Here is a 57,671-nt window from a genome sequence, read left to right on the forward strand (position 1 = left end):
TGTAATCCATATTTAACCAAAACCTCCATACCCGTGGAGGTTATTCGTGTTGGTCGGAAAAAGTATACCACGAAAAGAGAACTCATCCAACCAGAAATGCTTGACAAACATTAGCTGGTTTTTGTTAGTACTTTGGTCGAAGAGACATTGTTCTGTTTTTGATTTTCCAAAACTTTCTGTACCATCTCATGCGTCTAGCCAATGAGTGTGCTTGATTAGACACTCATACAAAGAGATGGAGGATGAAAGCTATGAAAAAGAAAACGATAAAATACATGAAGATGGGGGCCATGGGCTGTGTAGCCATGCTCGGCGTCGGCGCAGCGAGCTTATCTGCAAATGCGCTGGCCTCGGCACCTGTTTCAGCGAACGTAACTGTCAGCTCTAAGGTACATTCAACCGTCCCTTTGGCTACAGGAGTGAAAATCGTGGAGAAGGTACTGAGCACAACAAGCAAGAACCTTATTGTGAACATCAAGGTACCGCAGCTGGACGGCATGCTGGACACCAGATACCAGAATGAACTGAATGGCATCCTTTTATCCCGTGCGCAAAAGGATCTTGCTCAGTGGGAGAAGGATGCCGCAAAAACGGCCAAAAAGGCAAAAGTAAATCACCAGAAGTTCCACCCCTATGAATTTTACGTCAGCTATAAGCTAAAGTCGGACGGAACTGGAAACCCGGCAGGAGTAGTTTCGCTTGAAGTAATCACGGAAGGTTACAGGGGCGGAACAAGCATGCCCCGGATCGATACCTACAACTTGAAAAATGCCTATGCGGCTCAGCGCGTGACACTGGAGGATCTCCTCGGTTCTAACTACAAAGAAAAGCTTGATGCAGATATTCTTGCGCAAATGAGAAAGGATCCCGATCAATACTTCCTGGAAGAATTCAAAGGGACGTTCACGGAACAGTCGTTTTATATTGAAAAAGGCGAACTGGTTATCGTCTTCCCGAAATACAGTATCGCGCCGGGATATGTGGGTTCACCGGAGTTCCGTTTCAATTTGAAGAATGCCAGCCTCTGAGGCAAAGCCGAATGATATGAAGCCAGAAGTCGCAGTAAAGTTGGATCTGAAAAAGGTGGCAGCTTACTAAGGGAGCCTATGGCGTGATGATCGTTTTGCTCGAAATTGCACAGAATCTCTTGTATATGAAGTGTAGTGAGGTTCAGCCGCAAAGTCTGCAAAAGTGCATAAAATGAGCAGTGGACAAGCGCGTCCTACGAGGAGGAGTCCTGCTTCTTCTCGAAAATGGCTCCCAAAGCGCTCGGCGCAGCCACTTCGATTCATAAAAATCAGTTTTACGTGCAATCCAATTTGTGTCCGACATTCTAAATGTACAAGTACAACATTAATTCAAGTCTTATGCTGGAAACATGACGATTATTCTGAATGTGGCATCCCGAAGACTCTCTTCTTACGGGATGCTTTTTTTAGTTCTAAAGGCAGAAGTTCCATGAAATTGTTTTGTTCTCTTCATTGATTACATTAATTGGAGAAAACTTTTTTCACAACCTCGGCGTCCTGCCTATGAGCGACAAATCAAAAAGATAAGGACGAAAGTAAAATGCATGATGGGCTTAGGGGGATTTGCGTGGCTCCTCATTATCGATCTGTCGAGAGTGCAGGCACTCAGTGGTGCCTTTCTGTCATCGATGTTTGATGTGAATAACTGATGGTTGATTTTTCATCAGGTATCGTATTTCGATAGTTTTGGGCCACCATCGCCGGAAGAAATGATAGACAATGACTTGCAGTTTTATGACTAGAATAAAGATAAGGATGATTTGAAATGAACAAAAGGAAGAAAACACGGTGGCCCGTTTGGCTGGTTGGATTTATTGTATTAGCTGGCGGGATTCTAGGAATCAATCTAATGGTGCAAAATGTTCTAGCTGGGAACCACAGCGTTACAGAGAACGTTGAAGTGTCGCCCAGTGCATACCCAGGCTTAAATATCGAAACAAGGACGAAGAATACGAAGCATTATATACTGTCGATTAGCAACGTTCTCTCAAACAGCAAGGAGATTAATACTCCTATTCAGACGTGGGTCAATGATCAGGAAAAGAAATTCTTAACCCAGGTTAAAACCGGTGCAAAAACGCTTCAAGGCGATCATCGTGCTGAATTGAATATTACAGTAGATACGAATAAAATTAATGACCATTTATATAGTTTAGTGTTCACTTCCTATCAAATCACCACAGGCGGTGCTAATGGACAATCGATAATAAAATCTTTTAATATCGACACAGCTGAAAATAAAATATTGAATTTATCTGATATCATGACTTATGACAAAGCAGCTGTTAACCATATTATGTCCATCGTGAAGGGGGAATTGAAGAAACAGAAAAACGTTCACTCTTATGTATTCGAAGCAGAACTTCAAAAATCTATAAAAAATCCATCTGGATGGAAATGGTCCATAGGTAACGGAGTCTTTACTTTATACTTTAATAAATACGAGATCGCTGCAGGTGCAGCCGGAACGGTCCAAGTGAACATTCCACTGAAATCCTTGCATTCCTACTTGAAGAAGGACCTTACTAAAAAATGGAATATTACTTATGAAAATAACGATGAACCAAAAGGGAAGAGGCCAACTCAGCCTCCGCTTGATCCTAAAGGGAAATATGTTGCTCTTACCTTTGATGATGGGCCTCACCCAAAGGTGACACCTAGAGTTCTAAAGACTTTGAAGGAGTATAACGCGAAGGCTACTTTCTTCATGCTGGGCGTACAAGTAGAGTATTATCCTGATATGGCTAAAAAGGTTGCTAAGGCCGGCCACGAGATCGGCAATCACTCCAAGAGTCATCCGAATCTTGCGAATATGAGCCTGAGTGAGGTGCGCAAACAAATCATAGAATCATCGCACCGAATCAAAGATGCGACTGGGGAAAAACCAACCCTATTCCGTCCGCCTTATGGTGCTATGAATGAATCAGTCAAAAAAGTCACCAAAGAACAGAAAACACCCATTATTTTATGGTCAGTGGATTCGCTGGATTGGAAAAGCCGGAACGCTCAAGCCGTAAATAAAGAGGTTGCTAAAAACATCAGATCAGGTTCGATTGTACTTATGCATGATATTCACGCTTCTACAGCTGATGCGCTGCCCCACATGCTTAAATCACTAAAAAAGCAAGGCTACCAATTCGTAACGGTGTCTCAGTTGTTGTCCTTGAATAAATCCACAGGAAATGGCCCTTATTATAATCAATAAGTTCATCACACAAAAGAGGTACAAACCTTCGTTTTTCTAAGGTTTGTACCTTCTCTATAAGAATGGATTTGCACATCCTATATAAACCGACCTTTATTTGGATTTGAAATAATTCCTTGCTGTTCCGATTTCTCCATAGTTTCTTATATTCAGATACGGATGTAAGAGTTTTTCTAACGAACATTTTGTCCATAAGCTGCTTCACTCGCTAGCGACAGATGGTTCCAGCGTTATAATATTTTAGTTATGCAGTCATCTTTTTTTCAACTTTTCGTACTAGAAGTAAGTAATACTTCATGAAGTGTAAGGACATCTAGACTATCACTTAGGATAGTTGACTAAAAATCAGTTACTCTCTTGCCTTTGATATGCCAACTATCAAGCTAATTATAGTTGCGCTGAATAAGTTTAGTATATGATCAATTTGATCCCAACTTTTATGCCAAATTATCATATTAAATGCAATGAATAACACACTACTGAGTAGAAAGAATCCCAGGAAGTATTTGAAAAATATTATTAGATTCATTTAATCTCCCGCATATCCATTTATAGTTTTGTTACGGTTGCACGCCCTATTTCGTTTATAATATGTTTCTATTTTAGATTATTAAATGCAATCATTTGTATTTGGTTTGTTGTATATATGTAAAAATATGTTTTTAGTTACGGATTTGATTAATGTTATGTGATTTTTGTTGCAGGATTATGGTTGTTTTTACCGAATAATAGTTAGGCCCACCTTAGAGGAGGGATAGAGATACTTAGGGATCGTAGCACTATACATAATAATGAGGGGATCAAGAAAATGGAACTTGTAGAAATGTCGCAAAGTAAAAAGAACAGAAATGCAACTCAGAAGTTTAGAGTGAAATGGATTAGAAAAGCGATAGCCCTATGCATTGGACTTTTAGTTATCGGTTTGATCGTAGGACAGTCCTCCGCTTTTGCATCATCTGGATCGGGTAATTCCATCACTTCAGTTCTTGACCGAAATGACTATTTGCTGGACGATGGTACACTTTGGTCTAAAGGGGCCACAAGTGGAGTATGGACACAAAATCGAAAACTGATTGGTATTTCAAAATCAGAAGACCATTCCATCTATGGGTGGACTGCCGATGGCCAAGTGATTCGGTGGAATAAGGACAATGCGCATAAACCAGTAACGAAACAATTCAATGGCGTTGTGAAAGTTTATGGCCATGGATGGGTTCAGCTTCAGGATGGAAACCTTTATAATTTTGATGATCAGGCTAAGGTTTTGGAATCGATTATCGATGCGGATTCTTATAGTTTTGGAAGCGATTCTTCTTATAGCGCATTATCTTCATCAGGAGATATATATTATGACAAATACAACAAAATACGTAAAGCTGGAAATGTACCTGATGGTAAAGCAATTGCAACGAATGGTGTTTACGCAGCAGTGCTGAAAAATGATGACTCGGTAGTGATCGTAAGTATGCTGTATGAGGATGACTACATCACGGTTGCGAATAATGTGCAATCTTTGATTTGGTGGGGGAGTACGCATAAGCTGCTCACGGTGAAACAGGATGGAAGCGTCTGGAGCTACGATCGAACTGCCAAATATAAGGGCGAGCAACTGCCTGGTTTAAGTAACGTATCGCGGATGGTGTATGCGCCTAATCTGGATGAGCTATATGCACAGTTACAAGATGGATCATGGGCTACATATGATAATGGAAAGTTAACTCCTCTATCAGCTCCCGCGTTAAATCAAGTGACACTTACGGCATCTTCCAAGGAAGCTAATATTGGGGATACGATCACGCTTGCTGTTCAGGAGAATTATAGTAATGGTTTCAAAAACAAGCGTGCGCCATTGCCTGAAGAAATTATAGTGGAGCAGCCCCGAGTTGCACAAATTCAGGCAGGAGGCAAACTGAAGGTTACGGGCATAGGAACAACCAAAGTGACTTTGAAGATAGGTGATTTTGCCTCAAGTCTTCAACTGAACGTTGATTCACAGCAAAAGTTAACAGGCGCCACATTGTTGGATGGAAATGTATACTTGCCAGTACAGTCGGTGTTCAAAACTTTGGGAGCCAAAATTGATGTGAAGGGTTCATCTTTTGAAATTCAATTTGGAGATGACAGTATTGTTTTGCAAAAAGGGAGTGCTGTTGCGCGATTAAACAACAAAGAGCTGAAGTTGAAAGGGAAAGTACAAACCATTGGAGGGCAAACTGTATTTCCTGCGGACTTGTTAAGACAGGCTGCGGGTATTCAGGTTCGATGGGATGCTGAGCTAAAGCAGGCCAAGGTGCTGGTTGGAAATTCTTCTATTCTGGTGGAATCGAAGGATACACTTGCACTGATCAAGAAAAAAGAGTTGGGGAATCTTGCTCGCTTCATTGGCAAGTCCTACTGGATCAACAGTGATACGAGTTTAGGGCAACGTTTCAGTAAAGTGACCATATCAGATATCAAAATTGAGAAGATTAAATACGGTGATCGAAGTTACTCTATTATCTTCCGTAATGCAAAAGGAAAAACCGTTTCTGCCTATGCAGGAGGGGCGCCTTCCAGTGTGACGGAGATGCTTGCCGATTCCAACCAATTCTTCTCTTCTGATCCGTATAAGAAATACAATTGGTCCAAGTCTACTTGGAATAAAATCATTGCTGGAGAAGTAGCTTTAGGAATGAACATAACTCAGGTGCGCCTTGCATGGGGAGATCCATCGAGCATTACGTATGAAACGAGTTCAAAAGGCAAAATCGAGGTTTGGGTGTATGCCAGCTCCGCAGGCATAAGAGCTTTAGGGTTTCTCAATGGCAAACTGATGGCGATTTACTGATGAATATACCAATTAATCACTTCTTTTGATTGCAAGTCACAGTACAAAAAAAGCCCGCTTTCCGTTACACCCCAGGAGGGAGAATATCGGAAAACGGGCCATTTTTTCAAAATGTAGAAGAAATATAAGAACTACTCTACGCCATCCTTAAAGTGTTTGCTCCAGTGTTTGTCGCCCTTGTGCAACAGATCTTCTACCGTTTTCTCAAGAGTCATCAATAGCTGTGCTCTGACATCCAGTACGGTTTCTCTGTACAAGCGTTCTTCCGATCCAACGATTTTATCGCCGTATAATGCCTGTGCAGCTACGTACTTCCGATGTTCCTCGACCAGAGTATCAATGGACTCCAATGCATGTTCAACAAAGTGGGAAATACTTTGATATTCTTTGGGCATTTGTTCTTTTAAAGCTTGAATTTTCGCAAGAGCTGGCATGCTCATCACCTCGTGTTTATGAATGTAAATTTACAATACACTATTTTCATGAAAATTGCATTAAAATCAGCTTAAATTTGGACAAATTTCGACTTTTTTTATTTTAGGAACCAAAAAAGTGCTTATCTATAATGTATGCCATTGCATTTGAATTGAGTCGTGTAAGTAATGGAATCCCTTTTGGATACGTTTGGTGACTCGTTATGCAATTTCTGTTATTCTAAGAGAAGATTTCAGCGGCCCTAATACATACGCCGTTATTTTGTTATGGCAAATTAAAAAAATACTTAACTTTGCAACAATTTTATTGATGATCACGTCTGTAAGGTTGCAGGGAGAGGGGGATCCTTTGTGGTAGAGCCGGAACTCATCAGAGCCGCTCAATCGGGCGATCGCGACGCTCTAATTACCCTATTGCGGGAGATTGAACAACATGTCTATCGGACCGCATATTACATTCTAAATAATGAACAGGACGCTTTGGATGCTGCGCAGGAAGCGTTGATCCGAATTTACACCAAAATCAATTCATACGAAGAAAAGGCCCAATTCAAAACATGGGTACAACGCATCGTCACGAACATCTGTATTGATAAATTCAGAAGAACCAAGCCGTCTGTCTCCATTGACGAACATGACATGGTTTTTCAGGATAATCAGGATGTGGAGTACGAGGTCATGTCTACATATGTGGCCCAGGACATTCAGGATGCGATCAACAAGCTTCCCGAGCATCATCGTACCGTTATTGTTCTAAGATATTTGCAGGACTTATCCTACAATGAAATTGCGGATTGTCTCGATCTTCCGTTGAATACGGTGAAATCTTATTTATTTAGAGCCAGACAGCAGTTACAGAATCTACTACAGGAATATCAGAAAGGTGGTGTGACAGGATGAAATGCGAAGAGGTGGTGGAATGGATGCACCGCTATCTGGATCATGATCTGGGCGAGGCGGAAACCGCGCAGATGCTACAGCATGTGGCAAAGTGTCCGGAGTGCGCCGAGAATTTTAGTTTACTCAGAGCTCTTTCCAGAGAACTGGAAGAATTACCGCAAGTAAGCCCGAAATTTAGTCTAGTTGATGCGATTATGCCACAGCTTGATGCCATTGACGAAGCGCGGAAGGAACAAAGTAGCACCATACAGGAAATGAATCCTGTCCCCGCTACATTTGAGAATTTACAACGTTCAAGTGAGCGGAAAACGAAGCAAAAATGGCTTAACTCGATGGCAGGACGTATGTCCATGGGTGCAGCGGCTGCGGCAGTTATATTGGGATTTGCCATCTGGGGAAATCCGCCTGAACAGATTGAGAATGCCGATTCCATGCTGATGAGCTCTGGAGCTTCTCAAGAGAGCGGCAATTTGGATGAGAATTCGTTAAGCAAGAATATTGAAAATTATGATCCTGCCACTTCGTCACAACCAAGCAACAACGATGTGTTTGTGGGTCAATCGAATGATTCACCAACTAAACCAGATAACCAAGACGTAGAAACAATGCCTGAAGACGGTGGAGATGAGGTACAGGAGCCTGAAGTTCAGTCAGATCCGACACCTAAACAACCGGCCACTGAATCAACGCCTGCTCCGAATAAAGGACCGCAGGATAATTCGTCCAGAACTCCTTCGACCGATAATCAGAAGAATCCGGCTCAAAACCAAGATTCTGAGCAGAGAATTCAGGGATCAGGAGATTCTCCTAAATCTTCTGCAGATGGGGAAGAGAGTGGAGTAACAGAAACAGAAAATGGAGATGCGCAATCCTTCACTTCTCAGGATACAACACCTAATATAACTGAAGATGCTCCGGTTGAAGGTAACACTGTACCTGATTCCAGTGCAGGTGCAGACGCTTCTGGAGGAAACAAAGGATTCGCAGCAGGACCGGATCAGGGAATGGCTACAACAGCAGCACCAAAAGAATGGAAATCACCTGACGGCTCCTATGTAGTTATGCTTATTGGTGATCAAATCAGCATATACTCCAAACCTGTGAGCGAACCGGATGTTCTAAATTTGGTTGAACAACGCAGCATAGAGGGGACACTGAAGTCAGCGAGTTGGTCAAAGGATGGTACCCTATTTAATTACGAAACGGACAAGGACGGAACAACGGCGAAGAACTCGTTTAATGTACCTGCTGTTTCAGGTGGAGCTCCTGCGAAATAATTAAAAATGGGGAGTGCGCTCCTCTAAAACGAAAGAACATTTTCAGTATGACAAGCATATAGTGGAAGTAACAAAACGTCCTATCTCAGTTCAAGCAACTGACGTCGTATGACCGCGCACCGGCTTTTTCTAGAACTGCCGGTGTCAGCGTTTATATAGATGTAGGACAGGGGACCTTCATCCATAACTGGATGTAAGGTCCCTTTGTTGTCTTGCGCTTTTTCTGGTAGGATAAGAGGGATAAGGAGGCGCCGTGAATGGATGTAAAAAGTGCAACAAAGGCAATACGTAATGGAGAAACGGCACCGATCTATGTGCTGTACGGAACGGAGAAGTACCAGATACAGCAATTTACGGATATGTTAAAAGAACAGGTTATTGAAGAAGAACATCGTGATTTTGCGATTATTCCATATGATTTGTCTGAAACGGCTGTGGAGGTCGTTATTGAAGAAGCAGAGACCGTACCTTTTCTGGTTCCACGCAAATTAATTATTGTAAGGGATGCGAGCCTGTTCACCGCAGGTAAAGAATCCAAGATTGAACATCAGGTTGATCGTCTGCTTACATATATGGAAAATCCGGCAGATTACAGTACGATTGTTTTCCTGGCCCAAGGGGATAAGCTGGATGAGCGTAAGAAACTGGTGAAAGCTGTCAAGAAACAGGCAGTAGTTCTTGCTTTTGCTCCACTCAGTGGAGAAGAGTTATTGAATTGGATAGTAAAACTTGCGAAGCAGCGGGATGTTTCATTGGAGACGGGAGCGGCGGAAACGTTGATCAGCTATGCAGGAACAGGTCTTCAGACCCTGTCTGCTGAAGTAGATAAGTTATGTTTGTTTGCGGGTAATGGGGGGACAATCAAACGTGCTGATATCGAGTCACTGGTTGCCCGTAGTACAGAGCAGAATGTATTCTCGCTAGTGGAGGAACTCGCTAATTTGCGACTGGAGAAAGCGTTGGCTCTTTTCTATGAGTTGCTGAAGCAGCGGGAAGAACCGATTAAAATTGCGGCTCTAATCGCACGCCAGTTTCGGATCATGATCCAGGTGAAAGAGTTGGGCCAACAAAGTTACTCCCAGCAGCAGATTGCCAGTCAGCTAGGTCTGCATCCGTATGCTGTTAAGATTGCAGGTGAGCAAGCTCGGAAATTTCAGCCGGAACGTCTGAGAATGATTTTGAGTCACCTCAGCGAACTGGATTACCAGATGAAAACAGGAGCGGTGGATAAAGTGCTTGGTCTGGAGCTGTTCTTATTGAGACTTGGTGCATGAATGGATAAGAAACGTAATAGCTTACTAGTGTGAATAACAAACAAAGCGACCTTTGCTCCATGATCGTTAAATCATCGGAATAAAGGTCGCTTTATCTTTGTCTTATACTTATCGAATCAGATACTAAAAAATCCTGAAAGCCTATGCTGTTCAGGATTTTTCCATTGGATCGTATAAGTAACGCTTCTTACGCTTGTGCGGAAAGAGCGTTCAGTTTTTTCGCCAAGCGAGACTTTTTGCGTGCTGCAGCATTTTTATGAACCAGACCTTTAGTTACAGCCTTGTCCAGCTTTTTGGAAGCAGCTTGAATCGCAGCTTTTGCAGTATCAACTTCGTTACTTACCAGAGCAGCATCAGCAGCTTTAACAGCTGTACGGAGTGCAGACTTCTGGGAAGCGTTGAGTGCGCGGCGCTTGTCGCTCGTTTTTACGCGTTTAACAGCGGATTTGATGTTTGGCATTACATTCACCTCCTGTAAGGCATTTGCATGAATACAAACGTTTCACAACTTAAAATATTCTATCACGCTAGCATGTAAAATGCAACAGATATTCCTACGATGTTCGACATGCTGTATAAAGAAACCCTTTTTCCCACACAATATGCTCAAATGCGGTAAGGGAGGCAGGGACAGAATGACACTGGATTTGCAAAACTATACAGTTCGTACCGATTTGGCGATCGACTCCAAGGAAATGGCGCAAGGTGGACAGAAACAGACGATTCCCGGACTACAGGAAGATGTAGAGAAAAAAGAGGGCATTACGATTACACGTATTGATGTCCTGACTGAAGAAGCAGCTACGGCTATTGGTCGAGTAAAAGGCCACTATGTCACCTTGGAAGTACCTTCACTACGGAATGGTGATACCGAGTTACAGGAGCGAGTTGCTGCCGAGTTCACACGTGAAATGGAAGATTTTATGGTTAAGGCCGGAATTAACAAAACCTCCAAGGTCTTGATTGTTGGCTTGGGCAACTTAAATGTCACTCCGGATTCACTCGGTCCACTTGTTGTGGAAAATCTGATGGTGACGCGTCAGTATTTCGAATTGGTGCCAGATCAGGTTGCGCCAGGGTATCGGGAAGTCAGCGCGATTGCTCCCGGCGTGTTAGGTACAACGGGCATTGAATCCAGTGACATCGTACAGGGGATTGTAGATCGGACCAAGCCGGATGCCATTATTGCGATTGATGCGCTGGCCTCCCGTTCCTTGGAACGTGTAAATACAACGATTCAGGTAGCGGACATTGGTATTCACCCTGGTTCCGGTATTGGGAACAAACGGCGTGGCCTGACTCGTGAAATATTAGGTGTGCCTTGCATCGCCATCGGAGTACCAACCGTATGTTATGCGTCCACCATTGTGAACAATGTGATTGAGATGATGCGCTCACACTTCCGCCAGGAAACGGATCAGACCAAACAGATCATGGGTATGCTGGACGACATTGGTGAGCAAGATCGTTTGAGTTTGGTGAAAGAGGTACTGGAGCCACTAGGTCATGACCTCATTGTTACCCCAAAGGAAATCGATGAGTTTATTGAGGGAATTGCCAATGTTATTGCTACAGGACTTAACGCGGCACTCCATGATGCTGTGAATCCAGATAACGTAGCGGCCTATACACATTAAAACTTAAAACTGCTGAGAAGAAGGTCCGAATCTATCGGACTTTCTTTTTTTTTGTTTTTGGAATCTTTCATTTTCCTGTTCTATCAAATTGGGCGGGCTCATAGAGTTGAAGTATAAGAGTTGTCCAGCAGGGAAGGAGACAGCAGAATGAACAAGATATTGGCCTGGAATATTGGAAAGTGGAAAAAAAGATGTCTGCACGTGCTGGCCATGGGCCGTACGTTGTTGTTGCTTATGATCATATCTGCTTTGTTTTTTGTCGTACTTGGTCTCGGGGGAATGGCAGAGAAACGCTTGAATAATTCACCCGTTTCTTCCATGAAAGGATTTGCGAGTGCCGTATCAAGCCGCTTTTTCGTCGATATGCTCGGTATGGAGATGCCCCATCTCACCCAGAAGGAACAGACTTCAGCTATATCCGGTGAAAATCTCACCTCATTTGTTTTCCAATTACTAACGAATGTAAATCCTCAAGATCCAAAGAGCCTGATTGCGAGAGAAATGCCGGGCATGGGTTCCAACCAACCTGTTCTGCTCCGTCCTGGATCTGGTAACGAAAAAGCCGAGGCTCCCGAAGATTATCAGCCCGGTCCCGGTCTTACGGATACGGCTTCCGCAGGTGGAGGGAAACCCGGTAGTGAGCTGCACATTCCTCCAGGCCAGGATAATACGGATCCACCTGAGTTGAGTGAGCCTGGAGATGGAGAAGGTAAAGAAGATCCCCCAGCAAAGAATGGTGAGAAAGACAATTCAGGCTCACCGACAACAGGCAAAAAGTCAATTCTTATCTATCATTCCCATCCACGGGAAGGCTACAATCCACTGCTAGGTACGAAAAGTGATAATCCATCATCAGGCAAATCAACAGGCAATGTGTTTCAAGTGGGAACCTACCTCTCAGACAGTCTGGAGAAGCTGGGAATCGGCGTAGAACACGCCAAGGATGATTACCCCACTAAAGTTAAGGACTATAACTGGAACTATTCTTATAAATACTCCCGTCAAACGGTAAAAGCGGCACTCGCTCAAAATGATGATCTGACATATCTCATAGACATTCATCGCGATTCACAGCGTCATGGCAAAACAACAACCACTATTAATGACTTGGGCTACGCCAAAGTGTATTTCATTATTGGACATGAAAATCCAAATTGGCAGCAGAATGAAGCCTTTGCAGCGAAAATTCATAAGAAACTGGAAGCCAAGTATCCTGGGGTATCCCGTGGTGTGTGGGGCAAAGATGGCGGAGGAGCCAACAATGGAGAGTATAACCAAACCCTTTCACCCAACAGCATTTTGATTGAGATTGGTGGCATCGACAACACAGGAGCTGAGCTCCAACGGACATCGAAGATTCTAGCAGACATGATTGCCCAAGTGTATTGGGAAGATCAGAAGGTGGACAAAGCCAGTGCCAAAACCTCGTCGCAGGGTGGATAGGAACCATATATGTAAAAAGGAAAAATAGTAGAGAGTGACAGGAGGCAAAGCATATGTCCAGATTCGGTAAAAGACTGTTATCCATCGCTGTATTAATGTTGCTGGGTGTGCTGTTTGGAATGCAGTTGGCTGGCAGCAACTTTCATATGGGTAATTCATCAGACGGCACGTCAACCGCTGTGAGAACTGAGCCAACTTCATCGGTGACCGAATCTGTTCCGACTGCACCTGTCCAAAAGGAAATTAAAGAACCACCATTTGTACCTGTTCAGTCACCAAGCCAAGTGCTTGGGGCGGATCAAGATAAGGCTCCGGTTGATGTGTTGGCAGACAAAACGGCTGGATTATTGCAAAATCTCTCACACAGTGGAATCAAATGGGTGGTCTCTCTTTTTAGCGGCGTTGCTGAATAAAATACTATAAATTTAAGGTACAATATAACCTCTGGGAGTGCATGATGACACTTTATTATAAAGTTGAGACATCACGGGATTGATGCACTGTGCTTCAACTGTTATAATGAAGTGATTGACACTAGGCTGTTTCTGGGGGTAAGGAATGACTGACATTCGGGCAAGACAACGTAAAATTCGTAACTTTTCTATTATTGCACATATAGATCACGGCAAATCAACACTTGCGGACCGGATCTTGGAGCACACAGGTGCGCTCACTTCACGTGAAATGCAGGAACAAGTTCTGGATAAAATGGACCTTGAACGTGAACGTGGAATAACGATCAAGCTACAAGCAGTAGCCTTGACTTACAAAGCGGATGATGGTGAAGAGTATTTATTGAATCTGATTGACACACCGGGACACGTAGACTTCACGTATGAAGTATCACGCAGTCTTGCTGCATGTGAAGGTGCTCTGCTGGTTGTGGATGCGGCACAGGGAATTGAAGCCCAAACACTTGCCAACGTGTATCTGGCATTGGATAACAATCTTGAAATTTTACCGGTTATCAACAAAATTGACCTTCCAAGCGCTGATCCTGAACGGGTGAAGCAGGAAGTGGAAGATGTTATTGGTTTGGACACAAGTAATGCGGTTTTGGCTTCGGCCAAATCAGGAATCGGAATCAAAGAAATTTTGGAACAAGTGGTGAAAAGTGTTCCAGCACCAACTGGTGATCCTGACCAGCCTTTGAAAGCGCTGATTTTTGACTCGCACTACGACCCGTACAAAGGTGTAATCGTATATGTGCGTGTTGTTGACGGCAAAATCAAATCCGGTTCCAAAATCAAAATGATGGCAACAGGTAAATCATTTGAAGTCATTGAAGTTGGAGCGTTCAAACCTCGTATGACCATCGTGGACGAGCTGAACGTCGGTGATGTTGGATTTATCGTTGCAGGTATCCGGCATGTTGGCGATACACAAGTCGGGGATACGGTAACGGATGCCAAAAATCCAACACTGGAACCTTTGCCGGGTTATCGTAAAATTAACCCAATGGTGTATTGTGGTCTCTATCCGATCGAAACATCGGACTATGTTGATCTGCGTGAAGCGTTGGAGAAATTGCAGTTGAACGATGCGTCTCTGAGCTTTGAACCGGAAACATCCAGTGCTCTCGGTTTTGGATTCCGTTGCGGATTCCTTGGACTGCTTCACATGGACGTTATCCAGGAGCGGATCGAGCGGGAGTTTAACATTCCGTTGATCACAACGGCACCAAGTGTAATCTATCACGTTACCTTAACGAATGGTGAAGTGATGAAAATCGACAACCCATCCAACTATCCTGAGGTGGGACGGATTGATTACGTCGAGGAACCATACGTCAAGGCAGATATTATCGTACCGAATGATTATGTAGGCACCATTATGGAGCTGTGTCAGACTAAACGCGGTGAATATGTAAATATGGAATATCTGGACACAACCCGGGTTACCATTACCTATGAGATTCCGTTGTCCGAGATTGTATATGACTTCTTTGACCAGTTGAAATCCGGTACCAAAGGATATGCATCCCTGGATTATGAACTGTCCGGTTACCGTCAGTCCAATCTGGCGAAAATGGATATTGTACTCAATGGCGAACAGGTGGATGCTCTGTCCTTCATCGTTCACCGTGACCGTGCCTATAACCGCGGACGCATTGTCTGTGAGAAACTGCGCGAGCTGATTCCACGACAAATGTTCGAGGTACCAATTCAGGCATCTGTAGGTACCAAGGTTGTTGCTCGTGAGACGGTAAAAGCAATGCGTAAAAACGTACTTGCCAAGTGTTATGGTGGTGACATCTCGCGGAAACGGAAACTGCTTGAGAAGCAGAAGGAAGGTAAGAAGCGGATGAAGCAGGTTGGTAACGTTGAGGTGCCACAAGAGGCATTCATGGCGGTACTGAAAATTGATGACTAGGACGTTTGCTTGCAAACGTCACGTGAATCCTTTTGGTACATCAATAATTTGTGTATGAAAGGATAAACGATATTTTGTCTCGGGTACATCACAGAGTGTGTGTATCGAAATTGAATTGTAGGACGTTTGCTTGCAAACATGGTTACAACACAGAATATTAAATAACTAAGCTGAAAGGGAAGCCGGATGGCTTTCCTTTTTTCAAATAGAGGGGGACTTGCCATGACATTGGCAGCACACAGCCGGAAGACAGGTGCGCCCCAAGCGGTGTATCTTCACATTCCCTTTTGCACGAATAAATGTTTTTATTGCGACTTTAACTCTTACGTTCTGAAAGATCAGCCCGTGATGCAATATCTCGAAGCGCTGGAACGGGAGATGGAACATACAGTTAAGGCCAATCCACCGGGCGAGATCAAGACGATATTTGTAGGTGGGGGTACGCCAACAGCTCTGAAACCGGATGAGATGGCCGTATTTCTTCGTTCCGTGAAGACGTATTTCCCAAATTGGGCAGACGATATTGAATTTTCGATGGAAGCCAACCCGGGAACAACGGATGCGGAGAAACTCGCTGCGATGAAAGAAGGCGGCGTCAACCGTGTCAGCTTTGGCGTACAGGCGTTTCAGAATGATCTGCTGACAGGCATTGGCCGTATTCATAATACGGATGATGTATACCGCAGTTTGGAGAATGCTCGAAAAGCAGGCTTGAATAACCTGTCCATTGACCTGATGTTTGGTTTGCCAAACCAGACTGTTGAAATGTTGAATGAGAGTATCGACAAAGCGCTGGAACTGGATCTGCCGCATTACTCCATCTACAGCCTGAAAGTGGAAGAGAATACACTTTTCCATACCCTGTATCAGAAGAACCAGTTACCACTTCCTCATGAAGATGATGAGCTGGAGATGTATCTTCTATTAATGAGACGTATGAAAGAAGCGGGCTATGGACAATACGAGATTAGTAACTTTGCCAAGCCGGGCTTTGAGAGTCGTCACAATATTACCTACTGGCGTAATGAGGACTACTATGGTCTGGGTGCAGGTGCGCATGGATATGTGGGCCGCGAACGGCATATGAATATTAAAGGTATAAATCCTTATGTTGAAGCTTCACGAGCAGGACTGCCTCGTCTGGATCATTTTGAGATTGCTCGCCCGGAAGCTATGGAAGATTATCTGATGGTTGGACTGAGAATGTTGGAGGGAGCTTCGGCCTCACGCTTTAGCGAACAGTTCGGAGAGTCCATGGAAGAAGTGTTTGCGAAGCCTTTGGGCAAAATGTTGAACGCAGGGTTGCTTGAGCGGACGGCAGACGGCTTCCGACTGAGCGAGCAGGGCATCCTGTTCGGAAATGACGTTTTTGCGGAGTTTATCGGGTCCTTATCGCTGAATTCATAGCTTGAAATTCTATACGCTCTGTTGTATATTTATTCATATTGATTTTACAGAGCGTGTTAATTTAACAACTACGAAGTCAGCTTTCCTCTGGAAAGCTTGGTAATAGGAGGAGAGCAGGATGTCGGTAATATGCAGAAAAGCCGTGCCGGAAGATGTTGAACCACTGTATGAAATGATTAAGGGCTATGCAGAGCGTGGGATCATGCTTCCGCGATCACGGGAAATACTGCACCGACAGCTGGAGCACTTTGTTGTAGCCGAAGTTGATGGTGAAGTGGTGGGTTGCGGATCGCTTTGTCGTCTGGGGAATGATTTGGTGGAAGTCAGATCACTCGGTATCTCGGAAGGACACAAAGGGCTCGGTATTGGCTCCCGATTGCTGGACCGACTGGTAGAAGAAGCAGAGAAACAACAGATTCCTAAGGTTATGGCGTTGACATATGAAGTATCCTTCTTCCTCAAAAACGGCTTTGCCGTGGTGGAAAAAGAGATTTTCCCTGAGAAAGTATGGACCGACTGTGTTCATTGCAGCAAGCAGGATTGTTGCGATGAGATCGCGGTATTAAAAGAGCTTAACGTTTCAGCATAACAACTGAATGGACTGCATGAATCGAGCCGAGTCAGCCTCTGCCCTACATGCAGTCCTTTTTTACTTCAAAGTATGTTCAATAAAGTTGTTAGGACTCGTCGACATTGGTCTATACTATAAATAGATGAGCCCACTCATCAAACTCACTTGACAATGTTCACGTCAGTTTGGTATTTTTGTATTACCGCTTAGCACTCATCTAACCGGAGTGCTAACGACATGGGGCAGTACAGTCAGAAGGAGGGATACTCACCATGTTAACAGAGCGTCAACGAATGATTCTGAACGCTATAGTGGATGACTATATCCGTTCAGCTGAGCCCGTAGGGTCCCGGAGCATTTCCAAAAGGGGAGATGTTGGATACAGTCCGGCGACGATCCGTAATGAAATGGCGGACCTTGAAGATATGGGTTTCCTGGAACAGCCGCATACATCGGCAGGACGCATTCCTTCTCATAAAGGCTATCGATATTATGTCGATCATTTGGTCCCTTGGAATCAGGTGGAGCCTCAGGAGTTGGATGATCTCAAGTCGTTCTTCGCTGAAAAATTGAACGTCATGGAACAAGTTATTCAGCATGCATCCAATATTTTGTCACATATGACGAATTATACTTCGATCCTGCTTGGACCGGAAGTATTCCATACGTCCTTACGTCACTTCCAATTGCTTCCGTTGAACGAGAGTGAAGCTGTGGCAATTATCGTGACCAATACAGGTCAAGTGGAGAACAAGACGGTTCAGATTCCACCAGAAATCTCGGTAGCCGAGATGGAAAATGTGGTTCGCTTGTTAAATACCAAGCTTGTGGGCGTACCAATCTACAAATTGAAATCCCGTCTTTATACCGAACTTGGGCAAGAGATGGAACGGCATATTACACGTTACGAGGAAGTTATGCAGGTGCTGAACAGTGCCTTTGACAACGAACATGATAATCGTCTGTTCCTCAGTGGTGCCACCAATATGTTGACTCAACCGGAGTTTAAAGATATCGAAAAGGTAAAAGATATTCTTGACCTGCTGGAAGAGACACCAACACTCATGAAATTGATGATGCCCGTGCCGGGTGGATCTGGTATTCAAGTGCGAATCGGCACTGAGAATGATCATGAAGCCTTTGCCAACTGCAGCCTGATTACAGCCTCCTATTCATTGGACGGTGAGGCTTTGGGGTCGATCGGTATTCTAGGACCCACGCGGATGGATTATGCACGTGTCATTCATATTTTAAATACACTATCCCGTGACTTGACGGCGATGCTAACACATCGTTTCAAATAAGATTCGGGAATGAACCATTTCATTCGTATAAGGAGGTGAACATCTTGAAAGAGGAGCAATCATTTACAGAAGAACAAGAGGTAACAGCAACTGAGCAGGAGCCTATTAATGAAGCTGGCGCTGCAGAAGCACAAGCTGAAGAGATGGCTGGTCAGGAGCAGGATGAGCTTGCACGTCTGAAGGCAGAAGCTGAGGAGCAACAACAGCGTTATGTCCGTGCACAGGCTGATTTTGATAACTTCCGTCGTCGTACGCAGAAGGAAAAAGAAGAATTGGCTAAATACGCTTCGATGAAGCTGGTCACCGAACTGGTACCGGTTATTGATAACTTCGAGCGCGCCATGGCTACTGTACCGGAAGGAGCAGAGGTCGAATCTTTCTCCAAGGGCATCCAAATGATTTTCCGTCAATTGGAAACCGTGATGAATAATGAAGGTCTGACGGCTATGGAATCGGTAGGACAACCGTTCAATCCTGAATTCCACCAAGCAATTATGCAAGTGGAGAGCGACGAGTACGAAGAAGGTATCGTTGTTGAGGAAGTCCAAAAAGGCTACATGCTGAAAGATAAAGTGCTTCGTCCAGCTATGGTTAAAGTCAGCTCATAAATTCCTTATAGGAAGGAATGAGTCGGCTCCATGGTTGAACAATGTGGGCGAAGTTTAATATAAAGGTTTGTACACATAGAGCACGATTAGCAACATGAACATCTAAATAAGGGTCAGATCAGACCCATTCATTTTAAATTGTTGAGGGAGGAAATTTTCGGATGAGCAAAGTAATTGGTATTGACTTAGGAACAACAAACTCATGCGTAGCAGTAATGGAAGGCGGCGAGGCTGTCGTAATTCCAAATCCGGAGGGCGCACGTACAACTCCATCCGTAGTTGGTTTCAAAAAGGATGGAGAGCGCGTTGTTGGTGAAACAGCAAAACGTCAAGCCATCACCAATCCGGATCGTACCATCATGTCGATCAAACGTCACATGGGTACTTCCCACAAGGAAACAATCGATAGCAAAGACTACTCCGCACAAGAGATCTCTGCAATCATTCTGCAAAAATTGAAATCCGATGCTGAAGCTTATCTGGGTCAAACGGTAACTCAAGCAGTTATCACTGTACCAGCTTACTTCAATGACAGTCAGCGCCAAGCGACTAAAGATGCGGGTAAAATTGCAGGTTTGGAAGTTCTGCGTATCGTCAACGAGCCAACAGCAGCAGCTTTGGCATACGGTATGGAGAAATCCGAAGACCAAACGATCCTCGTATATGACCTGGGTGGCGGTACGTTCGACGTATCCATTCTTGAACTGGGTGATGGCTTCTTCGAAGTTAAAGCAACTAGCGGGGACAACAAACTAGGCGGGGATGACTTTGACCAAGTGATCATTGATTACCTCGTAAGTGAATTCAAAAAAGATCAAGGCATTGACTTGAGTAAAGATAAAGCAGCGGTTCAACGTTTGAAAGATGCAGCGGAAAAAGCGAAAAAAGAACTTTCCGGCGTATTGACTACAACGATCTCCTTGCCGTTCATCACAGTTGCTGATGGCGTTCCTCAGCATTTGGAGTTGAACCTGAGCCGTGCGAAATTTGAAGAAATCTCTGAAGGTCTGGTTGAGCGTACGCTTGAACCAACTCGTCGTGCATTGAGTGATGCGGGTATGACGCCTAACGATATCGACAAGATCGTATTGGTTGGTGGTTCGACACGTATTCCAGCAGTACAAGAAGCGATCAAAAAACTGACGGGTAAAGAGCCACACAAAGGCGTTAACCCGGATGAAGTTGTAGCTTTGGGCGCTGCTGTACAAGCGGGCGTACTGACAGGTGACGTGAAAGACGTTGTATTGCTCGACGTAACGCCATTGTCCCTGGGTATCGAAACAGCGGGTGGCGTATTCACTAAAATGATCGAGCGTAACACAACGATCCCTACAAGCAAATCTCAAGTGTTCTCCACATATGCAGACAATCAACCAAGCGTTGAGATTCATGTTCTGCAAGGTGAGCGTGAGATGGCAGCAGGTAACAAATCGCTTGGACGTTTCATGTTGGGTGATATTCCACCAGCTCCACGTGGCGTTCCACAGATCGAAGTTAGCTTCGATATTGATGCCAACGGTATCGTTAACGTATCAGCAACAGATAAAGGTACGAACAAAACTCAAAAAATCACAATCACTTCTTCCAGCGGTTTGAGCGATGCTGAAGTTGAGCAAATGATGAAAGATGCTGAGTTGCACGCTGAAGAAGATAAAAAACGCAGAGAACTCGTTGAAGCGAAAAACAGTGCAGATCAATTGATCTACTCTGTTGACAAAACGATCAAAGATCTTGGCGAAAAAGCAGATGCTGGCGAAGTTGAAAAAGCGAATGCTGCCAAAGAAAAACTGCAAGGCGTTCTGGCTTCCGACAACCTGGAAGATATCAAAGCTGCTACAGAAGAACTGACAGAGATCGTTCAACAACTGTCCGTGAAACTGTATGAGCAAGCTCAGGCGCAAGAGCAAGAAGCACAAGGTGCTGAAGAGCAACAACAAGGTTCTGCTAAACGTGACAACGTCGTAGACGCTGATTACGAAGTTGTGGATGAAGATAAAAAACAAAACTAATTCGTAGTTCTACGCGAATTAAACATCGGTGACGTTCGAATTAGAGGGAAAGTCATAGCCGGGGCTCCCGCGCTTTGGCTTTCCTTTTGTCACGATGTGCGATATGGTGAATGATATGGGGGTGGAAGAGTGGCTGAAAAGCGTGATTATTATGAGGTGCTTGGCGTTAGTAAAACGGCTAACGACGATGAAATTAAAAAGGCTTACCGTAAGCTTGCCCGTCAGTATCACCCTGACGTAAACAAGGCTGCTGATGCGGAAGCTAAATTTAAAGAAGTTAAAGAAGCTTACGACGTAGTGAGTGACGGTCAGAAGCGTGCACAATATGATCAATATGGTCATGTCGATCCGAATCAAGGTGGATTCGGTGGTGGCGGTGATTTTGGCGGCGGCGGATTTGGCGACATCTTCGACATGTTCTTTGGCGGGGGTGGCGGTGGACGACGTGATCCAAATGCTCCGCAACGGGGGAATGATCTGCAGTACACGATGACAATAGAGTTCAAGGAAGCTGTATTCGGTAAAGAAACCGATATTACGATTCCGCGTACCGAAGGCTGTGATACCTGTCATGGCTCAGGTGCCAAACCTGGAACGAAACCGGAAACCTGCTCGGTCTGCCAAGGTAGCGGTCAGCAGGAAGTCGTGCAAAATACACCGTTTGGTCGTATGGTTAATCGTCGTGCATGTTCGAACTGTAGCGGTTCGGGCCAAATTATCAAAGAAAAATGTACAACGTGCAGTGGCAGCGGTAAAGTCCGCAAGCAACGCAAAATCCATGTCCGCATTCCAGCGGGTGTAGATGATGGCGCGCAACTGCGTATGACAGGTGAGGGCGAAGGCGGCCTGCGTGGCGGACCAGCGGGAGATCTGTATATTGTCATTCGCGTGAAATCACATGATTTCTTCGAGCGTGAAGGCGACGATATTTATTGCGAAATCCCACTTACCTTTGCTCAGGCAGCTCTGGGAGATGAAGTTGAGATCCCAACGTTGACCGAGAAAGTGAAGTTGAAAGTACCAGCTGGTACACAAACGGGAACGTATTTCCGCCTCAAAGGCAAAGGTGTACCACGCCTGCGCGGTATGGGGCAAGGGGATCAGCATGTGAAAGTGGTTGTGGTTACACCTAGTAAGCTGAATGACGAGCAGAAAGATCTGCTTCGCCAAATTGCTTCGCTGGATGGAGAGCAAACACATGAGCATGAACAATCTTTCTTTGATAGAGTGAAACGCGCCTTCCGCGGCGACTGAGAATAAAATAAAGCAAGTCCAAAAGGACACCACAGCGGTTTTTACCGCGGGGTGTCCTTTTTTGTACGCCTTTTTTTACTGATTGAGTGGTTTTCGAAAAATCCATGGATTTATGCTACGAAGCACGACAGCAATTTGTGGGAGCATTTCGGTATATTCTGAGCGAACTTGCGGAAAGATAGCATGGCGAGAATGATATGCATAGCTGATATGCGAGAAATTAGGAAAGCAGGTGAAGCGGATGACCGAGAAAAATATTTTGGCGTACTTTCACAGCCCGGAGCAGGCTCAAGGGGCGGCCAAAAAACTGGAGGCATTGCGAGTGGAGGACCTGTCGATTAATCGATTCAGCCGATATGCGGGTGTAGGACCAAGCGGGGCTTCCTACAAGCCGGGCGTTTCCGGCAGTTTTTCATCATGGGTGCCCGATTCGATGCAAACAAATGCCAGTGCTGGAATCATGGCTGCGGCGGACCCTTCTGCAAGCGGCATGAGTGATGGTGGACAGGGTGGACCTACAGGAAGAGATGTATTACTAACTGTCATCGTAGATGAATCGGTACATCACCGCGCTATGTCTATTATCGAACAAGCCGGTGGAATGATCTAGTTTCCCAATATGAAGGAGGAGCATTACAATGGCAGAACATGAACGTCCAGGCAAGATCTTAACAAAAACGGAAAAGATGAAACGTATGCAATCCGCGAAAAATGAGGACGTGGAATTCAGCGCTGAAGCTGCGGATCATGAAGATATAGAAGCACTACGCCGCAGTGAAGCGGCTGATCGACGACAGGGACGGGAGCTTCATGACTGAAGATCGCTCGGCAGTGACCCTCGAAGCTGTTTTTACAAGCTGGACTGAGGCCGAGTCTGCACGCAGAGCCCTGGAATTGCTGCACCCGAACCAATTGAGTATTGAGAGCCTTGGCAATGAAGCTTCTGCATTGGACTCAAACGATGTTACGGGCTCCGATAATTCTCCTACGGCCGTCGTTGGAGGATTTAGTGGCGAACTAAATGTACTTGCCCTGATTAGTGATGAAACGGAAATGTTGTCCAATGGTCAGGTGTATGATACACCCAAAGAGGACTCGGTCAACAGGCTAAAACAAGAAATTTTGCTAACCGTGTCCGTATCCAACGATTCGCTCCCGCAAGCCGCAGAGATGATCACGCAGAATGGTGGGCGTTTTTGTTAAGTGAGATTCAAATTATGCAAAATGCTGAAGTAAATAAAACAGATATGTATGAATAGATGACAGGATATTCGAGCAGTCAGGCTGCGGATATCCTGTTTTGTTTTTCTTTTACTGGTGCGGCTTTGTGCTCCGGCTAGCTTGTGTAGTACAATAGTTGGGATGTTTGAAAAATGAGGAGGAAAAACCAAGTATGTTATGGCATGAACTAACAATACATACCACAGAAGAAGCTGTGGAGATGATTTCGAATTTTTTACATGAAGCGGGTGCTGGAGGGGTTTCGATTGAAGAGTCCGGTACTTTAAATAAAAAACGGGACACGACATATGGTGAGTTATACGACGTTCCTTTGAATGATATTCCGGAAGGCTTTGCAGTCATCAAAGGGTACTTCTCCGAAGGTACGGATATGGTTGCATTACAGTCAGAAGTTAATCCGAGAGTTGAGGAACTCTCCGAATTCGGAATTGATACAGGTGAGGTTCGTTATGAGACGCGTACAGTGGATGAAGATGACTGGGCAACAGCCTGGAAACAATATTTCAAGCCGGTACGTGTATCGGAACGTTTGACGATCAAGCCAACTTGGGAAGAGTATACGCCTGAAAGTCCGGATGAGAAAATTATTGAGCTTGATCCAGGCATGGCTTTTGGTACAGGAACCCACCCAACGACCTCACTCTGCTTGCGCACACTGGAAACGGTTATTCAGGGCGGCGAGGAAGTTATTGACGTAGGTACAGGCTCTGGTATTTTGGCTATTGGAGCGATAAAACTTGGGGCAAAACATGTACTGGCGCTCGATCTTGATCCAGTTGCCGTAATTAGTGCCAGGGAGAATGTGGAACTGAATGGGCTGGAGCAACAAATTACGGTTAAAGAGAGTGATCTGTTGTCCGTCCTTGGGAGTCAGGACCCTGCACTTGGTGTACAACTGCCGGTTAAGGTTGTCGTGGCGAACATTCTGGCTGAGATCATTTTGTTGTTCGTAGACGATGTCTATAATGCGCTTGAGTCTGGTGGCACCTATATTGTATCCGGCATTTGGAAGAACAAAGAGCAGGTTGTGCATGATGCACTTGTAGCCTCGGGGTTTGAAGTGAGTGCGATCCACCGTGATGAGGATTGGCTGGCGTTTGTAGCCAGAAAGGGGTAACGTATGGACTTTTGGAATTCGTTCTTTCGTTATCCGATCGATCAGCTTCCGTTTTTCCTGCTGACCATTCTGATCGCATTTACGGTGCATGAATTCTCGCATGCGTATTTTGCTAACAAATTTGGTGATCCAACAGCGAAGCTGTTGGGTCGGGTCACGCTGAATCCGGTTGTACACTTTGACTTGTTAGGTGTGCTGCTACTCATTATTGCCGGTTTTGGTTGGGCACGTCCAGTTCCCGTTAATCGGGCTAACTTCGACAAACCTAGATTGATGGGCATCATCGTATCTGCAGCAGGGCCTCTGAGCAATCTTTTGCTCGCGATCATCGGTACAATCATCTATGCTTCACTGGTTGGTTCGGGAGCACTCGGTGGGATTGATAATGAGCGTCTGCTCACAGCAATCACGACGTTTTTCGCTATCTTTAACTTAACCAACTTTTTCCTGTTCCTGTTTAACTTGATTCCGTTGCCACCACTGGATGGTTATCGGATCCTAGAGGATCTACTGCCACCTTCAATCAGCCGCAAGCTGCAAGGGGTGGAGCAATGGTCTATTTTTATCTTCCTATTGATTCTTGTTATACCTCCGTTGCAAAATGTGACGATTCAACCTTTGTATGAGTCTGCGCAAACGATGTATGTGGATCTGGCAAAGGTGATTATTGAATTATATCGCTAAAAGCGTATCGTGTTTTGGACGGATATACTGGTCAGAAACACGTAAAAGTTGTATGATCATCTGTGGCGATTGGATTCACGCCTACCATCAGGCGGGGTGAATTCCAGTCATAACAGGACAGAATGGGTGGATTGACTTATGCAGCGATATTTTGTATCTGCAGAACAGTTTAATGAACACGCTGTGATCATCACAGGTGATGATGCACGCCATATTGGCAAGGTCATGCGTGGTAAACCTGGAGATAAACTGATTGTCAGTGACGGAAACTCCAGAGAAGCACTCGTGGAAATTGAGAGTATTGAAGTTGGCCAAGTGACAGCCAATATTGTGGAACCTATCGAGATGGACCATGAAGCACGGATTCGTGTAACCGTGGCACAGAGTTTACCCAAGGGTGACAAGATGGAAACAGTCATCCAGAGATGTACTGAGATTGGGGCGGTATCATTTGTACCCTTCCTATCAGAGCGTACGATTGTGCAATATGATGCCAAGAAAGAAGGCAAACGGTTGGAGCGGTGGCGGAAAATTGCCAAGGAAGCTGCCGAACAGAGTCACCGGAATCGTATTCCATCCGTTGAGCAGCCGCTTTCCTGGAAAGGGCTGTTATCTTCTTTTGAGGGCTATAGCCTGGTATGTTATTGTTATGAGAAAGAAAACGGTAAACAGCTGAGAGATGCACTGAAGCCGTTTGTAGAGCAACTTGCACCTGGTGCAAGTGCAGAAGTATTGATCGTGGTTGGACCGGAAGGTGGATTTTCTGAGAAGGAGACGGCAGAGGCTGATCAGGCAGGTGCTGTATCTGTTGGACTGGGCAAACGCATTTTGCGTGCTGAGACAGCTGGAATGGCAGCACTAACTTGCGTGCTATATGAATCCGGAGAAATGGGAGGAATGTAATTATGCCATCCGTGGCGTTTTACACCTTAGGCTGCAAAGTTAATTTCTATGATACAGAGGCGATTTGGCAATTGTTCAAAAACGAAGGTTACGATCAAGTGGACTTTGATGAACAGACAGCGGATGTATACTTGATTAATACTTGTACAGTAACCAATACCGGCGACAAAAAGAGCCGTCAAATTATTCGTCGTGCCATTCGGCGCAACCCGGAGGCGATTGTGGCCGTTACAGGCTGCTACGCGCAGACTTCTCCGGCAGAGATTCTGGACATCCCAGGGGTGGATCTGGTTATCGGTACACAGGACCGTGACAAGATTTTGCCATATGTTAATGAAATTCAGGAGTCCCGTCAACCGGTTAATGCGGTGCGTAATATTATGAAAACCCGTGTGTTTGAAGAAATGGATGTACCTGATTTTGCTGATCGTACCCGAGCTTTCCTAAAAATTCAAGATGGTTGCAATAACTTCTGTACATTCTGCATTATTCCGTGGTCTCGTGGTCTCTCACGCAGCCGTGAGGCGAACAGCATTATTCAACAGGCGCATCAACTTGTACACGCCGGATACAAGGAGATTGTTCTGACTGGTATTCATACAGGTGGGTATGGCGATGACATGGAGAACTATGATCTGACGGATCTACTGTGGGATTTGGATAAGGTAGAGGGTTTGGAGCGTATTCGAATCAGCTCGATTGAAGCCAGTCAGATCGATGACCGCATGCTCGACGTGATCAAACGTTCGGATAAACTCGTTCGTCACTTCCATATTCCGCTGCAAGCGGGTGATGATGCGGTGTTGAAACGCATGCGCCGCAAATATACGACAGAAGAGTTTTACAACAAGATGCTTCGCATTCGGGAAGCAATGCCGGATGTAGCGATTACAACAGACATCATTGTTGGATTTCCAGGTGAGACGGATGAGATGTACCGTAATGGCTATGAGTTGATGCGGAAGATCGGTTTTTCCGAAATGCATGTATTCCCTTATTCCAAGCGTACGGGTACACCAGCAGCACGAATGGAAGATCAGGTGGACGAAGAAGTCAAAAATGCACGTGTGCATGAACTGATTGACTTGTCTGAGCAGATGCAGCTGGAGTACGCTGAGCAGTTTGTCGGACAGGTACTGGATGTTATTCCCGAAGGTGAAGCAAAAGGCCGCGAGGGAAGTGGCAAGCTGCACGGTTATAGCGACAACTACATTCAACTGGTCTTTGATGGAACGATGGATATGGTCGGTAAAGTGTGCCGAGTCAAAGTGGTTGAAGCCGGCGTCAACGAGAGTCAGGCTACGCTGGTACGTGTTTTGGAAGAGAATCTTAAGTCCGCCGCGATGTAATCGAGGCGTCAGAAACAAGGATTTCATTTCCTTGGGGAGCTTACCCGGGGAGATGAGGTCCTTCTTTTGCAAAAAAATAAGATAAAGATATCGAAGTTGATGGGGGAGAGCACGATGAACAAAAAAGAAATTTCAGCAGGCGGAGTTGTTTATAGAACAGGGGAAGACGGACGTCTTCAAATTCAGCTTATCGTAGATCGTTATGGTAAAACAACTCTCGCCAAGGGCAAAATGGAAGATGGAGAAACAATTGAACAGACGGCACTGCGCGAGATTTTGGAAGAGACAGGTATGGTGGGCCGCATTGTAGAGCCGGTTGATATCATTGCTTACACGTACCAACATGCAGACTTTGGCCCGGTGGACAAGGAAGTTCATTATTATCTCGTTGAAGCCGAGAGTGGTGATCTACAGCCTCAGATTGAAGAAATCAAGGGTGTGGATTGGTATGCTCCGGAAGAAGCATGGTCCTTACAGCAGCAGAGCGGATATGATAATAACGATGATATCTTGCGTGTAGCCCTGAACAAGTTAGGCATTAACGTATAACGCACTATTGTTCGAGTCAGTTAGCCGCGAGCTCTGTGGGTCTGGATAGACAGATCATCAAGCCACGGGTGACTTCGCCGCGGGGGCGTGGACCGGTGGTTTTTTGTGCCAGATTGGCAAGTAACAAAATGGCAAAGCAAGCAGTGAACTGGTGATGTTAAAAAGGGTCTGGGCATGCGCAATCTGTGCCCCGTTGTCCGCTGACAGCCAGGCCGAAGCTGCATGCAGCTGGCCGATCAGCGGCATAAACAGCAACGCTCCCGCAATGTTTAATACAACATGGGAGGCTGCGACAAATTTGCCTGCGGATGCTCCGCCCGCGGCAGCAATCACAGCGGTGATGCAGGTCCCCACATTGGACCCGATCACAATGGCGATGCCGATCTCCACAGGCAATACCCCTGTGGCTGCCAGCGTAATCGCCATGCTAATGACAGCTGCGCTGCTGTGAATGAGCGCTGTCAGACAGGCACCTGCCAGGAAGCCCCACCACAAGCTGTCGGCCGAGCGGTCGAGAAACCATTGAAATACGCCCATGCTCCGCAAGGGTAAGGCAATGGATTGCATCACCTGAATGCCTGTCATAACAAGTGCAAATCCCGCAGCTGCGAGGAAACTGTACTGGATGTTAAACAGAGTCTGACGCGTGCGTTCAGGAGCGGCCAGATTGCGTTCACCAAGAACAACAAACATGGCCCAGCCCGTTAGCGACAGGACGAGTAGCGGTAGGGAAGCACGTCCGATCTGCAGTCCCACCAGCTCCGTCGTCAGGCATGTCCCGATGTTGGTGCCGAGGATGATGCCAAGTGTTCGTCCATAGGTAATTAATCTGGCATTAGCCAGTCCAATGGTGAGTACGGTGACCGCAGTACTGCTCTGTAACAGGGCCGTTGCACCTGCACTGAAGGCCATGCCTTTCCATGGAGCAGAGGTGGCACGATTGAGCCAATCTGCCAACATGGGCCCTGCCATGCGCTGCAAGGCCGTTTCCATCAGCTTCATGCCACCAAAAAAGATAATAAGCCCATAGAGTAAGGGCAATATAACATCTCTAAACATAGAAATATCATTCCTTCCATCCGGTTCCTTAACTCATCCTATGAGTAAGAAAAGACAACCATGACAAGCCTAAAGGAATTCAGAGGGAAGCGACCTAAATTACCCCACCCCAATTCGGAAGATACGGTGATTCGTAACCGGAACGTCACTTAACTGCTGCACCCCAATTCGAAAGATACGGTGATTCGTGCAAACGTAGCGAAGAAGACGAAATTGTTACCGAAGAAGCGAAGCGTGCGCCTTTATCCCCGGATTTTCCCTTTGAGAAAAGGGAAAATCCGGGGATAACAGCGATCAGAGGAACAATTCGTCGCCGTAGCGCCACCTAATTGTGCCACCCCAATTCAAAAGATACGGTGATTCGTGCAAACGTAGTGGAGGGGACGAAATCGAATCTGAAGAAGCGAAGCGTGCGCCTTTGCCTCCGGATTTTCCCTTTAAAAAAGGGAATCAAAAAAATCTGGAGACAACAGCGATCGGAAGATCGATTCGTAACCGAAACGCCACCTACGCGCCGCACCAAACCTATCTTTTTAACTAACTATGAAAGAAGTGGATCTACCTTGCCATCAGTTACACTCGAACGCAGTCGCAAAAAGCGGCTTGAACATGCACATCCATGGATATTTAACAATGAAATTGCCTCTGTTGACGGAAACCCGGAACCGGGAGATCTGGTCAATGTATTGAATCATCAAGGTCGCTATCTGGCGACAGGTTATTACAATCCTGCATCTCAGATCACTGTAAGGGTTGTAGCGTATCAACCTCTGGAGTCCGAACAGATGGACACCGCGTTTTTTGCAGCGCGTTTCCGCGATTGCTTGCGTCACCGGGAACGTTTTATCCAGGATGGAGAGGCATACCGTCTCGTTTACGGCGAAGCTGATTTTCTGCCAGGATTAATCGTTGACCGATTCGGCAGCATTCTCGTTGTACAGTTGCTTACACTTGGCATGGATCGTTGCCGTGAAGCCATCGTACAGGCACTCATTGAAGTAATGCAGCCGGAAGGTATATACGAGCGCAGTGATGTCTCGATTCGTGAACTGGAAGGTTTGGAGCAGACCAAAGGTCCACTGTACGGAGATTGCCCAAGACATGTCACGGTTACAGAGAATGGACTACTCATTAAAGTGGATATCGTGGAAGGGCAGAAGACAGGTTACTTCTTCGACCAACGCGAGAATCGTGCAGCCATTGAACCGCTTATGAAGGGTTGGGGCTACAAGAGTGGAATCACACTACAAACGACCGAGCAGGATGGCACAGAGCAGCTCTTGCCTGTGAATAAAAGTGGTAAAGTAGTTACATTCCCATATTGGGATGGTGCCACTGTACTGGAGTGTTTCTCACACACGGGCAGCTTTACGTTGAATGCTTGCAAATATGGAGCTAAAAAAGTGACTTGTCTTGATATTTCGGAGCATGCCATTGAGAGTGCACGAACAAATGTGGAGCTGAACGGTTTCACTGACCGGGTTGAATTCGTAGTTGCTGATGCATTCCAGTACTTGCGTGAACAAGTGAAGGGACTGGATGAACGTACCGCACGTGCACGTGCAGCCGAACAGAAAGTGGATACATCCAAAGCGCTGGCAGCTGGCGGTAAAACATTTGATGTGGTCATCCTTGATCCTCCTGCATTTGCCAAAACGAAATCAGCAGTTAAAGGTGCATGTCGCGGTTATAAAGATATCAATCTGCAAGGAATGAAACTGGTCAATGAGGGTGGATATTTGGTAACAGCCAGCTGTTCGTATCACATGCGTCCAGACTTATTTCTAGATACGATTGCTGATGCAGCAGAAGATGCAGGCAAAGTGCTTCGTTTGATCGACTGGAAGGCAGCCGGTAAGGATCACCCACAAATTTTGGGTGTGGATGAAGGACATTACCTGAAATTTGCTATTTTCGAAGTGCGCAGTAAAAAGAATTAATCGTATGATTTTCGTTCCAATCAAGTATAGATCAAGTCAAAAGTCCACAGTGTGATAGCTGCGGGCTTTTTGCTGTTTTGCTGTGTTAACGGAGAGGATCTCCGGTTTTACCGGATAGTGGCAAACGTATGTTCCGAACCAAGTCAGATATGTTATACTGGGAATTAAAATCTTGTACGTGTGGTTTGGAGGATTAGACATGTCCGTTCGTTTTGTTATTGGCCGGGCAGGCAGCGGAAAAAGCTTGCTGATTACCCGGGAAATTACATCCCTGCTTCAAAAGGAGCCGCAAGGCACACCTTTGATTTTACTCGTTCCCGAACAGAATTCTTTTCGAACAGAGCAGGCATTGGTGTCTTCTGGAGCAATTAAAGGTACCATGCGTGCAGAAGTGCTCGGCTTTCGCCGTCTAGCCTATCGTGTAATGCAAGAAGCAGGTGGTTCTGCTCGTATTCCGATCGGAGCCGAAGGCAAAAAGATGCTGCTCTACAAGGTCATCCAGCGCCGTAAGGAAGAATTAAAGCTGTTTGGTGCATCCGGCAGCCAGCTGGGTTTTATAGGCGAATTAAATGACTTATATAGTGAATTTAAACGTTATGAAGTTGATCCATCATTGCTGGAAGACGGGCTGTCTGGAGGGAATACCTCATCCACTTCGCCAATTCTGGAGGACAAGTTGCATGACTTGAATCTGATATATCGTGACTATGAACAGGAACTGACCAATTTATATATTGATGATGAAGACACGTTGACCGAGCTGACAGATCGTTTGTCGGAAAGTGCATTGCTGCAGGATGCCCAGATCTGGATTGATGGTTTTCAGGGATTCACACCACAGGAGATGAGTGTGATTGGTCGGCTGATGTTGCAGTCCTCTTCCGTGACGATTGCACTGACATTGGATCGTCCTTATGATCACGGCGCACTGCCTGGAGAACTGGAACTATTTTATCCCACGGCAAGTGCCTATGCGCGCCTGAAAGGAATGGCTGACGAACTGGGTGTAACGAGCGATATAACCGTGCTAGATTCGGAGATTCCACCGAGATACAAGGATCGCCCGGGACTTGCTCATCTGGAGGCTGGTTTCGACCGGCGAATTCGTTGGAAAAGTGAAGGCCTTGATTCCGGAATTCGACTGGTTGCAGCGGAGAACCGACGAGCTGAGATGGAGGGAGCACTGCGTGAGATGCGGCGCCTGGCACAAAACGAAGGTGCGCGTTATCGGGATATGGCGGTACTTGTTCGTCAGTTGGATACCTACGCTGATATAGCTGAACCTCTATTCAGGGATTATGACGTACCCGTCTTTCTGGACCGCAGAAGAAATGAACTTCATCATCCATTATCCGAGTTTATCCGTTCTGCACTCGACATTGTTCGTCGACATTGGCGTTACGAGGATGTATTTCGCTGTGTCAAAACGGATCTGCTACTTCCGCGTGATGGTTCCATCACTCGTGAAGATATGGACCAGCTTGAGAATTATGTACTGGCTTGTGGTATTCACGGGTATCGCTGGACTGACGGCAAACCGTGGAAGTATGTACCTAGCTTATCACTGGAAGATAACGGTCAGGATGGCAGTAGTCGAGGACGGGACCAGATGCTTTCTTTAATGGAGAGCTGTCGAACGGTCATTACAGATTCCTTGGGTGCTTTTGAGAAACGAATGAAAAAGGCAAAGACAGCCAAAGCCCAGTGCGAGGCACTATACAGACTGCTGGAAGATGCTGAGATCGCATGGAAGCTGGAGAACATGTCTGCTGAAGCTAAGGCACAAGGTGACCCCGAACGGTCGAGAGAACATCGGCAGATGTGGGGAGCTGTGCTAGATTTATTGGATCAGATGGTCGATATGATGGGGAATGAACGGCTGGATATCACGCTGTTTGCCGGGATGATTGAGACCGGATTGACGGAACTGAAGCTGGGCCTGGTACCACCAGCACTTGATCAGGTATTAGTTGGTTCTATGGACCGTACACGCCTTCAGGACATCAAATACGTATTTATCCTTGGCGCCGTTGATGGTGAATTGCCCGCCGTACCTCAGGATGATGGCGTATTAACGGAACTGGAGAGAGCGTTACTGACGGAAAGAGGTGTGGCGCTTGGACCAGGTGCAACAAGGCAGATGCTGGATGAACGTTTTCTGATCTATACGGCACTTACAGCCGCAAGCAGCCAGTTGTGGCTGAGTTACCCGGTTGCTGATGATGAGGGGAAAGCACTGCTTCCTTCCGAGATTGTCCGCCATGTACGGAAGATGTTTGGTCTACAAGAACAGCCATTGCTCGCTCAACCACCGGTTGCGAACTCGGAAGAAGCGCATTGGTCCTATGTCACCCATCCGGGTCAGAGTCTGTCAACGCTTATTGGACAATTGCGCAAATGGCGCCGCGGAGAAGACATCCCTGAAATGTGGTGGGCGGTCTACAATTGGCATGTATCTCGAGAGACAAGCAGACCTCAGCTGGAACGGTTGATGGGATCAATCTTTTATCGTAATCGGGCATTACCACTACGTACAGCTACCAGTCGCAGACTGTATGGTACAGAGGTGAGGACGAGTGTCTCGCGAATGGAGCGGTTCGTCGCTTGTCCGTTCTCCCATTTTGCTTCGCATGGGCTGCGTCTCAAAGAACGGCAATTGTACCGCCTTCAGGCTCCTGATATCGGACAGCTGTTTCATGCTGCACTAAGCCAGTTGGCTATGCGATTGCGCGAAGAAAATCGTAGTTGGGGCAGTTTGACTCCAGACCAATGTCGTCAGGAAGCCGAGCAAACTGTGGAGCAGATTGCACCACAGCTGCAAGGGGAGATTTTGCTAAGCACCAAGCGATACGGTTATATTTTCCGCAAATTGAAGGACATTGTTAGCCGGGCATCGGTTATTCTTGGTGAACAGTCCAGACGTGGAAGTTTTGAACCGATTGGATTGGAGCTTGATTTTGGACCCGATAAAACACTGCCGCCACTACGTTTTGAACTGGAGAACGGCTGTGTGATGGAGATCGTGGGTCGAATTGACCGTGTAGATGTCGCAGAAGGAGAGAATGGTCTGCTCCTGCGTGTCATTGACTATAAATCAAGCCAGACGGACCTCAAGTTACATGAAGTGTACTATGGTCTGTCATTGCAAATGCTCACCTATCTGGAGGTGCTGCTTAGTGCTGCCGAAGAATGGCTTGGGGAAACGGCGATGCCGGGAGGAACGTTGTATTTCCATGTGCATAACCCGCTGTTGCAATCTGCAAACGGCATGACATCAGAGCAGGCAGGACAAGAACTACTGAAACGGTTCAAAATGAAAGGTTTGCTTCTGGCTGATCGGGACGCAATCGCTCAAATGGACAACACCCTGGATAAGGGATATTCAGCTATTATTCCAGTTGCTCTTAAGGCGGACGGAAGCTTTTATAGTAGCGCCGCTGTAGCTACGCCAGAGCAATGGGATACGCTGCTTGCTTCGGTTCGCAGTAATATCCGTGAGATTGGTACCCGAATTACGGATGGGGATGTGGCCATTGAGCCTTATCGTATTCAGCAGGAAGTGGCGTGCACGTTCTGTCCGTATAAGCCTGTTTGTCAGTTTGATGAGAATATAGAAGGAAATGAGTATAACCTGTTGTCCAAACCGGGCAAACAGCAAATCTGGGATATGTTATCTCACACCAAGGGAGGGGAAACATCATGACGAATATGCCAAAACCGGAGGGTAGCTTCTGGAGTGATGACCAGTGGAGTGCCATCTCGGAAAGCGGAGAAGACATACTGGTTGCCGCAGCGGCGGGATCAGGCAAGACAGCCGTGCTGGTTGAACGAATTATTCGCAAGATCGCAGATCCCTCCCAAGGATACAGTGTGGATCGTTTACTTGTAGCTACGTTTACCAAAGCGGCCGCCGCCGAGATGAAACAACGGATTCGGGAAGCGTTGGAACGTGCGCTGGAAGAACAGCCTGGAGAAGAGCATCTGCGTAAGCAGCTGTCGTTGCTTGGACGGGCATCTATTACAACGCTGCATTCATTCTGTATGGAAGTCATTCGCCGTTATTATCAGCAAATTCCGTTGAACCCGGCTTTCCGTATCCTGAATGAAAATGAAGCGGAAATCATGCGGCAGGAACTGCTTGAAGAACTATTTGAGGAAAAGTATGGCGAAGAAGATGAAGGGAGTACATTCCGCGAATTAGTAGACTGGTTCAGTGGAGAACGAAACGATGATGCGATGCATCGACTGGTGCAACGTTTGTATGATTTCTCCCGCAGTCATTCCTGGCCGGATCATTGGCTCTCAGAGATGGCGTCTGCTTTTCAGGTGGAAAGTGTAGAGGCACTTGGACATTCAGCATGGGTTCAGAGTATTTTGCGTGATGCGGCTCTTGCTTTAAGTGGTGCAGCAGGATTGCTCCGTCAAGGCATTCATATTTCCATGCAGCATGAAGGTCCGGCACCTTATGCAGATACGTTAAAAGAAGACCTGGTGATGGTAGAAGAACTGTTGTCTGCGGTTGAGATTATGCCATGGGAGAGGTTGCCTGAAGTGTTTCAACCCGCTGCATTTGGCAAACTGAAACCTTGCAAAAAGGATCAAACAGACCCGGCTTTACAGGATCAGGTGAAGGAACTCCGTGAGGCCGCGAAAAAGGCAGTTACCGACCTGAAAGGTTCATTGTTCGGGAGAAGTGCGTTTGCGTTCTGGCAGGAGTTGGAGCAAGCGGCACCACTCATGCAGGAGTTGTCGAGGTTGGTTAGTACATTTGGAGAACGTTATCGACAGGCCAAACAGGAACGTGGGCAAGTTGACTTCAGTGATCTGGAGCATTACTGTCTTCACATTTTGCGACATGAGGATTCAACGCCTGAACTGTCGATGCCTTCCGATGCGGCTATGGAGTACCGTTCGCGATTCGATGAAGTGTTGCTTGATGAATATCAGGATACCAATACGGTTCAGGAAGATATCGTGAAACTGATCTCCAGAGAAAACCCGGGTAACCGATTCATGGTCGGTGATGTCAAACAGAGTATCTACCGTTTCCGGTTGGCTGAGCCAGGTCTGTTTATGAACAAGTATCGCCAGTATGGAGCGAGCACAAATGAGGACGGAATGGTGGAAGAACGTCTGCATCGTACAGGTCAACGTATTGATCTTGCGCGGAATTTTCGTAGTCGAGCAGAAGTCGTGCATTCGGTCAATATGATATTCCGGCAACTCATGAACGAAGGTGTGGCAGAGATTGCTTACGATGAACGAGCTCAACTGGCATATGGGGCTACCTTCCCGTCAGAAACACTTGGTGATGAGGCGTATACACCTGAACTCATGCTGATCGATCGTCAGGGTGGTGGTCCTGATCTGACAGAGAGTACGGATGAGAATGGGGATGCATCGGTCTCCGCAGAACTGGAGAGTGCCGAACTTGAAACAGCCCAGTTGGAAGCGAGGGCAATCGCAAGGCGTATTCGGGAGATGGTTGGAGACACGGACAAACCTGCCCTTCATGTATATGACAAAGCTCTGCAAACGATGCGCCCGGCACGTTACGGTGACATGGTCATCTTGCTGCGTTCAACCTTGATGTGGGCTCCGCTCATGATTGAGGAGTTCAGACAGCAGGGAATTCCTGCTGGAGGAGAACAGAGCAAGGGCTATTTTCAGGCTACAGAAGTGGAAATCATGATGTCTCTGCTTCAGCTTGTTGATAATCCAAGGCAGGATATTCCGCTTGCTTCCGTGCTTCGTTCCCCGATTGTTGGACTGGATGAAGAGGAACTGGCACAGATTCGGCTTGGTGACAAAAGACAGTCATTCTATGATGCGGTTATATCGGCTGCGGGAGATTGGAGCGATTCCTCCACTAATGCTGTACAACAATCCCGGCAGGATAATCATCCTGATTCCAATATGGTCCAGTTGCAGTGGCCGGAAGCCTGGGCAGAGATGGAACAGGGACAGCGGGAGACAGCAGCTTCAGTCGAGGCAGAGATCCTGGATGATGTCTATGAATCCGATGTGCATACATTGCATACAGATGGAATGCAAGATGCTGGTGTTGCGGGACATGCAAGTGAGGATTTGGGCATAACGGAGATCTCAGGCTCGGAATTACAGCAAAAGTTAATTCGTTTTATGCGTCAATTGGAGCAGTGGAGACTTGAGGCAAGGCAAGGCAGTCTAAGTGAACTGATCTGGCGTATGTATCGGGAAACCGGTTATTTGGACTGGGTTGGTGGTCTTCCAGGAGGGCTGCAACGTCAAAGTAATCTTAAGGCATTGTACGACCGCGCACGACAATATGAGGAATCAACTGCGAATCGCGGCTTGTTCCGTTTCCTGACCTATGTTTCCAGACTGCGGGAAAACGGGGGAGACCTCGGGACTGTAGCAAGTAGTTCTGGTGAGCAGGACAACGCCGTACGTATCATGACGATTCACCGGAGTAAGGGTTTGGAGTTTCCAATTGTCTTTGTCGGTGGCATATCCAAGATGTTTAATCAGCAAGACTTGAACGCACCGTTTCTAATGCATAAGGAATTGGGATTTGGCCCGAGGTTTGTGGATCGTGAGAATCGGGTTGCCTATCCTACATTAGCCAATCTGGCGATTCGTCGTCGTGCGCAATTTGAACTGCTTGCTGAAGAGATGCGTGTGCTGTATGTTGCGTTGACCCGTCCCAAAGAGAAAATGATTCTGCTGGGTACTGTAAAAGATGCCGCGAAAAAAGCGCTCGCGTGGTCTCAGGTCAAGGATAGCCCTGAATTGGCATTGCCAGACTATCTGCTTGCTGCTGGACGGAGTTACCTGGACTGGATTGGACCATCCCTGATGAGACATCCAGATGCGGCTGTGCTGCGTGAACTTGCTGGAAGCAATGATTCGTTCTCAGCTTGTCTTGCAGATGATCAATCACGATGGGCGATCTCTATTATTTCCGCAGATCAGGTATCCCGTGACCATATGGTAGATCTGACACTCGGAGAAGAAGACGGGATAAATGAGGTACGGAAAGAACGAATTGCTGCACTAAAAGCCGTCCAACCCGTGAAGTTGGTTACATCTTCAACTGTAGAAGAGCTGACGAAGAGTGCACAAGATACGGCTAACCAAAACATTGGAGATGAAGGTGCAGACATAGTAGCTCTTCAACAAGAGGAGACACGGCTGATCAACGAGGTTGATCAACGACTTTCATGGACGTACCCCTATGAAGCAGCAACTCAAGTAGCAGCCAGTACATCTGTCACGGAGTTGAAAACGTTACTTGCGATGCAGGATATCCAGTCCGTAGAGGTGATGGAGGAACTGGGAGAACAGTCCGAGAAATTATTGGCTCACAACAACCCAGAAATCAATTACACCAAAGATGAAGCAGGCCATGTACTACGTGGCGTATCCGATGAATCTAACGAGCGTGAGACTGGATCACGGACAGATTCAAACGGTACGGTGAACCTTCCGGATGCGGGATCTGCAGGTACGTCTTTCAAACTGCACCTGCGTCGTCCCAAATTCATGGAGGCAACGCAGTTGACAGGGGCAGAACGGGGGAACGTGTATCATACGTTGATGCAGCATCTTCCTATAGATGGATCATCTGTTGATTCACAACTTATTGAACAGACAATTGAGCGATTGATTAAGCTTCAGATTTTGCTGCCCCATCATGCTGCGGCTATCGAACCTGAAGAACTGGCCGGATTTTTCAATACAGAACCAGGGAAAGAATTATTGCGTGCAGCGTGGGTGAAACGGGAGATTCCGTTTGTGTATGGACTTCCGGCACATCAGTCCCCTGTGGAATGGCTACATGAACGGGCGGCGAACTCAGATATGCAGATAATAAATGAAGATAGCAAAATGCAGGCAACGATTGAAAATGAAACCGTGCTTGTACAGGGGATTATCGATTGTCTGTATGAGGTGGACGGCGAGCTTGTCTTGCTTGATTACAAGACGGATCGGGTATTGGAGCATCGTGGTGGTTTGGATGAACTCACCAAAAATTATCGCTTCCAGCTAGATCTGTATGGACGGGCCATTGAAGATATATTGGGTCGGAAAGTTGACCGGAAATGGCTGTACTTTTTTGATGGTGGACATGCAGTGAAATTGTAAAAGATCGGAATTTAAAACCATGGATATCACATGGGAGAGGGGTGGAACGGACGATGCGTATTTTGCATACAGGGGACTGGCATTTGGGAAAAACGCTGGAAGGACGAAGCCGACTGCGTGAACAGGAAGATTTCGTTGATGAACTCGTCAGGGTCGCTGATGAGCAACAGGCGGATGCCATATTGATGGCCGGAGATGTGTATGATTCGGTGAATCCTCCCGCAGCGGCGGAACAACTTTTTTATGAAGCGGCAGCGCGTCTGACGGAGCATGGAAGACCCCTCGTGGTGATTGCTGGAAATCATGATCAGCCAGAACGTGTAGCTTCTGTAACTCCACTTGTGAACAGACAGGGCATTACACTCGTAGGGATGCCTACTTCAGAAGCGGTAACCATCCATGCAAAGCGAACCGGAGAAATTGCACAGATTGCCGCATTACCTTATCCTTCTGAAGCCAGATTGAATGAATTGCTGACAACAGATGGGGACGAAAATGTGCTTCGTCAGGCATACAGTCACCGGGTGGGCATGTTAATGCAGCGTCTGGCAGCTTCTTTTCGCCCGGATACAGTGAACTTGGCCATGAGCCATATCTATGTGCTCGGCGGACTTGAGAGTGATTCGGAACGTCCGATTCAAATCGGTGGGGCCTACACGGTGGATCCATCATCTTTAGCGACTGGTGCGCAATACACGGCGCTTGGGCATCTCCATCGTGCACAGGCTGTCAAAGGAGACGGTGTGATTCGATATAGCGGTTCTCCTCTCGCCTACAGCTTCTCGGAAGCAGGGCAGAGCAAGTCTGTCACGATGGTTGATCTGGCGCCGGGTGGAGCAGCACAGGTAGAAGAAGTTTTGTTAACGTCCGGGCGTCCGCTTGTACGTTGGCAGGCCCGTGGTGGTCTGGCAGAAGTATATCGCTGGCTGGATGAGGGGCGTGATCCACAGGCTTTTATCGACATGGAAGTGTGGCTGGACGAAGCGATGTCCCTGAAGGAGATTCAGCAGCTGCGAAAATCACATGAAGGTATCATCCATATTCGCCCGGTGTATCCCGAGATGGCTGCAGCAGGACTTTTGGAGCAACGATCCGAGCTACCTGTGCATGAACTGTTCCGTAAATTTTATCAGCGTCAGACCGGTGGTGCACAACCGGAAGACAGCCTGGTACAGCTTTTCCTGGAACTTGTGGATGAAGACGAGCCGGGTGCGCGTGAGGAGGTCGAGGAAAGATGAAGCCGATTTTATTAAAAGTTGCCGGACTGCAAAGTTATCGGGAGATGCAGGAGATTGATTTTACCGTGCTGACGGAGACGGGACTATTCGGTATTTTCGGTCCAACGGGTAGTGGTAAATCTTCTTTGCTCGATGCCATCACACTCGCCATGTACGGAAAAGTGGAACGCGCGGTGAACGGGACGCAAGGCATTATGAATCATGCAGAGGATTCGTTGTCGGTTGCTTTTACATTTGAACTGATGTCGGCGGAAGGCACTCGAAGGTTCCGGGTAGAGCGACGTTTCAAACGAAATAATGAAGTTTCGGTGAGTAACACAATCAGCAAATTCATAGAGACGGTTAATGGCGAAGAACAGGTACTTGCCGACAAATTGGCAGATGTGAATCGCTGCGTTGAAGATGTGATCGGTTTGAAGATGGATGATTTTACACGGGCAGTGGTGCTTCCGCAAGGGAAGTTTGCCGAGTTTTTGTCACTCAAAGGCAGTGAACGTCGTCAGATGCTGCAACGATTGTTCCATCTGGAGAAGTATGGGGATCAGCTGGCCATCAAATTAAGTCGGCGGGTTAAGGATAATGATATGGTTCACCAATCTCTTGCTGCGGAGCAACAGGGACTTGGGAATGCCAGCAAGGAGACGCTGGAAGAAACGAAACGTCTTCTTCAAAACGCTGTTCAGCAGTCTGAATTGTCCCGCAAAGCGCTGGATGAAGCTGTGAAGGAAGCTGAACAACTGGGCAAAATTCGTGAGTTAAGTAACGAACGGCAGGCCCGGACGGATGAACAGCAGAAGCTGAAAGCACTGGAACCACAGATAGAGGTAGGCGAACAACGGCTGAAACAATCCGTTGCGGCAGATGCAATACTGCCTGCATTGCAGACGGTTCGAGATGCCATGACTACACAGAAGCAGCGGCAGGATACTGCCGAGACAGCTCATCAGCAAGCACTGGAACATGAGCGTCTGGCTGTTCAGGAAGCGGAGAAGGCTGAGACGGCACGCAAGCAAATGACTGAGGAAGAACCGAAACTTCTGCTGCGCCTGGAGCAACTCGAACAAGCGAAAGAGCTGCAACGTGAACGGGACGGACTTCAAGCCGATTGCTCGCGCCTCGCGCAGTTGCTGGAACAGGGGCAGAGCGAACAAACTACGCTGGGACAGCAGCTTGAGAAAGAAAAGGAACTGCAACAGCGCGGACGCAAACGGCGAGAGGAACTACAGGAGAGCCTCAAGCCAAATGAAGTGAAGTCAGAGGAACGCAGGCAACTTCAAGCTGCGCTAGAACTGAAACATCGTGTGGATACTGCCGCGGAGCAGTTGCAGCAAAATAAGGCTGACATGCAAGCCTATAAGCAATCGGCAGAACAGGGAGCCGACAAGCTGAAGGCGGCGGCTGAGGAAGAAAAACGCCTGAGTGATCAGCGTCAGCATCTGGTAGAACAGGCGTCAGCAGGTCTTGAGGCCTTGCTTGCCTGTGAGCAGGATATTAGCCGCGAACAAAGCCTGCTGGCCCTTGCGGAGGAACGGCTGCGTGGCACGATGCGCGAGCAGGAGCTACACCGGCTGTCCTCCGCTTTGCGCGCCGAACTGCACGACGGCGAGCCATGCCCGGTGTGCGGCTCGCCGCATCACCCGCTCCCGGCTGCGCCGCCGGGAGAAGGTCCGCACGCAGGCGACGCGGACCTGGAACTGCTGCGCAGCCTGCACGCGGAGCTGCAGGAGCTGCGCTTTGGGCTGCGCCAGCAGCTGCACGAACGTCGCAGCCTGCTGACGCAGCTTGGCGCTGCGGCCGGCGAAGCTCCGGCCGCAGCCGAGGCCGCGCCTGCGGCAGCGGAGCCCGAGCCCGCCGGGTCGCCCGAACACGGGCGCTCCCCGGCAGGCTGGGCATCGCGTGCCGCTGCGCTGCGCGAAGCCGCGCAGGCGCTGGCTACCGCAGCAGCGCCGCTCCAGGCCGAAGCCGCCGCGTTGCAGCAGGCGGCTGTGGGCGCGCAGCAGCGCCGCATGGAAGCGGCAGCTGCGCAAGAGGCCGGCCGTGCCGGGCTCACTCAGGCGGAGCGCAAGCTGGCCGAGAGCGAGGCCGCAGCGGCTACTTTGCAGAGCCGCTGGGCCGCGGAACTACCGGGCATCGCTCAGGAGGAGGCCAAGGCCCTCTATCAGGCGATGCAGGAGCGCGATGCGCGCGCCGAAGACATCAAGGAACGTCTGAACAAAAGCGTGACGTTCCTTGAGGAAAAAGACCAAATCATTCAATCTCTCCAGCAGAAGCTGGTGGAATTGGACAAACAACTGATTCAGTGGCAAACGGAGTGGCAGGGCAATAGCAAACAGCTGGCCGAGAAGGAAGAACGCTTGCGCCAGTGGGTTGGGGAGCAACGGGTAGAAGATCTGATTACTGCGGCTCAGGCTCGTCTGGATGGACTGCGGAAAACAGCTTCGGACTCGGTACAACGCTTCAAAGAAGCGGACACGCTGAAGCAGGAATCAGCTAAAAAAGACGTTATGGCTCAACAGGCAGCCGCCTCGGCCACAGAACACCTGCAACAGGCACAGGAACGGTGGAAGCAATTGCTGGAACAATCTCCGTTTGACTCGGATGATGCTGTTGTATCCGCGGCAATTCCTTCACAGGAAGCAGAGCGACTGGCAGGGGAGATCCAGCAGCACCGTGAACGTGAGCGTGAACTGGCATCCCAGTTGCGTGAATTGGAACAAAAGCTGGATGGTGCTGTCGTATCAGAGGAACAGTGGTTAGCCTGCACCGAACGTTTGCAGCAGGTTCGGATTGAGGATGAAGCTGCGCTTCGTGCCAAAGCACGCGCAGAACGTGATCTGGAGGATGTAGAGCAGCGACATGTTCGCTGGACCGAACTGGAGAACAAGCGGGTGGAGGTAAGCCGCCAAGGCGAACTGCTCAGCAAACTGCAATCCGCGTTCAGAGGCAATGCTTTTGTCGAGTATATTGCCGAAGAACAACTGATGCAGGTTAGTCATGCGGCATCTCAGCGTCTGCGTTTCCTGACCAAACAACGTTATTCACTGGAGGTGGATTCCGGTGGTGGTTTTGTAATTTGTGATGATGCCAACGGGGGTGTCAAACGACCGGTATCAACGTTATCAGGTGGCGAGACGTTTCTGACTTCGTTGTCACTGGCCTTGGCACTGTCGGCCCAGATTCAGCTGCGAGGTCAGTACCCACTTCAATTCTTCTTCCTGGATGAAGGGTTTGGTACACTTGACCCTGAGCTGTTGGATACCGTCATTACGTCTCTGGAAAAATTGCATGACGACCGATTGGCTGTTGGTGTAATCAGTCACGTGCCTGAACTGCGTGCACGCTTGCCGCGCAAACTTGTGGTGATTCCAGCAGGTGAGGCCGGAAACGGCTCACGTGTGGTCTTGGAGACTCTGTAGAGGGCAATGTGTAAGCAATATAGATCATAGAAGTGCCTCTAATAGTCCAAGCAAAATGAATATTAGAGGTTGTTCAAAAAGTCCGCTTTTGATTACGAATGGTGCCTATTAAACACGCACGATTACGTAATATTATTTTTGTGAAAATATTTCTTTTCTTGCTTTGATAACTTAGCGGAGTGAGTTACATCACAGATACAGGTTCATCCCGCTGTTATACTACAGTTAAGCCGACAAACTTTATTTAAGTACCCCGGTGGACATCTGATCAGGACGTTTCCTGAATAGATGTCCGCGCAGCAGACTTCCAAGGAAGCCGCTCACGGGGTGCTTCTTTTTTTGTGTTTTTTCGTCAGTAGTGTCAATTCGCCCAGTTCTGAATACCATGAAAAGGTGATCAAGAGCAGAATCAGGGAGGCGTTGGCAAGTGGAAAAAGTGGAAGCAAAGAAAATATGTAAGGAACACATGCACCGTTATGTATGTGTACAGATGAATGACGGTATGCACTACGATGGCATTATGGAAAATGTGGATGACGAAATGATCTATCTGGCTGTTCCCGTTGGACCGGAAGCCATGGTGAATCATGCGAACTGGGCTCCAAATGCAATGCCGGGAGCGAACTATCCAATAGGTCATACTCGCGGATTTTATCCAGGTTACGGCTACCCTACGCCTTATCCGTATTATGGTTATGGCCGTAGACGTTTTAACCGACTGGTGCTCCCGTTATTTGCGCTTACAGCGTTAACCCTTTTACCGTACTATTAAAATTGAAAAAACAGTCATAACTAACGTGATTCATTCTCATGCTTCTTATGAAAATCTTGAAAATAACAAGCTGAGGATGGATGTTTCATTCATGGTACCGTACAGCATGAAATAGAGAGGTCTTATCACATATGTAGTCTCAGCCTGATGTATCGCGATAGTCATTGCAATACAACTGGCAACATACCGAATATCCAAAAAGGTCATGCCTGTGCAGAAGCGAACTTCTGTAAGGTATGACCTTTTTTTGAACCTAATTAGTGTAAGAGCGAATAAAAACGGGTAGCACAGAATGTGTATTCAAACTTGCTGAAAGCAGAACCTGACCTGAACGTGTACGCAGCAGCAATTGGTGTACTGCATCCTGAATATGCGAGAACGTTTCTATGTGCGAGCAAATGATCAAGACACCGCATAGCTTTAATTCTCTATTCCGATAAAAAGCTTCGATTCGTGTGGAATCGATGCTGTTCTCTTACCCGCGGTTGGAGGAGCAAAGCATGATGTGTGAGTACTGACGAATCTCAGGCATCTTATTCAAGGCTTTGAAGCGCCCTCAGAATTTTAAGGAATCTGATACACGTTATAACCGAATAAAGAGCCGCAATCAGCATTTCTTTGAGTTATTTCGAGAAATAACGTGCCTGATGTCCCTTATAATTTCAAATGTGGGTCTGAACGCCAAATAAGACGTCCTGTGTTCCTTAGAAAATGGTCAACTACCCATTCGCAAGTTTCAGCCAGCATGGACTTCAAAATATGCCCTCAACTTAATGCAGATTTCATATCCTCAAGTAAATCCTCAACATCCTCGATCCCAACGGAGATACGAATCAAACCATCCGTGATCCCCAATTCTTGCCGACGTTCATAGGGAATGGAAGCATGTGTCATTCGGGCAGGGACAGAAATTAAACTTTCCACCGCGCCCAGACTTTCAGCCAATGTGAAATAACGGACTTTGCTTAACACGTCATCTACTTTTTCAGCACTGCCTACATCAAAGGAAACCATACCGCCATAACCTCTCGCTTGCGTGGAAGCAAGCTTATGCTGTGAATGGTCGGGCAACCCGGGATAATAAACTTTGCTTACTGCTGGATGTTGATTCAAAAATGTCACAAGCTGCTCTGTATTGCGTTCTTGCGCTTCCATCCGTAATCCCAATGTTTTAAGACCTCGCATTAATAGCCAGGAATCCATAGGGCCCAGGACTGCGCCAATTGCATTTTGAATAAAATGCAGATCTTCACCAAGTTGCTCGCTGTTGACAACCGCAAGTCCTGCCACGACATCGCTATGACCGCCGATGTATTTCGTTGCAGAATGCAATACAATATCCGCTCCCAGAGCCAGCGGGGTCTGCCAATAAGGCGTACTAAACGTGTTGTCCACAATGAATAACAATTCATGTTGTTTTGACCATTTCGCTACAGCAGTAATATCGGTGACCTTGAGTAACGGATTGGTAGGTGTTTCTACATAAATGGCCTTTGTATTGGATTGCAAAGCCTGCTCCAGTGCTTGTAGTGAGGTGGTATCTACAAAGGTAGACTCGATCCCCAGACGATTCAGCACCTTGGTGAAAATGCGGTAAGTCCCGCCGTATACGTCATCCGTCAGAATGACGTGATCTCCAGTTTTCAACAGAGATAGTACAGCGTGAATTGCAGCCATGCCCGAACTAAAAGCAAAACCTCGAACGCCATCCTCCAGTTCTTTAATGACTTCTTCCAACGCATGACGGGTAGGGTTGCCTGTTCGTGAATACTCGTATCCTTTGTGTACGCCAACCGATTCTTGCTCATACGTGCTTACTTGATAGATCGGTACACTCACTGCTCCAGTGTGTGTATCACCAACAATACCTGCATGAATCAGCTTGGTTTTTGGTCTCATTTCATTGTCCTCCATTATAGATATTTTGGCTTAAATACCGTTCGCTGCTATCCGGGAAAATAACGACGATGTTACTTCCGGGAGCTGCGTGAACAGCTTCGTTTAATGCGGCTTGCATAGCTGCACCTGAGGAACTTCCTACCAGTAAGCCTTCCAACAAGGCCAGATCCTTTACCCGCTCAAAGGCATCTTCATCTGAGATCGTATGAATGGCATCAAAGTAACTCACATCCATAAAAGAAGATAACGTTTCGACCCCTATTCCTTCTGTACGATGTGGTCCCGATGGACCTCCTGCGAGTATCGAACCTTCGGGTTCTACGATACATGTTTTAATTAACGGTTTTTGCTCCTTCAAATAGCGAGATACTCCCATGAAAGTTCCGCCAGACCCGGCTCCGGCGATATATACATCCACCTGCCCGTTCAGATCACGCCAAATCTCAGGGCCCAGATGTTCATAATGTGCGAGTGGGTTATCCGCATTGGAGAACTGACCTGGAATATACGAACCCGGTATTTCTTTCGCCAGCGATTCCGCCTTGCGTATGGCACCAGTGATTCCTTCGGATGTGGGTGTGTTGACGACCGTAGCACCGAGGGCTTTCATCAACTGCTGCTTCTCAAAGCTGAACTTCTGAGGTACCGTGAAAATGACCTTTAAATTCAGGCCTACAGCCGCCATTGCAAGACCAATTCCTGTGTTGCCAGCGGTAGCTTCAATCACTGTTCCACCTGGCTTAACATCTCCTCTTGCCAAGGCCTTCTCCAATAAAAACTTGCCGATCCGGTCTTTCACACTTCCTCCGGGATTCATGAATTCCAGTTTGGCGAACAGGCGGATTCCTTCCGGTAATGGATAACGAGTTAATTCAAGCAGAGGTGTATTACCTATAAGTTCCTGCACATGTTGATAAACGGTCAAATTAACCAATCTCCTTTTGTGTGTCATTAACCATACATATTTGTTTAATTAGGAAAAGTGCGTGATAAAACCATATTTCGATAAAAGAGCTTGGTATACAATCCAATGTTGTATAGTGTTCGGCTCGATGATAGATGGAGAGTTGACCTAGAATACCTGGTTGTGTGTCTAAAGATTGGACGTGGGTTTTTACTTTTAGTATGATAGAGGGGAATACATACACTGGAATACAAAGGAGGGTATGAACTATGGATTGCTTATTTTGCAAAATTGTAGAGGGCAGCATTCCCTCCAATAAAGTACTGGAGAATGACCATGTTATCGTTTTTCATGACATCCAGCCCGCTGCACCGACACATGTTCTTGTCATTCCGAAGAAACATATTGCTTCCATGAATGAAGTTACTGCAGAAGATCTGCCATTGATCGGCGAGATTCATCTGGCTGCTCAAGAAGCGGCGAAGCGTCTTGGCGTGGAGGAAACAGGATATCGATTAATCAACAATTGTGGTAAGGATGGAGAACAAACCGTTCATCATCTGCATTACCACTTGTTGGGTGGTACCAGACTTGGCGTGTTAACAAGTCTGTCCGATTCTCACAAATAAACGAGCTGATGGGTACTACTATTGAGGATTTAGTCATATGCATTAAATCCATGAATGTGTGACCAAATGCTTATATAATGAATCCATTTCATAATACCTTTGAGTTATAAAATGGATTCAAATAAGTGATCATTACATTGAGGTTGACACCTTTATTATCTTTCGCCTATAATGTAAGATGATGAACCGTGTTATTGCTCTTGGACGGTCTGGTCGGAGGGAGGGAAAACTGGTGTCTGAAACTAAAGTTCGCAAAAACGAGACTATTGATGCTGCACTTCGTCGTTTTAAACGCTCCATCGCTAAAGATGGCGTATTGGCTGAGGTGAAGAAACGTAAGCATTATGAGAAGCCAAGCGTAAAGCGCAAGAAAAAGTCCGAGGCTGCTCGTAAGAGAAAGTTTTAGGAGGATTTTAATTACATGAATCTTAGCGAACGATTGAACGAAGATATGAAGCAAGCGATGAAGAGTAAGGACAAGTTCAGACTCTCCAACATTCGGTTGATTCGTTCGACGATCAAGAATCTTGAAATAGATTTGAAAAGAGATTTGGATGACAACGAAGTGCTTGATATCCTGAGTCGTGAAATCAAACAGCGCAAAGATGCCCTCCAAGAATTTGACAAAGCGGGCCGTGAAGATCTCGCGGCAAATGCAAAAGCGGAAATTGAAGTACTCATCCAGTACCTTCCCACACAGCTTACCGAAGAAGAAATTAAAGTTATTGTACAGCAGACCATCCAGGAAACCGGTGCTTCTTCGAAAGCCGAGATGGGGAAAGTCATGGCGGCCCTTATGCCGAAAGTTAAAGGCAAAGCGGACGGCAAACTGGTAAATCAAGCAGTTCAACAATTTCTGCAATAAAGCAAATCAATAAACACCTTCTGACTTGTCAGGAGGTGTTTTTTCCATTTATCAGAAGGCATGATGTCCTTGGGATGACGAAATTTCTTTTTAATGGTTAATATATATTATTATGGATTTTTATTCTTGCAATTGATTGAGTTTTCAAATATAATTTTAAGATTTTGAAACGAAATGTTGCATTGCACGTAATAAATACCATAAGCTGGACAGTATAACATTAATGGAAAAGGGGGGACTATTGTGAAGGGAAAGCGCCGGAAGAAGCTTACGGGGCCATTGATGCTCTTAATGCTGCTGACGCTGTTGCTTCCTGTCTGGATTGGATCACCGTCAGCGCATGCAGCTGAGAAGAGTGGTGCCGTATATATTATTCCGGTTGATAAACCAATCGAGCAGGGACTTGGCAAGTTCATGGAACGCGGGTTCAAGCAAGCAGAAGAGATGAATGCTGGCCTGATCGTTCTTGATATCAATACGCCGGGAGGCCGTGTCGACACTGCAGAAGCATTGGGTACCCTAATTAAGGACAGTCCGATTGAGACTGTTGCATTTGTTCGTGGAGATGCTGCTTCAGCAGGGAGTTTTCTGGCTCTGAATGCAGATAAGATCGTAATGTCACCAGGCAGTATGATTGGTGCGGCAGCAATGGTCGACAGTACGGGTAAACATGTTGATGATCCAAAGCTTGTTGCATTTTGGAAAAGCAAAATGCAGGGAGCGGCTGAAATCAGTGGTCGTGATGGCAAGATTGCAGCTGGAATGACGGATGTTAACATCGTTGTTGAAATGCCAGAGATCAATAAAACCAAGCAAAAAGGTGAAATTATTGCTCTCTCGGCTGAAGAAGCGCTGAAAGTTGGTTATGCCGACCACATCAGCAACACACCGGAAGAAGCGGCAGCTTGGCTCGGTTACAGTCAGGATGACGTATTTAAGGTAGAACGAACAACAGCGGAGAATATCTCCTCTTTTCTTACCAATCCGGTTGTGATGACTGTGTTATTGTTCCTCGGAATCGCGGGTGTGATCATTGAATTGATTGTTCCTGGTTTTGGAGTTCCTGGTATTGTAGGTATCGTGTGTTTCGTGTTGTATTTCTCGGGTAATTACATTGCGGGATTTGCCGGAGCAGAGACATGGGTGCTATTTACCGTTGGACTCATCATGATGATTCTGGAGATGTTTATTCCGAGCTTTGGTATTCTGGGGATTTTGGGATCAATTGCGCTTGTGGCCGGTGTTGTAAGGGCTGCTTATGATACGAGTGATGCATTTGTATCTCTAGGTATCGCTTTTGGAGCAGCACTGGTAGTCATTGCGATCATCTCAATTATCTTTAAGGATCGAGGGATATGGAATCGCTTCATACTGAGTGATAGCATGTCTGCGGATCGGGGTTATTCATCAGCCACAGAACGTAAAGAGCTGGTTGGTCTGCAAGGAATCAGTCTGACACCACTTCGTCCTTCTGGAACAGCGATGTTTGAAGGGGAACGAATTGACGTTGTGACCGACGGAGATTTTATTCCCATCGATACTCCGATTATTGTGATTAAAGCGGAAGGTACCCGGATTGTGGTTCAGCAAGCTTTGCCGGTGTAACTCGCTCTGTTGTCGAAGCGGATTAACGCTTCGGCAATGTACATAACCACATGCTGAAGCTGCCAGCGAGGTGGTGTATTCTTTAATTTAGCAGCGGACTCATGAGTGTCTTCTCAAACATTTTTATCAAATTCAAATTGCAAATGGAGGAAATTAAACAATGGACACATCTATGATTACGATTTTGCTCATTGCGGTAGTAGGTATTATCGTATTGAGCGTATTCTTCAGCTTTTTCCCGGTTATGCTCTGGGTTTCAGCGATTGCATCCGGCGTACGCGTAAGTATTATTACACTGGTAGCGATGAGACTGAGACGTGTAACGCCTAGCCGTATCGTTAATCCAATGATTAAAGCAACTAAAGCCGGTCTTAAACTCTCAATGAACCAACTGGAAAGTCACTTCTTGGCCGGTGGTAACGTTGACCGTGTTGTAAACGCTCTGATTGCTGCACAACGTGCCAACATTCCACTCGAATTTGAACGTGCTGCTGCGATTGACCTCGCAGGTCGTGACGTATTACAAGCCGTACAGATGAGCGTTAACCCACGTGTTATCGAAACACCGATTGTGTCTGCGGTTGCCAAAGATGGTATTGAAGTTAAAGTTAGAGCGCGGGTTACGGTTCGTGCCAATATTGACCGTCTCGTTGGTGGTGCTGGTGAAGAAACGATCATCGCCCGTGTTGGTGAAGGTATCGTAAGTACGAACGGTTCCTCCAATTCTCACAAAGACGTCCTGGAAAATCCGGATCTGATCTCCCGTACCGTATTGTCCAAAGGTTTGGATGCAGGTACTGCTTTTGAAATCCTGTCCATTGATATTGCTGACGTTGATGTAGGTAAGAACATTGGTGCCTTCTTGCAAACAGAGCAAGCAGAAGCTGACAAACGTATCGCTCAGGCAAAAGCCGAAGAGCGTCGTGCAATGGCCGTAGCCCAAGAGCAAGAGATGAAAGCACGCGTAGTGGAAATGAGAGCACGCGTTGTTGAATCCGAATCCCAAGTACCTTTGGCGATGGCTGAGGCACTTCGTAACGGTAAAATCGGTGTGATGGATTATATGAACCTGAAGAACATTGAAGCAGATACTCAAATGCGTAACACATTGGGAAAACCTGGTGAAGGTTCGAATTCCAACGATCAGGGTGATTCCAAAAACGGAAGATAGGCGGTGAGTGCATATGGGCCTATTTGAATGGATTTTTGATAATCTGTATATTGTGGCCGTCATCGGTTTTGCACTCTTCTCATTCTTGGGGAAAGCTGCCAAATCGGCTGATCCGAACAAAAAGCGTCCTGCCAACGGGATGCCTACATTTGGAGGCAGTGGTGATTCAGGCCGGGATGAACGTTCAAGAGACAATTCATCTCCGCAGCAGTCTTCCGGACCTACAGACCCTCGCTATGATGAACAGTATGACGATCGGTATGATGACGTGCAATATGAGAATCAGTATGATGAGCCGTATTCGGAGCCTGCTGCATCTTCTCGCCCCGCAACTGACTACAGAAGTGAGGGCACGATGAGTGCGATGGCAAATTCACTTGAGGAACAGATGAGAGGCATGGAAGAACAGCAGCGCTTGATTGAAGAACGCTTGAATCGCATCTCTTCTGCGAATCGGCCAGTTGTGTCTGATTCCAGTTGGGATGAGACCAGCACCGATGAATCGGGAGCGTCTCCACTTCGTCCTGCTGATATTCGTACAGGTGTCCTGTGGGCAGAAGTACTGGGTTCCCCTCGTTCCAAGCAACCGTTTGGTACAAGAGGAAAACTGTAAACAAGTCAATTTATTGGACGGAAATAAAGCCGTCTCTGGTGAGCATAAAGCCGCCGGAGACGGCTTTTTCTGTGTTCTACCCTTTTTTCTCAACATTCGTCCCTAACACGCCCCGGAATTTTCATAATTTCATGAATCTGCGCATAAGTTGAACTGTAGAGGAAGGGGGAAGACCTTCGAATGACCCGGATCAGCCGCAAGCTGCGCAGATGGACCAGTGAAGTGTTGGATCTGCCGCAGGATGTGCTTTATGATATGCCACGGTTAACCCTGATCGGCAGTAAGCAACTGTATATAGAGAATCATCGCGGTGTCATCCATTTCACGCCGGATCGTATCGTGTTGGCTCTTTCCCAAGGCCAGTTAGAGATCAAAGGAACTGCCTTGGTGATACGTAACATTTTGCCGGATGAAGTAGCTGTTGAAGGAACGATTCTGGATATTCATATGAATGGAGTGGAGGGGAACGGATGAAGCAGCCCAGTCTGTACAAACTGCGGGGAGCAGTCCGAATCACGGTCACTGGGGGAGACATTGAAACATTGATCAACACGGTGGCAGAGCAGGGACTGGAAGTGTGGAACCTGCGTGCTCACGATGGACGCGTGGCAGAGATGAACATTCTGCTGCCGCATTTTTTCAGGTTGCGTCCTGTGTTGAAACGGACAGGCTGCAGGGTGAAAGTAACCCATCGCAGCGGTTTCCCTTTTTTTGCGGCCCGATTATTGCGGAGGAAGTTCTTTCTTGGGGGTATGCTGTTTTTTGTGGCAGCTTTGTTTGCGTTGTCGTCCATGGTATGGAGTGTGGAGGTCAAGGGTAACGTCACCATTCCCACCGACGAGGTGCTTGCAGCAGCGAAAAAAGAGGGCATATATCCTTTGCAATGGGGGTTCCGTTTGCAAAGCCAAGACAAGCTCTCCAGGCAGCTTGCACTCGCTCTGCCGGATGTAACCTGGATTGGCGTGAGCAAAGAAGGGACAACCATTACCATTCAGGTCGTAGAATCGGCGCAACCAAAGCGCGAACCATTGCTGAATCCCAGGCATCTGATCAGTAAGTCAGATGCTGTGGTCACTCAAATCTATGCGGAGCAGGGACGCCCTGTTGTTCAGAAGGACATGCGTGTCAAAAAGGGTCAGGTATTGATCTCGGGGATTCTCGGGGATGAGGAGAACACCAAAACCATCGTTGCCAAAGGCGAAGTTCGTGGTCTGGTATGGCGTGAGTATCAGGTAGAGGTTCCGCTGGTGCAAAAACATAATACAATGACAGGTGAGAGCAAAGAACGTTTTTACATGGTGCTGGGGAATTGGGCGATTCAACTGTGGGGGTACGGAAGTACACCGTTCAGTTCATTTGATACCGAGAGTAATCATAAACCATTAACGTGGCGATCCTTTACACTTCCCATGGGTTGGCTGACAGAGAAAGATCTGGAGACCCGAGAGCATGAGCAACAACAGACGATAGAATGGGCCAGAACGAAAGGATTGGAAGGAGCAAGGAACGATATTACCGCCAAAAACGGCAAAGGAACAAAAATTATAAGTGAAAAAATTTTGCATGAGAAGAAAGAGAATGGTAAAGTTTATATGAAAGTCTTATTTGAAGTAGAAGAAAGCATTGCGGAAGAACTTCCGCTAGTCCATAGTCAAGGAGAATGAGGATATTTGTCAGAGCAAACACGCAGCATACAAATCTCCCTCCAGAGTGCGGGAGAGGGCCAATCTCTTTTTGGACCCCAAGATACTTTTCTTAAACTGATTGAATCCGAGATTCCCGCCCAGATTGCATCCCGTGAAGCGGAGATTGTGATTTTTGGCAACGCACAGCAGGTGGAATCGCTTGAACAATTATTTGATGTGTTACTGCAATTGATACGCAATGGATATGTGTTAACCGAGAGAGATGTGAAGTATGCGATTGAACTTGCCAAGGATATGCGGGCAGACCAGCTATTGGATCTGTTCAAGGGCGAGATTACAACGACATACCGAGGTAAACCAATCCGTGTTAAAACCATTGGACAGAAGCACTATGTAACTACAATTAAAAAACGTGATATTGTATTTGGCATTGGTCCTGCTGGTACGGGTAAAACCTACCTTGCTGTTGTACTGGCTGTTGCCGCAATTAAAGAAGGCAGCGTCAAACGCATTGTACTCACACGGCCTGCTGTTGAAGCGGGAGAGAGTCTTGGATTTTTGCCAGGTGATCTTCAGGAGAAGGTAGACCCTTATCTGAGACCACTGTACGATGCCCTGTATGACGTTATGGGACAGGAACAGACCGCGAAGGCACTGGAGCGAGGGTTAATCGAAATCGCGCCACTCGCCTACATGCGGGGGCGTACGCTGGATGACTCCTTCATCATTCTGGATGAAGCACAGAACACAACGCCGGAACAGATGAAGATGTTTCTAACCCGTCTTGGTTTTGGCTCCAAAATGGTCATCACCGGAGACGTGACACAGATTGATTTACCGCGTGGTAAGAAATCCGGGCTTGTGGAAGCGAATACGATCTTGAACGAAGTTAACGAGATTGGATTTGTCTATTTTGCCGAGCAAGATGTTGTACGGCATTCCCTTGTCCAGAAAATTATCGTGGCTTACAACCACGCCGCAGAAAATCAAGCATAGAAAGGGATTGTCTAAAGTGACCTCGAAGGAACCGTCAAAAGGCAAATCTTTTCAGAATAAGGCTACAGGATGGAAGTATAGCGTGTGGGCACGCTATCTTCTGTTTTTGTTTCTGGTGATTCTTTTCTACGTCAGTCTGGCTTCCAAACTGCTCCCTGAGCGCTATGATATTCAGGAAGGGACACGGAGTGAAGTGGACATTGCTGCGCCCATGCAGATTCCGAATAACAAGGCCACACTCAAAGCACAGGAAGAAGCTGCTGAACGGGTACAGCCGATATTTCAGATTGTCCAGTTGCGAAACGAAAATTTGATGACTACCCTGCTTGATCGTGTAGATCGATTAAATCAGGATGATCAGATCTCAAGTCAGGACAAGATTGATATATATCGGGATGAAATTCCGCAGCGCCAGAAGGATTTTGTGACCAACTATATCAATAATAATCGGAAAGCCGGTACATACTCCGAGACTCTTTTGGAAGAAATCAGAAATGTGGTACAGGAGCAAAGCTACCGTATTCCCGAAGAAACTTACATCAAAATCTCACGTCTGACATCGGATGATATCCAGGAGATGAAGCCGGTTGCGAGGGATATTGTTGCCCGGTTAATGACGGATCAGATCAGCGATGCAACCACTGCTCGTGCCAAAGTAGCCGAGATGGTGAGTGTCAGCTCTCTTGGTAAGCGTACGCAACGTGAGGTCGTGCAAGAGCTTGCTCGCCTTGTGGTGACCGCGAACCGCTTCTACGATGAAGAGGGAACTAAGGAAGCCAAAGTACAGGCGCGTGAGAACACGCAAACCGTCTTTATCAAGCAAGGGGACACATTAGTTGCCAAGGGTGAGATGATCACCCCGGAGATGTATACTTTGCTGGGTGAGAATGATTTGCTGAAAAATGAAGTGAACTACTGGCCGCAGCTTGGACTTCTTATGTTTTCCTGCCTGTTGTCAGCAGCCATTCTGATGTATATTCAGCAAGGCAGCGGAACACATTTTAAGTATAATAATGCCCAGCTGTTGATGCTTGTTCTCATTTTTATTATTACGATTGTGGTTATGCATGTGACGGCGATTATCCAGACCAATGAGAGGTCTTATGTTGGCTTCCTTGCACCTGTTGCGGTAGGAGCGATGTTAATTGCCTTGTTACTGGATACCTCGCTTGCCTTTGTATGTTCGATTTTGATCGGTATGTTGTCCAGCATTATTTTGAATACCCATCAGGGTCAACTTTTTGACTTCGAATTAGGTTTCTTCGCTGTATTGGTTTCGTTTGTTGCGATCTTCGCAACTCATAAGGCTAGCCAGCGATCAACGATCCTGAAAGGGGCCATTATGGTCTGTCTGTTCGGGTCGATAGCCGTCTTCACCTTGGCTTTGATTGACTCGGGAGATTGGAATCGAACCACGACACTGTATGGCGTTGGGTTTGCATTTGCTGGTGGCGTGCTGACTGCCATACTGGTCATTGGGCTGATGCCATTTTTCGAAACTTCATTTGGCATTTTATCAGCGCTCAAACTGGTAGAACTATCTAATCCGAACCATCCGCTTCTTCGCAAGTTGCTGACGGAGACACCGGGTACCTATCATCACAGCGTTATGGTAGGGAATCTGTCCGAAGCAGCAGCAGAAGCCATAGGAGCTAACGGATTGCTATGCCGAGTCGGTTCGTATTATCATGATATTGGCAAGACGAAGCGGCCCATCTATTTTATTGAAAATCAGAACAATATGGAGAATCCACATGATTCAATTGATCCTAAACTGAGCAAATCCATTATCGTTGCCCATGCGCGCGATGGGGTGGAAATGCAGAAGGATTACAAGCTGCCCAGACCTATTCGGGATATTGCGGAACAGCATCACGGCACGACATTTCTCCACTATTTCTATCACAAAGCACTGCGCCAGGCGGAAGAAGCAGGCGTTGAGCCTGATTTCACGGAAGAAGATTTCCGTTACCCTGGGCCGAAGGCTCAGTCCAAGGAATCGGCTATTGTTGGCATTGCCGATAGTGTGGAGGCTGCTGTGAGATCTTTGCGCAAACCGACAGTGGAGCAAGTGGAGTCCATGATTGAGAAGATTATTAAAGGACGATTGGACGATCATCAATTCAATGATTGTGACCTTACGATGCGTGAACTGGATATCGTTGCCAGAACATTGAAGGAAACGGTGATGGGTATCTTCCACTCCAGGATAGAATATCCGGAGGAGATCAAGAAACCAAAGCCAACTTCACCCGAAGCAGGCTAATTTAATAATAGTTTGTGTTCAAAAAGGCCGGTTTTCAGTACCGAGAAGATGGGATGAAGCTAGAAATGCTTTTTTGAACAACCTCTAATATGAGCAGACAGGAGTTATGAAAGAATGAGTCTTAATCTG

General features: G+C 46.8%; 46 protein-coding genes (1 of these 46 running past the window's edge). 41 read left to right on the forward strand and 5 right to left on the reverse strand.

Features of this window, described 5'->3' with window-relative positions; all coding sequences use genetic code 11:
- The first annotated feature begins 251 nt into the window (after positions 1 to 251).
- The 3 genes from CXK86_RS25010 (at position 252) to CXK86_RS25025 (ending at position 6,061) form a co-directional block, all read left to right on the forward strand.
- The gene (locus CXK86_RS25010; RefSeq protein ID WP_076250670.1) at positions 252 to 1,028 is read left to right on the forward strand and encodes a DUF3298 and DUF4163 domain-containing protein; all 777 of its coding nucleotides are present in this window, start codon (positions 252 to 254) and stop codon (positions 1,026 to 1,028) included.
- Positions 1,029 to 1,794: 766 nt separating this feature from the next.
- Positions 1,795 to 3,234, forward strand: a complete 1,440-nt coding sequence (locus CXK86_RS25015) for a polysaccharide deacetylase family protein (RefSeq protein ID WP_076250672.1) — start codon at positions 1,795 to 1,797, stop codon at positions 3,232 to 3,234.
- A gap of 808 nt (positions 3,235 to 4,042) precedes the next feature.
- Entirely contained in the window at positions 4,043 to 6,061 is a 2,019-nt protein-coding gene (locus CXK86_RS25025; RefSeq protein ID WP_083684407.1) for a copper amine oxidase N-terminal domain-containing protein, read from the forward strand.
- A 131-nt stretch (positions 6,062 to 6,192) separates the two neighbouring features.
- Here CXK86_RS25025 and CXK86_RS25030 read toward each other — a convergent pair whose 3' ends face one another.
- Positions 6,193 to 6,495 carry a hypothetical protein gene (locus tag CXK86_RS25030; protein WP_017687204.1) on the reverse strand — a complete coding sequence of 101 codons (303 nt, stop codon included), beginning with the start codon at positions 6,493 to 6,495 and terminating at the stop codon, positions 6,193 to 6,195.
- Positions 6,496 to 6,846: 351 nt separating this feature from the next.
- On the opposite strand from CXK86_RS25030, the gene CXK86_RS25035 reads away from it, so the two are divergent.
- The 3 genes from CXK86_RS25035 to holA all read left to right on the forward strand — a co-directional run bounded on the left by CXK86_RS25035 (position 6,847) and on the right by holA (position 9,946).
- A complete protein-coding gene (locus CXK86_RS25035) occupies positions 6,847 to 7,395 on the forward strand; it encodes an RNA polymerase sigma factor (protein ID WP_017687205.1) in 549 nt (182 codons plus the stop codon).
- The gene (locus tag CXK86_RS25040; RefSeq protein ID WP_076250674.1) at positions 7,392 to 8,672 is read left to right on the forward strand and encodes a zf-HC2 domain-containing protein; all 1,281 of its coding nucleotides are present in this window, start codon (positions 7,392 to 7,394) and stop codon (positions 8,670 to 8,672) included. The genes CXK86_RS25035 and CXK86_RS25040 overlap by 4 nt, the downstream gene beginning before the upstream one ends.
- 257 nt (positions 8,673 to 8,929) lie before the next feature.
- Entirely contained in the window at positions 8,930 to 9,946 is a 1,017-nt protein-coding gene (holA, locus tag CXK86_RS25045) for a DNA polymerase III subunit delta (protein ID WP_036668560.1), read from the forward strand.
- A gap of 187 nt (positions 9,947 to 10,133) precedes the next feature.
- Here holA and rpsT read toward each other — a convergent pair whose 3' ends face one another.
- Positions 10,134 to 10,406, reverse strand: coding sequence for a 30S ribosomal protein S20 (gene rpsT, locus CXK86_RS25050; protein WP_024628504.1), 273 nt, complete (start codon positions 10,404 to 10,406; stop codon positions 10,134 to 10,136).
- A gap of 175 nt (positions 10,407 to 10,581) precedes the next feature.
- Here rpsT and gpr point away from each other — a divergent pair, with 175 nt between their 5' ends.
- From gpr to CXK86_RS25140, 18 genes are all read left to right on the forward strand, one after another.
- Positions 10,582 to 11,583: a GPR endopeptidase gene (gpr, locus tag CXK86_RS25055; protein ID WP_036615103.1), complete on the forward strand. Its 1,002-nt coding sequence runs from the start codon at positions 10,582 to 10,584 to the stop codon at positions 11,581 to 11,583.
- A 147-nt stretch (positions 11,584 to 11,730) separates the two neighbouring features.
- Entirely contained in the window at positions 11,731 to 13,026 is a 1,296-nt protein-coding gene (locus CXK86_RS25060) for a stage II sporulation protein P (protein ID WP_076250675.1), read from the forward strand.
- Between the two features lie 53 nt (positions 13,027 to 13,079).
- Positions 13,080 to 13,439: a hypothetical protein gene (locus CXK86_RS25065; protein WP_076250677.1), complete on the forward strand. Its 360-nt coding sequence runs from the start codon at positions 13,080 to 13,082 to the stop codon at positions 13,437 to 13,439.
- 145 nt (positions 13,440 to 13,584) lie between these two features.
- Positions 13,585 to 15,399, forward strand: a complete 1,815-nt coding sequence (gene lepA, locus CXK86_RS25070; protein ID WP_074095901.1) for a translation elongation factor 4 — start codon at positions 13,585 to 13,587, stop codon at positions 15,397 to 15,399.
- A gap of 222 nt (positions 15,400 to 15,621) precedes the next feature.
- Positions 15,622 to 16,806, forward strand: coding sequence for a radical SAM family heme chaperone HemW (gene hemW / locus CXK86_RS25075; RefSeq protein WP_076250678.1), 1,185 nt, complete (start codon positions 15,622 to 15,624; stop codon positions 16,804 to 16,806).
- A gap of 118 nt (positions 16,807 to 16,924) precedes the next feature.
- Positions 16,925 to 17,395: an N-acetyltransferase gene (locus CXK86_RS25080; protein ID WP_017687214.1), complete on the forward strand. Its 471-nt coding sequence runs from the start codon at positions 16,925 to 16,927 to the stop codon at positions 17,393 to 17,395.
- A gap of 254 nt (positions 17,396 to 17,649) precedes the next feature.
- Complete coding sequence (gene hrcA / locus CXK86_RS25085; RefSeq protein ID WP_036615092.1) at positions 17,650 to 18,681, forward strand: heat-inducible transcriptional repressor HrcA; 1,032 nt, start codon at positions 17,650 to 17,652, stop codon at positions 18,679 to 18,681.
- A gap of 44 nt (positions 18,682 to 18,725) precedes the next feature.
- The gene (gene grpE, locus CXK86_RS25090; RefSeq protein WP_036668567.1) at positions 18,726 to 19,289 is read left to right on the forward strand and encodes a nucleotide exchange factor GrpE; all 564 of its coding nucleotides are present in this window, start codon (positions 18,726 to 18,728) and stop codon (positions 19,287 to 19,289) included.
- 161 nt (positions 19,290 to 19,450) lie between these two features.
- Positions 19,451 to 21,298: a molecular chaperone DnaK gene (gene dnaK / locus CXK86_RS25095; RefSeq protein WP_036615087.1), complete on the forward strand. Its 1,848-nt coding sequence runs from the start codon at positions 19,451 to 19,453 to the stop codon at positions 21,296 to 21,298.
- Between the two features lie 129 nt (positions 21,299 to 21,427).
- Positions 21,428 to 22,552: a molecular chaperone DnaJ gene (gene dnaJ, locus CXK86_RS25100; RefSeq protein WP_036615086.1), complete on the forward strand. Its 1,125-nt coding sequence runs from the start codon at positions 21,428 to 21,430 to the stop codon at positions 22,550 to 22,552.
- 241 nt (positions 22,553 to 22,793) lie between these two features.
- Entirely contained in the window at positions 22,794 to 23,162 is a 369-nt protein-coding gene (locus CXK86_RS25105) for a hypothetical protein (protein ID WP_017687219.1), read from the forward strand.
- A 28-nt stretch (positions 23,163 to 23,190) separates the two neighbouring features.
- Positions 23,191 to 23,370: a YfhD family protein gene (locus CXK86_RS25110; RefSeq protein ID WP_017687220.1), complete on the forward strand. Its 180-nt coding sequence runs from the start codon at positions 23,191 to 23,193 to the stop codon at positions 23,368 to 23,370.
- On the forward strand, positions 23,363 to 23,755 hold the full coding sequence (locus CXK86_RS25115) for a hypothetical protein (RefSeq protein WP_076250680.1): 393 nt from the start codon (positions 23,363 to 23,365) through the stop codon (positions 23,753 to 23,755). Before CXK86_RS25110 ends, CXK86_RS25115 begins: the two co-directional genes overlap by 8 nt.
- Positions 23,756 to 23,945: 190 nt before the next feature.
- Positions 23,946 to 24,911: a 50S ribosomal protein L11 methyltransferase gene (gene prmA, locus CXK86_RS25120; protein ID WP_076250681.1), complete on the forward strand. Its 966-nt coding sequence runs from the start codon at positions 23,946 to 23,948 to the stop codon at positions 24,909 to 24,911.
- Positions 24,912 to 24,914: 3 nt separating this feature from the next.
- Complete coding sequence (locus tag CXK86_RS25125; protein ID WP_076250683.1) at positions 24,915 to 25,595, forward strand: site-2 protease family protein; 681 nt, start codon at positions 24,915 to 24,917, stop codon at positions 25,593 to 25,595.
- Positions 25,596 to 25,733: 138 nt separating this feature from the next.
- Positions 25,734 to 26,498, forward strand: a complete 765-nt coding sequence (locus tag CXK86_RS25130) for an RsmE family RNA methyltransferase (RefSeq protein WP_076250685.1) — start codon at positions 25,734 to 25,736, stop codon at positions 26,496 to 26,498.
- Positions 26,499 to 26,500: 2 nt separating this feature from the next.
- Positions 26,501 to 27,847, forward strand: a complete 1,347-nt coding sequence (mtaB, locus tag CXK86_RS25135; protein ID WP_076250686.1) for a tRNA (N(6)-L-threonylcarbamoyladenosine(37)-C(2))-methylthiotransferase MtaB — start codon at positions 26,501 to 26,503, stop codon at positions 27,845 to 27,847.
- 114 nt (positions 27,848 to 27,961) lie between these two features.
- Positions 27,962 to 28,396 carry an NUDIX hydrolase gene (locus tag CXK86_RS25140; protein WP_036615070.1) on the forward strand — a complete coding sequence of 145 codons (435 nt, stop codon included), beginning with the start codon at positions 27,962 to 27,964 and terminating at the stop codon, positions 28,394 to 28,396.
- A 57-nt stretch (positions 28,397 to 28,453) separates the two neighbouring features.
- On the opposite strand, the gene CXK86_RS25145 is transcribed toward CXK86_RS25140, so the two are convergent.
- Positions 28,454 to 29,455, reverse strand: a complete 1,002-nt coding sequence (locus CXK86_RS25145; RefSeq protein WP_076250688.1) for a Na/Pi cotransporter family protein — start codon at positions 29,453 to 29,455, stop codon at positions 28,454 to 28,456.
- Between the two features lie 563 nt (positions 29,456 to 30,018).
- Here CXK86_RS25145 and CXK86_RS25150 point away from each other — a divergent pair.
- The 6 genes from CXK86_RS25150 to CXK86_RS25175 all read left to right on the forward strand — a co-directional run bounded on the left by CXK86_RS25150 (position 30,019) and on the right by CXK86_RS25175 (position 44,948).
- Positions 30,019 to 31,395 (forward strand): class I SAM-dependent rRNA methyltransferase, encoded by a 1,377-nt coding sequence (locus tag CXK86_RS25150; RefSeq protein ID WP_076250690.1) that lies wholly within the window; start codon positions 30,019 to 30,021, stop codon positions 31,393 to 31,395.
- A gap of 199 nt (positions 31,396 to 31,594) precedes the next feature.
- Positions 31,595 to 35,098 carry a helicase-exonuclease AddAB subunit AddB gene (gene addB / locus CXK86_RS25155; protein ID WP_076250691.1) on the forward strand — a complete coding sequence of 1,168 codons (3,504 nt, stop codon included), beginning with the start codon at positions 31,595 to 31,597 and terminating at the stop codon, positions 35,096 to 35,098.
- Positions 35,095 to 39,522: a helicase-exonuclease AddAB subunit AddA gene (addA, locus tag CXK86_RS25160; protein WP_076250693.1), complete on the forward strand. Its 4,428-nt coding sequence runs from the start codon at positions 35,095 to 35,097 to the stop codon at positions 39,520 to 39,522. The genes addB and addA overlap by 4 nt, the downstream gene beginning before the upstream one ends.
- Before the next feature lie 53 nt (positions 39,523 to 39,575).
- Positions 39,576 to 40,760: an exonuclease SbcCD subunit D gene (locus CXK86_RS25165; RefSeq protein WP_036672068.1), complete on the forward strand. Its 1,185-nt coding sequence runs from the start codon at positions 39,576 to 39,578 to the stop codon at positions 40,758 to 40,760.
- Positions 40,757 to 44,176 (forward strand): AAA family ATPase, encoded by a 3,420-nt coding sequence (locus CXK86_RS25170; RefSeq protein ID WP_076250696.1) that lies wholly within the window; start codon positions 40,757 to 40,759, stop codon positions 44,174 to 44,176. Before CXK86_RS25165 ends, CXK86_RS25170 begins: the two co-directional genes overlap by 4 nt.
- A 427-nt stretch (positions 44,177 to 44,603) precedes the next feature.
- Positions 44,604 to 44,948, forward strand: a complete 345-nt coding sequence (locus CXK86_RS25175) for a hypothetical protein (protein ID WP_036674796.1) — start codon at positions 44,604 to 44,606, stop codon at positions 44,946 to 44,948.
- A 765-nt stretch (positions 44,949 to 45,713) separates the two neighbouring features.
- On the opposite strand, the gene CXK86_RS25180 is transcribed toward CXK86_RS25175, so the two are convergent.
- Together CXK86_RS25180 and CXK86_RS25185 are read right to left on the reverse strand one after the other, a co-directional pair.
- Positions 45,714 to 46,847 carry a bifunctional cystathionine gamma-lyase/homocysteine desulfhydrase gene (locus CXK86_RS25180; RefSeq protein ID WP_076250698.1) on the reverse strand — a complete coding sequence of 378 codons (1,134 nt, stop codon included), beginning with the start codon at positions 46,845 to 46,847 and terminating at the stop codon, positions 45,714 to 45,716.
- Between the two features lies 1 nt (position 46,848).
- The gene (locus tag CXK86_RS25185; RefSeq protein WP_036674798.1) at positions 46,849 to 47,772 is read right to left on the reverse strand and encodes a PLP-dependent cysteine synthase family protein; all 924 of its coding nucleotides are present in this window, start codon (positions 47,770 to 47,772) and stop codon (positions 46,849 to 46,851) included.
- A 248-nt stretch (positions 47,773 to 48,020) separates the two neighbouring features.
- Here CXK86_RS25185 and CXK86_RS25190 point away from each other — a divergent pair, with 248 nt between their 5' ends.
- From CXK86_RS25190 to ybeY, 11 genes are all read left to right on the forward strand, one after another.
- Positions 48,021 to 48,380 carry a histidine triad nucleotide-binding protein gene (locus CXK86_RS25190; RefSeq protein WP_024628477.1) on the forward strand — a complete coding sequence of 120 codons (360 nt, stop codon included), beginning with the start codon at positions 48,021 to 48,023 and terminating at the stop codon, positions 48,378 to 48,380.
- A gap of 232 nt (positions 48,381 to 48,612) precedes the next feature.
- On the forward strand, positions 48,613 to 48,786 hold the full coding sequence (rpsU, locus tag CXK86_RS25195) for a 30S ribosomal protein S21 (RefSeq protein ID WP_005547957.1): 174 nt from the start codon (positions 48,613 to 48,615) through the stop codon (positions 48,784 to 48,786).
- 15 nt (positions 48,787 to 48,801) lie between these two features.
- A complete protein-coding gene (locus tag CXK86_RS25200; protein WP_017687237.1) occupies positions 48,802 to 49,245 on the forward strand; it encodes a GatB/YqeY domain-containing protein in 444 nt (147 codons plus the stop codon).
- 282 nt (positions 49,246 to 49,527) lie between these two features.
- Positions 49,528 to 50,850: an NfeD family protein gene (locus tag CXK86_RS25205; RefSeq protein WP_051450046.1), complete on the forward strand. Its 1,323-nt coding sequence runs from the start codon at positions 49,528 to 49,530 to the stop codon at positions 50,848 to 50,850.
- 160 nt (positions 50,851 to 51,010) lie between these two features.
- Positions 51,011 to 52,021, forward strand: a complete 1,011-nt coding sequence (floA, locus tag CXK86_RS25210) for a flotillin-like protein FloA (protein ID WP_036615045.1) — start codon at positions 51,011 to 51,013, stop codon at positions 52,019 to 52,021.
- A 13-nt stretch (positions 52,022 to 52,034) separates the two neighbouring features.
- A complete protein-coding gene (locus tag CXK86_RS25215; RefSeq protein ID WP_047843783.1) occupies positions 52,035 to 52,634 on the forward strand; it encodes a hypothetical protein in 600 nt (199 codons plus the stop codon).
- A 180-nt stretch (positions 52,635 to 52,814) separates the two neighbouring features.
- The gene (gene yqfC / locus CXK86_RS25220) at positions 52,815 to 53,108 is read left to right on the forward strand and encodes a sporulation protein YqfC (RefSeq protein WP_017687241.1); all 294 of its coding nucleotides are present in this window, start codon (positions 52,815 to 52,817) and stop codon (positions 53,106 to 53,108) included.
- Positions 53,105 to 54,298: a sporulation protein YqfD gene (gene yqfD, locus CXK86_RS25225; protein WP_036674802.1), complete on the forward strand. Its 1,194-nt coding sequence runs from the start codon at positions 53,105 to 53,107 to the stop codon at positions 54,296 to 54,298. The genes yqfC and yqfD overlap by 4 nt, the downstream gene beginning before the upstream one ends.
- 6 nt (positions 54,299 to 54,304) lie before the next feature.
- On the forward strand, positions 54,305 to 55,276 hold the full coding sequence (locus CXK86_RS25230; protein WP_017687243.1) for a PhoH family protein: 972 nt from the start codon (positions 54,305 to 54,307) through the stop codon (positions 55,274 to 55,276).
- Between the two features lie 16 nt (positions 55,277 to 55,292).
- Positions 55,293 to 57,542, forward strand: coding sequence for an HD family phosphohydrolase (locus CXK86_RS25235; RefSeq protein ID WP_036615038.1), 2,250 nt, complete (start codon positions 55,293 to 55,295; stop codon positions 57,540 to 57,542).
- A gap of 114 nt (positions 57,543 to 57,656) precedes the next feature.
- Positions 57,657 to 57,671, forward strand: the start of a protein-coding gene (ybeY, locus tag CXK86_RS25240; protein WP_036674804.1) for an rRNA maturation RNase YbeY. 483 nt of this gene lie beyond the right edge of the window; only the first 15 of its 498 coding nucleotides appear in the window; its start codon is at positions 57,657 to 57,659; the stop codon falls past the right edge of the window.

The sequence above is a fragment of the Paenibacillus sp. BGI2013 genome (assembly GCF_002843485.1).
Classification (GTDB): Bacteria; Bacillota; Bacilli; order Paenibacillales; family Paenibacillaceae; genus Paenibacillus; species Paenibacillus amylolyticus.

Excerpts from the sequence above, each read along its gene's own strand:
- CXK86_RS25030 (WP_017687204.1), bottom strand. The coding sequence starts at position 6,495 with ATGCCAGCTCTTGCGAAAATTCAAGCTTTAAAAGAACAAATGCCCAAA.
- addA (WP_076250693.1), top strand. The coding sequence starts at position 35,095 with ATGACGAATATGCCAAAACCGGAGGGTAGCTTCTGGAGTGATGACCAG.
- CXK86_RS25125 (WP_076250683.1), top strand. The coding sequence starts at position 24,915 with ATGGACTTTTGGAATTCGTTCTTTCGTTATCCGATCGATCAGCTTCCG.
- CXK86_RS25010 (WP_076250670.1), top strand. The coding sequence starts at position 252 with ATGAAAAAGAAAACGATAAAATACATGAAGATGGGGGCCATGGGCTGT.
- CXK86_RS25060 (WP_076250675.1), top strand. The coding sequence starts at position 11,731 with ATGAACAAGATATTGGCCTGGAATATTGGAAAGTGGAAAAAAAGATGT.
- mtaB (WP_076250686.1), top strand. The coding sequence starts at position 26,501 with ATGCCATCCGTGGCGTTTTACACCTTAGGCTGCAAAGTTAATTTCTAT.
- CXK86_RS25205 (WP_051450046.1), top strand. The coding sequence starts at position 49,528 with ATGCTCTTAATGCTGCTGACGCTGTTGCTTCCTGTCTGGATTGGATCA.
- gpr (WP_036615103.1), top strand. The coding sequence starts at position 10,582 with ATGACACTGGATTTGCAAAACTATACAGTTCGTACCGATTTGGCGATC.
- yqfD (WP_036674802.1), top strand. The coding sequence starts at position 53,105 with ATGAAGCAGCCCAGTCTGTACAAACTGCGGGGAGCAGTCCGAATCACG.
- CXK86_RS25165 (WP_036672068.1), top strand. The coding sequence starts at position 39,576 with ATGCGTATTTTGCATACAGGGGACTGGCATTTGGGAAAAACGCTGGAA.
- CXK86_RS25180 (WP_076250698.1), bottom strand. The coding sequence starts at position 46,847 with ATGAGACCAAAAACCAAGCTGATTCATGCAGGTATTGTTGGTGATACA.
- CXK86_RS25080 (WP_017687214.1), top strand. The coding sequence starts at position 16,925 with ATGTCGGTAATATGCAGAAAAGCCGTGCCGGAAGATGTTGAACCACTG.
- hrcA (WP_036615092.1), top strand. The coding sequence starts at position 17,650 with ATGTTAACAGAGCGTCAACGAATGATTCTGAACGCTATAGTGGATGAC.
- dnaK (WP_036615087.1), top strand. The coding sequence starts at position 19,451 with ATGAGCAAAGTAATTGGTATTGACTTAGGAACAACAAACTCATGCGTA.
- holA (WP_036668560.1), top strand. The coding sequence starts at position 8,930 with ATGGATGTAAAAAGTGCAACAAAGGCAATACGTAATGGAGAAACGGCA.
- yqfC (WP_017687241.1), top strand. The coding sequence starts at position 52,815 with ATGACCCGGATCAGCCGCAAGCTGCGCAGATGGACCAGTGAAGTGTTG.
- CXK86_RS25145 (WP_076250688.1), bottom strand. The coding sequence starts at position 29,455 with ATGTTTAGAGATGTTATATTGCCCTTACTCTATGGGCTTATTATCTTT.
- CXK86_RS25065 (WP_076250677.1), top strand. The coding sequence starts at position 13,080 with ATGTCCAGATTCGGTAAAAGACTGTTATCCATCGCTGTATTAATGTTG.
- CXK86_RS25115 (WP_076250680.1), top strand. The coding sequence starts at position 23,363 with ATGACTGAAGATCGCTCGGCAGTGACCCTCGAAGCTGTTTTTACAAGC.
- CXK86_RS25015 (WP_076250672.1), top strand. The coding sequence starts at position 1,795 with ATGAACAAAAGGAAGAAAACACGGTGGCCCGTTTGGCTGGTTGGATTT.
- prmA (WP_076250681.1), top strand. The coding sequence starts at position 23,946 with ATGTTATGGCATGAACTAACAATACATACCACAGAAGAAGCTGTGGAG.
- rpsT (WP_024628504.1), bottom strand. The coding sequence starts at position 10,406 with ATGCCAAACATCAAATCCGCTGTTAAACGCGTAAAAACGAGCGACAAG.
- CXK86_RS25170 (WP_076250696.1), top strand. The coding sequence starts at position 40,757 with ATGAAGCCGATTTTATTAAAAGTTGCCGGACTGCAAAGTTATCGGGAG.
- lepA (WP_074095901.1), top strand. The coding sequence starts at position 13,585 with ATGACTGACATTCGGGCAAGACAACGTAAAATTCGTAACTTTTCTATT.
- CXK86_RS25200 (WP_017687237.1), top strand. The coding sequence starts at position 48,802 with ATGAATCTTAGCGAACGATTGAACGAAGATATGAAGCAAGCGATGAAG.
- CXK86_RS25105 (WP_017687219.1), top strand. The coding sequence starts at position 22,794 with ATGACCGAGAAAAATATTTTGGCGTACTTTCACAGCCCGGAGCAGGCT.
- floA (WP_036615045.1), top strand. The coding sequence starts at position 51,011 with ATGGACACATCTATGATTACGATTTTGCTCATTGCGGTAGTAGGTATT.
- CXK86_RS25140 (WP_036615070.1), top strand. The coding sequence starts at position 27,962 with ATGAACAAAAAAGAAATTTCAGCAGGCGGAGTTGTTTATAGAACAGGG.
- addB (WP_076250691.1), top strand. The coding sequence starts at position 31,595 with ATGTCCGTTCGTTTTGTTATTGGCCGGGCAGGCAGCGGAAAAAGCTTG.
- CXK86_RS25130 (WP_076250685.1), top strand. The coding sequence starts at position 25,734 with ATGCAGCGATATTTTGTATCTGCAGAACAGTTTAATGAACACGCTGTG.
- CXK86_RS25215 (WP_047843783.1), top strand. The coding sequence starts at position 52,035 with ATGGGCCTATTTGAATGGATTTTTGATAATCTGTATATTGTGGCCGTC.
- hemW (WP_076250678.1), top strand. The coding sequence starts at position 15,622 with ATGACATTGGCAGCACACAGCCGGAAGACAGGTGCGCCCCAAGCGGTG.
- CXK86_RS25190 (WP_024628477.1), top strand. The coding sequence starts at position 48,021 with ATGGATTGCTTATTTTGCAAAATTGTAGAGGGCAGCATTCCCTCCAAT.
- CXK86_RS25025 (WP_083684407.1), top strand. The coding sequence starts at position 4,043 with ATGGAACTTGTAGAAATGTCGCAAAGTAAAAAGAACAGAAATGCAACT.
- CXK86_RS25040 (WP_076250674.1), top strand. The coding sequence starts at position 7,392 with ATGAAATGCGAAGAGGTGGTGGAATGGATGCACCGCTATCTGGATCAT.
- CXK86_RS25110 (WP_017687220.1), top strand. The coding sequence starts at position 23,191 with ATGGCAGAACATGAACGTCCAGGCAAGATCTTAACAAAAACGGAAAAG.